Here is a 54,690-nt window from a genome sequence, read left to right as displayed (position 1 = left end):
CGGACCGGCTTGCCGTCCTGCAGAAGCTTCAGCGAGGCTTCCATGATCGGAAGCTGTGCCATCGAATCCTTGTCCTTGCCGCCGGCGCGCTTGCGGGTCTGCTCGGTGCGGCGCTCGAGGCTGTCGAGGTCGGCGAGCATCAGCTCGGTCTCGATCGTCTCGGCATCGGCGACCGGATTGATGCGGCCTTCGACGTGGGTGATGTCGTCATCCTCGAAGCAGCGCAGCACGTGAACCACGGCGTCCACTTCGCGGATGTTGGCGAGGAACTGGTTGCCGAGGCCTTCGCCCTTCGATGCGCCGCGCACCAGGCCGGCGATGTCGACGAAGGAGATGCGCGTCGGGATGATTTCCTTCGACTTCGCGATGTCGGCAAGCTTGCGCATGCGCGGATCCGGCACCGCCACTTCGCCGGTGTTCGGCTCGATGGTGCAGAAGGGATAGTTGGCCGCTTGCGCCGCTGCCGTCTTGGTGAGTGCGTTGAAGAGCGTGGACTTGCCGACGTTCGGCAGTCCGACAATACCGCATTTGAAGCCCATGGGGTCTCGTCCGTATCTTAAAATTCAGTTGGCGTGGCTATGCGGGAAGGGCGCTCCCCGGTCAAGGGCGCAGGCCCTGTTCACGGTAAATAAGGGGTCGAGGCCGTTGAACGCGTGCTCTTCGGGCCGCATATGCGCTCGGATTTTCGCCGGCCCTGTTCGGCGGCCAAGAAATTGAGGAGCCCCGCATTGATCGACCAGAAGTTCTTGTTTCCGCGCGTGCCGGTTGCCGTCGTCGATATTGGCGACACACTCGAGGCGCTGTTGATCCGCGCGACGCTCGAAAGCATGGGCGCCGTCGTCACGCTGCATCTGCCGGGGACACCAGGCGATTTCCTGACCTTGCTCGCTGGCGGCGAGCTCGTTCACCAGCACCTGATCATTTCCGGCCACGGCGACGAGAACGGCTTCGTCTTTGGCGAATACATCGAGGAAATCGACACCTCGATGCTCATCGAGGGCAGCCTGCCGCCCGCCGTTATCGCCGAACATGCCAGGCTTGACGGCAAGATCGTGCTCAGCACCTGCTGCGAGACCGGTGGCAAGCGCTACGGCGATGCCTTTGTCAAAAAGGGAGGGGCGGCCCTCTACGTTGCGCCTGACGGCTCGCCGGAAGGAGCGGACGCGCCGCTTTTCGTGCATTGCTTCTTCCATGCGCTGCTGGCGCGCAAGCAAGAGGCAAGGGCGGCGCTGGAAAAAGCCCGCTCCTATGACGAAGCAGCAGCGATGTTCGTCGGCCATTGGGGGAGGCGCTGATCTCCGCCTGCGTCCGTGCGCTTGCTTTTGCTTGATCGGCACCTGCGCCCGTAGGATAGTGCGCCTTCGGCGCCGGTGCGTCTGACGGTGCGCCGAGGCGGTTCTGCCCCGCGGTGGTGCCGGCCAATCTGTCATCAACGGGGTGGTTCCCATGAGTGACAACGAGGTTGCCAGAAAAGTCAAAGTGAGGGTGAAGCCGAAGCTCGATCGGCCGAAGCTTTACAGGGTCATGCTGCTCAATGACGATTACACGCCGCGCGAGTTCGTCGTCGGCGTGCTCAAGGCCGTGTTCCATATGAGCGAGGAGGCGGGCTACCGGGTGATGATGACGGCCCACAAGATGGGGAGCTGCGTGGTGGTCGTCTGCGCCCGCGACATCGCCGAAACCAAGGCCAAGGAAGCAACCGATCTCGCCAAGGAAGCGGGTTTCCCGCTGCTTTTCACCACCGAACCAGAGGACTAGCAGGCCTCATGAATAGTTGGCGGCGGCCGGGGAAATGCCCGGCGGCCATCGGCCTGCCTCATGGCTTCCTGTGCAGGCGAAGCGGCTTGCTCGCTTCGCGCTCGATCGTGCCCTTGGCTTCGAGATCGAGCTGTACAGCCTTTAGCCACCAGCCCGCCTTCGCTCCGCCGGGGAAAAGGTCCTGCGGCAGCAAGGGCAGGAGCTGCTCCTTCGCGTCCGCCACGGTCAGGCCCGGTGCTGAGGGCGGCAGCACCGCGAGCAGGGCTTCACGCATCGCCTCGTATTTCATCCGGTCGACGCGGTACTTGTGGCCGGGCGAGACGATGTTTTCGATCTCGATCTTCTCAGCCTGGGATGCCATTGGCCTCGCCTTTCACATAGTCGATCTTCGGCGCCTTGAATCCCATCGCCGCCCAGGCGGTCAAAAGCCGCCACATGAAGCGGCCCGAATGTGTCTTGTAGCTCGGCAGCGTGTCGGCAAACTCGACGCCGGCCTTGCGATCCTTCGTCATCGTGCGCATTTCGAGCGGCGGCTGTTCGTCCCGGGCAAAACGCTGATTGTAGACGCTCAGCCAGTGACCGCCCTTGAATTCCAGGAACATGGCCGAGTTGCAGCAGCTGGCGATGACCCGGCGCGTCGGCGCTTCCGGCGTCAGCCGGTGTTCGCGCAGAAGGTCGCTGCCCCTGACGCAGCGGATCCGGTCCTTGCGGTAGAGCGCAAACCGCGTCGAGCCGTCGGCTTCCATGACCGGCGACGCCTCCGGCAAGGCCTCGAAACGCTCGCCGGCGGTGCGGCAACTGGTGCAGTAGCAGGCGGCGCCGACGATCGGCTCGCCGGCGGCTTCAAAGGCAACTAACCCGCAGCGGCAGGTGGCAATGCGATGTCTTTCCTGTGGTTTGGCCATGGCCATCTCCTGATCCGACTTCGCGAACTAGACTGGACCGTCCAGTTTGATTTGTCAATCCGACTGGCCTATTCTGTAAGCCAAGTGATTTGGTGAGATACGGCAGGGGGGGGCAGGTTTGAGCAATGGCGCAAAGACGCGCATGGAGCGCACCCGCAAACTGATCGTGGCTGCAGCCAGTGATCTCTTTCTCAAGCACGGCTTTCTCGGCACCAACATGGACGAGATCGCCGCGACGGCGGAGGTCTCGAAGCAGACGGTTTATTCCCATTTCCAGAACAAGGAGGCGCTGTTTCTCGAAGTCGTGCGCAGCATGACGGGGGGAGCAGGCGACGAATTCCAGGAGCAGGTGGCCGATCCCGATGGCGACGAGCGGATCGAGGACTTCCTGCTCGACTATGCCACGCAGTTGCTGACGATCGTGATGACGCCGCGGCTGATGCAGGTTCGCCGTCTCGTCATCGCCGAGGTGGAGCGGTTTCCGCAGCTTGGCGAAGCGCTGCACGAGCGCGGGCCGATGCGCTCGATCCGGCGGCTGGCGGTCGCCTTCAGGCGCTATGGCGAGAAGGGCGACATTCGGGTGAAGGACGCCGAGGTCGCCGGCGGGTTCTTCAACTGGCTGGTCATGGGCGGGCCGGTAAATGACGCCATGCTGCTCGGAGATAGCGCCATTCCGACGCCGGAGGTTCTCCGAGCCCATGCGTCGGAGGCGGTGCGGATCTTTCTGGCGGCCCATAGGCCCGGGTGATGGATGGATACGGACTGTGCTCAGCCGCGCCGCCTTCACGGCAAGTGGGCGTCCCACCATTTGAGCACGCGCATCGCCTTGAGCGTCACCCATCGCGAAGGGGCGTCGACCCCGTCATCGACGTCGAACCACACGCGTCCGGCGGGGCGCCAGTCGAGCGGCCATGCGCCGTTTTCGAGCCGCCTCGAACGCAGATGGCCGATCGCTTCGCTGAGCCGTGGATCAGGTGCCGCACCGCAAAGGAGCGTCGCGGCGCGAAAGTAATCGAGCGCCCGCAGGATGTCGTATCGCCAGCGGCTCGGGTGGCAGAGGCACAGGAAGCGCTTGTCGGCGGCTTCGCCCGTGCTCAGGCGGCGGAAGAGATGGCGCTTGAGCAGATAGTCCTCGCCGGCCCGGCGCGCCACCTTGGACTGTGGCGTGCCACCGGTCGCCCTTTCGAACGCAAGCAAGCCTTCGAGCACGTTGATGGTGGTGGCAAAGGAGGACCGGAGCGAACCGTTTGCCCGTTCGCAGTTCCAGCCGCCATCGGCCTGGGCCTCGCCGACGAGCCTGTCGACGATCCGCGAAACGTCGACGCCGAAATAGGCGCCGTCGGCAACGGTGCGGCCGTTGATGCACTCCTCGACTTCGCCTTGCCAATAGGGCTGGCCGCCTTCGTCCCAGCGCGAATTGGCGCCGATCAGGTCGACGGTTCGTCGGGCCCGATCGGACGAAGGGTCGAGACCGAACTCCCGCAGCTGCGACAGCGAAAAGCACGTTGCCGTCCAGGGCTGGCCGTGCTCGGTCCACTCGTGCGCGTCGAAACCGGCGGGAATGAAGGCGCCTGCCGCCCATTGCCCATCGTCATCCTGATGCGAGAGAAGCCTGGCGCCCCAGCCTTCGGTCTCCACCTTGGCCCGTTCGGCTTTCCATAGAGACTCTGGGGCGTCCAGCAGGTCGCGCATCACCTGCCAGCGAATTGCGGGATCCGATGCGAGAAGCCAGTCAATCACCGGGTCGGTCACGGGCGTGCTCCAGGCTTGTGCCATCGGGTCGATCTGACCCGTTTCGATTGCACAAGCTAGGGCGCGTTCCGGATTGGGGAAGCTAGTCGTTCTTCGAGCCGAACATCTTCTTCAGCATGTCGGCCATTGGGCCGGTTGCCGGAAGCTTCTTCGGCTGGGCGGAATTGCGCGCCTGGCGGATATGTGATTGCGCGCCCTGCTTCTTCGGGCCTTCAGCCTTTTCCGCCTCCGGCTTGCCGCCGGTCGCGAGCGCGATCTTGTTCAGAAGCTGGGAATCCTCGCCGCGCACCAGCATGTCGGCATTGTCGGCGATGGCGTCGAGCAGGGGCACCAGCCAGGCCTGGTCGGCTTTGGCGAAATCGCCGAGCACATGGGCATGCACCAGATCCTTGACGCCGGGATGGCCGATGCCAAGCCGCATGCGGCGATAGTCCTTGCCGCAATGGGCGTCGATCGACTTGATGCCGTTATGCCCACCATGGCCGCCGCCGACCTTGATGCGCGCCTTGGCAGACGGCAGGTCGAGTTCATCATAGATGACGGTGATGTCCTTCGGCTGCAGCTTGTAGAAGCGCATGGCCTCGCCGACCGCTTCGCCGGACAGGTTCATGTAGGTCTGCGGTTTCATCAACAGAACGCGCTCGCCGCCGATGTCGCCCTCGGCGATCTCGGCCTTGAACTTCTTCGACCAGGAGGAAAAGCTGTGCCGGCGGTGAATGACATCAACCGCCATAAAGCCGATATTGTGCCGGTTGGCGGCGTATTTCGAACCTGGATTGCCAAGCCCTACGATGATCAACATGGTGCTGCGCATTCATGATTTCGGGGTGATGCCATCCAAAAACACCGCACCCCCCGGAAGTCAACGCCTATTTCTCCGCCTGCAGGCTGGCATTGGGCTTGAGCCCATATTGCTTGAAGATCACATCCTGGGTGCCGTTGCCGATCAGCCGGTCGAGTTCGTATTGCATGGCGGCGACGATATCGCGGGGAAAGTCGCGATGGCAGGCGATGCCGTAAAGCTTGCCTTCCAGCACCAGCGCGGCCTCCACCGGTTTGCCTTCGCTGCGCATGCTTTCGAAGGTCTTTTCGGACGTCATCAAAAGATCGACCCGGCCGGCGAGCAGCTTTTTCAGGCTGGAGTCGAGATTGGCCGCATAGTCGATCTTGGGGAAGCGGTGCTCCTTGAGATAGGACGCCGAAAAATCCTCGCGCTGCGTGCCCACGGTATATTGGTGCGCGTCCTCCAGCGATGCCGGCGCGATGGCGGATCCGGCCTGCCGGACCATGACCATGTGGTCGATCAGCAGCGGCTCGACCCACTGGAAGTTTCGGTCGCGCTCGGCGTCGTGGCCGGTGGTGAAAACACAATAGGCGGGATCGGTCTCGGCCAGCATGAAAGCCCGCGCCCAGGGTAGAACCTCGATCGTATAGGGCAGCTTCAGGCGCTCCATGATGAGCTTGACCTGGTCGACGGCCGCACCGCTCGGGCCGGCCCCGGTCGAAAAGTTGTAAGGCGGATACTCCTCGGTGACGAACTTGATCGTCTGAGCCTCGGCCGTCGTTGCAAGACCAAGGAATAATGCTGCGATCAGCGCCTTCACATCCTTTCCTCCTCTTCTGCGTCCGCCTTGCGACGGATCTTTTCTATCCCCGGCCTGTGCCCGACCTTAGGCCCTAAAGCTCTCCCGCGCCCCAGGGAACCAGGTGGGTGAACTCATGCCCGCATGCTGGGTGCGGAAGCCGCTTTTGCCTCGGAGTCGCTTTCGAGCATGGCCAGCATCCGGTCGACCGGCATCGGCCGGCTGAAGAGATAGCCCTGGCCGCAATCGACGCCGAGCTTGCGCAGCAGCTGCCACTGTTCCTTCGTCTCGATGCCCTCGGCAACGACGGTGCAGCCCATCTGGTGCGAGATCGTGCGGATGCCCTTGATCAGCATGCGGCTCTTGCGGCGGATATCGGCGGTGCCGGAGCTCAGCGACCGGGTGAAGGACTGGTCGACCTTGACGATATCGACCGGGAAACGGTTGAGATAGCTCAGCGACGAATAGCCGGTGCCGAAATCGTCGAGCGCGATGCGGCAGCCGAATTCGTTGAGCTGCTTCAGCACCGAGTGAACTTCCGGATTGTCGAGCATCAGCACCGCTTCGGTGATCTCGACGACGATCCGGCTCGGCGAGATATGATGCTTCAGAAGCAGGGCCGCGAGCTTGTGCGGCAGCGTCAGTTCGAACTGCAGCGGTGAGAAGTTGACAGCGAGATAGGTGTTCTGGGTGCCGTCGAGCTCGGAGATCGCTGCCAGATGGCGGATTGCCTTTTCAAGGATCTGGTCGCCGATGCGGGTGATCATGCCGGTTTCTTCGGCGATGCCGATGATCTTGCCGGGCGCCATCAGGCCCTTTTCCGGGTGGTTGAGGCGCATCAGCGCCTCGAAGCCGGCGATCTGCCCATCGGCGAGGCTGACGATCGGTTGCAGCCAGGCTTCGAAGTGATCGTCCTTCAGGCCGGCTTCGATGCACTGCTCGATCTCGTGGCGCTCGCGCGAGGCGTCGAGCATGCCGGCGTCGAACACCTGCAGGCCATTCTTGCCGTCGTGCTTGCGCGCATACATCGCCATGTCCGCCTTCAGCAGCAGGTCGGAGGCGTTTTCGGCATGAGTCGGGTAGACGGCGATGCCGACGCTGGCGCTGACGAAAAGCTCGTTGCCGGCGATCGCCATCGGTTCGTGCAGCGCCGTGACGATGCGCTCGCCGATCTCGGCCGCAAGGTTCCCGGCGTTCGGATCGGAAAGCAGGATGGCGAATTCGTCGCCACCGAGCCGGGCCATGATGTCGCCGGGCGGCAGGGCGGCCTGTATGAGCTCGACCGTCTGGCGCAGCACTTCGTCGCCGGCGGCATGGCCGAAATTGTCGTTGATCCACTTGAAGCGGTCGAGGTCGATGAACAGGCAGCCGAGCTGCATGCCGCATTGATCGGCCTCGGTGATCGCCTCGTCGAGCGCGGCCTCGAAACCCTGGCGGTTCAACAGGCCGGTCAGGTGATCGGTGATCGCCTGGGTGTGGTTGCGGCTTTCCGCCTGCTTCAGCGCGGTCACGTCGGTCATGACCGAGAGCGACAGGCTGCTCTCGCCGGTCGCCTTCGTCTCCTGGATCAGCACGGTCATCGCTTCGCCATCCGCCTTGCGGAAGGGAACGGTCACTTCGCGGATGGCGTGATCGGCAACGGCGATCGTCTTGGCGTGGCTGCGATAGGTTTCGTGCCAGTGCGGATCGACGAAATCGATGAAGTCGCGCCCGACGACGTCGTCGCGGCTGTAGCCGGTCGCCAGCAGCCAATAGTCGCTGACGGCGAGCAGGCGCCCGTCGACATCCAGCGAAAACAGCATCGCCGGCGTCAGGTTGTAGATGTCGGTGACGCGCTCATGGGCGTTCTTCAGCTCGGTCTCTTCGCGCTCGAGGCGGTCCTGCATCTCGTTGAAGTTGGCGGCGAGTGCGCCCATTTCATCGTCGGAGGTCCAGTCGACGCGGTGGCGAGACCCGAGCCGGCGCGTAGCCTCGATCGCGGCGGTCAGGCGCATCAGCGGGCGCATCACCGTAAAGCGATTGCCGACGAGCGCAGCGGCAAAGACGATCGCGACCGCAAAAAGCAGGATGGCGAGAATCGCCAGTTCGTCCTTGCTGAATTGCGACAGCAGACCCGGCGTCGGGACCCTGACTTCGATGCGTCCGACCTCTTTCATGCCATCGACCGACTGATAGGAAATGGGCAGGATGAGGACCCGGTCCTTGGTGCTCGGCAACACGCCGCCCAGCGGCATCTGCGCGAGGATCGATCCGGACTGGTCGCGGATGGTGACGGAGAGGATGTCGGTGCCGTTTATCAGCGAACGGGCGATGTGCTTGATGGCGTCACTGTCAAAGTCCCAGATGGGCTTGCCGAGCGCCTCGGCGCTCGCGGCCATCAACAGTTCGATGTTGTGCAGGCGCTCGCGTGCAATGCGATCGCTGGAGATGCTGAGAAAGAGTGCAAGCAGCGGGGCAATGAAGACGAGCATCGCGCCGCAGACAATCGCAATAAACCGGTTCTCCACGGAGTGCATCATCGCATGCACGCCTCAGAAGCAGCTGCCACCCATCTCATATCAGAATTCTCTTCAGACAAGCCCATTTTCCCCGTCAGAAGAACATCATCAAAATCTTAAATGTTGCTGAAATCGCTTCATGATAATTCGTGGGGCGCGGCATCGATGCGGCCGAGTGCCGGCGGGCAGCCGCCAATGCAAAAAGCCCGCCCCAAACGAATGGGACGGGCTTTCGATGAAGTGCGGCGGGACCGGCTTTCGCCGGTCGCCCAGAGGCCAATCAGGCTTCTGCTTCGCCTTCGGCTTCTTCCTTCACGCCACCGGCCGGTGCAACGATCGTTGCAATGGTGAAGTCGCGATCGGTGATAACCGGGGTCGCGCCCTTCGGCAGCTTGATGTTGGAGATGTGGATGGCGTCGCCGACCTTGAGACCGGAGAGGTCAACGGTCAGGAATTCCGGAATGTCGTTAGCCGAAACGTTGAGTTCGACGTCGTGACGAACGATGTTGAGAACGCCGCCAGCCTTGAGGCCCGGGGACTTCTCTTCGTTTTCGAAGTGAACCGGAACTGCAACGGTAACCTGGCTGTCCTTGGAGACGCGCAGGAAGTCGACATGCATCGTGAAGTCACGGACCGGATCCAGCTGGTAGTCCTTCGGCAGGACGCGGATCTTTTCGCCGTTGACGTCGATGGTTGCGACGGTGGTCATGAAACCGCCGGCGTGGATCTTCATCGTCACTTCCTTGGTGGAGAGCGCGATGGAAAGGGGGGCCTGCTTGTCACCGTAGATGACAGCCGGGATAAGACCGTTGCGACGAAGTTCACGGGAGGACCCCTTACCAACCCGTTCGCGCGTCTCGGCCTTGAGCTCGTAGGATGCGTGGCTCATGGATAGACCTTTCTGTGTCTAATGCTGGAGAGTTCGACCGCCATGCGGAAGAACTGAAGCCGCAAGGACTTCATCCGCGTTGCCTCCAAGGGTGTCTACGCGGACGGGCGCTCCATAGACGAGATCCCCCGCAAATGCAAGCTTTGCCGCGGTTTCAGCTCTTTTTACCGGTGAAACGTGCGAGCGCCAGCATGGCACCGCCTGCAATCAGCCCCCAGAAGGCGCCAGAAACACCGCCGAAGCTGACGCCGGACGCGGTCACCAGGAAGGTGATTGCGGCCGGCTCACGGGTCTTCGGGTCCGTAAAGGCGGCCATGGCGGAGCCGGCGAAGGCACCGACGAGGGCAAGGCCCGCCACAGCCTCGATCAGAATCGACGGCGCAAGGCTGACGAAGGTGGTGACGACGCCGGCAAGCAGGCCGAAGAGAATGTAGAAGGCGCCGGCATTGATCGCCGACCAGTAGCGCCGGTTGCGATCCGGATGGGAATCGCCGCCGGCGCACATGGCGGCCGTGATTGCAGCCAGATTGACCGCATGGCCGCCGAAGGGGGCGCTCAACATCGAAAAGACGCCGGTCGTCGCAAACAGCGGTCCCGGCTCCGGGTGATAGTCGTTGACCTTCAGCACGGCGATGCCGGGAATGTTCTGCGAGGCCATGGTGACGATGAAGAGCGGCAGGGCGATGCTGATCATGGCCGCGACGTTGAACTGCGGCATCACGAATTCCACGGTCGGTACCAGCGCCGAGGAGAGGGCGGAAAAGGCGCCGGCCGGGATTTCGACGCCGAAGGTGATGACCAGCACGAAGGCGATCAGCGCGGCGGGCACTGCATAGAGCTTGTTGATGCTGCCGACGAGTGCCCAGGCGATGAGAATCGGCAGGCCGAAAAGCGGATTGAAGGCGATCGCCTTGACAGGGGCAAAGCAGAGGCTGAGCAGCACGCCGGCCAGCATCGCATTGGCGAGCGGCGCCGGGATGGAGGAGACCAGGCGGCCGAGCGGTTTCCAGAGGCCGGCGACGACGACGAGCAGGCCGCAGACGAGAAAGGCGCCGACAGCGGCATTAAAGCCACCTTCGACGATGCCGGCGCTCGCAAGCAAGGCGGCGCCCGGCGTCGACCAAGCAATGCTGACCGGCAGCCGCGTCACGGCGCTGATGACGATGGCGCAAAGGCCCATGGAGATCGACAGCGCCATCAGCCCGGAGGCTGCCTGCGCTTCGCTGGCGCCGACGCCGATGAGCCCGTGCAGCACGACGGCAAAGGAACTGGCGAAGCCGACGAAGGCGATCAGCAGGCCCATGAACAGGCTCTGGAGCGAAAAGGCACGAAGCATGGCGGCAACCGGCTGTTGTGAGGTTGAGTCGCGGCAATTTGATCCTTTCGCGTAGCACATTCGGGCGCTCTGTCGATATCGGCGGCGTGATCCACCGATCAAACTCGTTGACGGACGCCGGCTCTCGAACCTTCGTCTGGCTGGACCTTCGCGGAAAACGACGGCTATAGTGGCGCCCGTGGATGCGGCTCGCTTGGGAGATCGGCCGTGTCGACATTTCGCCGGACGACGCTTTCAGGGAGGAAGCCGATGGCTGCCGTCAGGGAACATTCGGACTATGTCTACAAGGTTGCGCACCAGCCGTCGGCGGCTGCCAGTTCGCCGATCGCCGCTTCGTGGCGCCGGTGCATGACGCTGCATGGGCTGGCACCTGAGGAGGGGCGTCAGCCGCTCAGACTGTCCGGCATGGAGTTCGAGCTTGCCCGGCAGAGGTCGGCCGAGCTGATCCTGGAAGCGGGCGGTGAACTCGACCGGCTGTTCGCCACCGTCGGCCGGGCCGGCTGCTGCCTGCTTTTGACCGACGACAAGGGCGTGGCGCTGGAACGCCGCGGCGCCGTCGGCGACGATGCCGATTTTCGCGATGTCGGGCTCTGGTCGGGTACGGTCTGGAGCGAGGCAAGCGTCGGCACCAACGGCATCGGCACCGCGATCGCCGACGAGCGCGCCGTCGTCATCCAGCGCGACCAGCATTTCCTCAGCAGCAATATCGGCCTCAGTTGCACCACGGCGCCGATCCGCGACCATCTCGGCCGGTTGGCCGCGGCCATCGATATCTCCACCTGCCGCTCGGACGCCTCCGAAATGACCATGTCGCTCTTGTCGCAGGCGGTGCGCGACGCGGCTGCGCGCATCGAGGCAGGCCTTTTCCGTCGCGCCTTTGCCAGCGCGCGCATCGTGCTGGTCCCGGTCGATCGCGCCGGGCCGGCGCTTCTCGCCGTCGACCGCGACGACCTCGTGCTAGGCGCAACGCGTGCAGCCCGGCAATGGCTCGATCTCGACGACAAACGCATTGCCGCCGGAGTTCCGGCCTCTGACCTTCTGCGGGAAGATACGTCGGGTGATGCCGGCGAGCTTCCCGATGCGGAGCGTGCTGCGCTTCGACGGGTGCTCTCGCGCGCCAACGGCAATGTCTCCATGGCGGCCGATCTGCTCGGCATCAGCCGCGCCACGCTTTACCGCAAGATGAAGCGGCTTCAGGTCAACTGACCGCACAACATTCTCGATCTGCTCCTCACCATAGCCCTCTCCCCGCATACGGGGAGAGGGGACGTGCCTTACGGCGGTCTTCGTGCTTGGGTGACTACGTTGATTGGGACGTGGGGGCTGCCGCTTGCCCCTTCTCCCCGCTCGCGGGGAGAAGGTCCCGGCAGGGGGATGAGGTGCAGCTTCTGATCGTGTCCGTTCCCGTTTGCTGCGTTGCAGCACAGTAGCTGGCGCCTGGCTGTCTCAATTCTGAAACAGATCCCGTCGCGGGCGATCACGCCTCACTATCGAAGACAACCGAACCGCTCCACGCTCCTCCTCACAGCTCCATTGCTGGGTCTCAGGGAGGAATGACCATGTTGCATCAGAAGATCGTCGAAAGCCCGTTCAAACAGAAATACGGCAACTTCATCGGTGGCGAATGGCGCGAGCCGGTGGCCGGCCGCTACTTCGACAATACGACGCCGGTGACCGGCGGTGTGCTTTGCCAGGTGGCGCGCTCGGATGCCGCCGATATCGAGCTGGCGCTCGATGCTGCCCATGCCGTCCGCGAGAAATGGGGCCGCACCTCGGCCGCTGAGCGTTCCAACATCCTGATGAAGATCGCCGGCCGGATGGAGGACAATCTCGAACTGCTGGCGCGGGCCGAGACCTTCGACAACGGCAAACCGATCCGCGAGACCATGGCCGCCGACATTCCGCTTGCCATCGACCATTTCCGCTACTTCGCCGCCTGCATCCGCGCCCAGGAAGGTTCGATCGGCGAGATTGACCATGACACGGTCGCCTATCACTTCCACGAGCCGCTCGGCGTCGTCGGTCAGATCATCCCCTGGAACTTCCCGATCCTGATGGCCGCCTGGAAGCTGGCGCCGGCACTTGCGGCCGGCAACTGCGTCGTGCTGAAACCGGCCGAGCAGACACCGGCGTCGATCCTCGTCTGGGCGGAGCTGATCGGCGATCTCCTTCCGGCCGGCGTGCTCAACATCGTCAATGGTTTCGGTCTCGAAGCCGGCAAGCCGCTCGCCACCAGCCCACGCATCGCCAAGATCGCCTTTACCGGCGAGACGACGACCGGGCGGCTGATCATGCAATATGCCAGCCAGAACCTTATTCCGGTGACGCTGGAGCTCGGCGGCAAGTCGCCGAACATCTTCTTCGCCGATGTGCTCGCCGAAGACGACGACTACTTCGACAAGGCGCTCGAAGGCTTTGCCATGTTCGCGCTGAACCAGGGTGAGGTCTGCACCTGCCCGAGCCGCGCACTGGTGCAGGAGAGCATCTATGACCGCTTCATGGAACGGGCGGTAAAGCGCGTCGAGGCGATCCGCCAGGGCAATCCGCTCGACAGCGCCACGATGATCGGCGCGCAGGCGTCGAGCGAACAGCTCGAAAAGATCCTATCCTACATCGATATCGGCAAACAGGAAGGCGCCGAGGTGCTGACCGGCGGCGGCCGCAACGTGCTCGAAGGCGAGCTGTCGGAAGGTTTCTACGTCAAGCCGACCGTTTTCCGCGGGCACAACAAGATGCGCGTGTTCCAGGAGGAAATCTTCGGGCCTGTCGTTTCGGTCACCACCTTCAAGACCGAGGCCGAAGCGCTGGAGATCGCCAACGACACGCTCTATGGCCTCGGAGCCGGTGTGTGGAGCCGCGATGCCAACCGCTGCTACCGCTTCGGCCGCGAGATCCAGGCCGGGCGTGTGTGGACCAATTGCTATCACGCCTATCCGGCGCATGCGGCCTTCGGCGGCTACAAGCAGTCCGGCATCGGCCGCGAGACGCACAAGATGATGCTCGATCACTACCAGCAGACCAAGAACATGCTGGTGAGCTACAGCCCCAAGGCGCTCGGCTTCTTCTGATCGGATCTGCCTTCCCCGCCGCCTGGGGAAGGCGACAGGAGCGGGAGGGAGGGTGTTCTCCTCCTTTCCCTCTCGCTCGATCAACGGCTGAGGCGTGCTCTCCACCCGCGCCTCAGCCGGCTTTTTGCAGAATGCTCTCGAACAGTGAGGCTCGCGAATGTTCACTGAACTCATAGGATCCAGCGGAATCGGCGAACCCCGCGTGCTTGCAACCGATGCGGCGCTCGGCTTCATCGCCGAAATCCGGCGGGATCACCCCGATATCCTGTTTCACCAGTCCGGTGGCTGCTGCGACGGCTCGTCGCCCATGTGTTATCCGGCCGATGACTACATCGTCGGCGACAATGACGTGAAGCTCGGCGAGATCGGCGGCGTGCCTGTCTATATCAGCGCCAGCCAGTTCGAAGTGTGGAAACACACGCAACTGATCATCGACGTGGTGCCGGGCAGGGGCGGCATGTTTTCGCTCGACAACGGACGGGAGAGACGTTTCCTGACGCGCTCCCGGCTCTTTGGCGGCGGCGAGGCCTGTGCCGTGGTTTTCCGTGGACGGTGAGCTGCGGAACTATGTCCGCTCCCGCATGACTTTTGCCGCCAGGTCCAGAAAGGCCCGCAGTTTTGGCTGTGTCTGGGCCTTGGCGGGGAAATAGATGAAAAGACCTGGCGACGTCGGCAGATAGGCTTCGAGCACCCGTTCGAGGCGGCCGCTCGCAACGGCGTCGCGCACCGAAAGATCCGGCAGATAGGCAAGCCCGGTGCCGGCCTCCGCCATCTCCATGAGCATCTGAAAATCATTGACGGTGAGGGCGCCCGGAGCATCGACCGAGACGTCGCGCCCCTCGCGCTCGAACTCCCAGCGGTAGATCGTGCCGGATCCCGGATAACGATAGCGGACGGCTTCGTGGCGCGTCACGTCCTCGGGTGTCGACGGCCGCCCGTGCTTGACGAAATAGGAGGGCGAACCGACCACGGCCCACGTGATGTCAGGCGTCAGCCGCACGGCAATCATGTCGCGCTCGACCGCTTCGCCGATGCGCATACCGGCATCGAAGCCGTGTTCAGTGATGTCGACGGCCGCATCGTCGATGGAGACTTCGACGGAAACGTCCGGATAGGCCTGGCGAAACCGCGGCAGGAGCGGCGTCAGCACCAGCGGGATGGCCATGCGCGGCACGGTCAGCCGGAGATTGCCCATGGGCCGGTCGCGAAAATCGCCGAGCAACTCATAGGCGTCGGCGATCTCGGTGGCGGCGGGACGTACGCGCTTCAGGAAGGCGAGGCCCGCCTCGGTCAGAGCAACGCGCCGGGTGGTGCGCACGAAAAGCTGGAGGCCGAGACGGGCTTCGAGTGCCCTGATCGTCTGGCTGACGGCATTGGGCGTGACGCCGAGCGTCGCCGCTGCTGCGGTGAAGCTCTTTGCCTCTGCCACAGCCAGAAACTCTCTCAGTCCGTTGAAAGGGTCGTTCGCCATCCGTCGATTATGAAGCAATTCTTCCAAGCCTATCAAGAGAGCGGTGGTTTTTCATAGCAATCCACTCCGGCATGATCTGTCCAACGGCAACCTGACTTTCAGAGGATGGAGATCGACATGCAATATACGACGCTTGGAAATACCGGTCTGGTGGTTTCGCGCCTCGCCTTCGGGGCGATGACGTTTACTGCCGGCGACCGCAGCCTCGGCGCGGTCTACAAGACCGATGCCGAGGCTGCCGACGCCCTTGTCGGGCAGGCGCTCGATGCCGGCATCACTTTCTTCGACACGGCCGACGCCTATGCCTCCGGCCAATCGGAGCGGATCCTGGGTGCGGCGCTCAAGTCCCGTCGCGACGAGGTGGTGATCGCCACCAAGGTCGGTTTCCGCACCGGCACGTCGCTCAACCAGGCCGGTCTGTCGCGCCGTCACATTCTCCGGTCGGTCGACCAGAGCCTGAAGCGCCTCGGCACCGACTGGATCGACACCTATATCGTCCACAAGGAAGACCCGCATACGCCGCTTGAGGAAACGCTCGCAGCGCTCGACGCGGTCGTGCGCTCCGGCAAGGTACGCTATATCGGCTTTTCCAACTGGTCGGCCTGGAAGGTGGCAGCGGCCCTCGAAATCCAGAAGGCCAACGGGCTGGCGCCCTTCACCCACGGCCAGATGCACTATTCGCTGCTCGGCCGCGACGTCGAGCGTGACGTCATTCCGATGATGCAGCGCTATGGGCTGGGGCTGACGGTCTGGAGCCCGCTGGCTTCGGGCTTCCTTTCGGGCAAGTACACCCGCGACAATCTCGGCGATCCGGACAACCGCTATTCCGGCTTCGACATTTTGCCCTTCGACAAGGAGCAGGGCTTCAAGCTGGTGGAGCGCATGCGCGGCATCGCCGGCGAACATGGGGCGAGTGTCGCCCAGGTGGCGATCGCCTGGCTGCTTTCGAAGAGGGCGGTGACCAGTGTGCTGCTCGGCGCTTCCAAGCCCCACCAGTTGAAGGACAATCTTGGCGCCGCCGATCTCGCTCTGACGGCGGCGGAGATCTCGGCGCTCGATGCCGAGACCGTGCCGGCGCCTGTCTATCCCAACTGGTTCATCGACAATCTCGTCGACCAGCCGCTGGCCCAGGCGTTCGGGGAGTAACCGCGTCCCGCAACGAAAAACGCCGGCGCGTGTGGCGCCGGCGATTTGGAAATTCGGGCGTTCCGGACGACCTCAGTCGAAGAGGCTCGATACCGACTCTTCCTGGCTCGTGCGGCTGATGGCTTCGCCGAGCAGGCCCGCGGTCGAGATGACGCGGATGTTGTGGGCTGACTGGACGGCGGTCGTCGGCTGGATCGAGTCGGTGATGACCAGTTCCTTCAGCATCGACGAGGTAACGCGGGCAACCGCGCCGCCGGAGAGAACGCCGTGGGTGATGTAGGCGGTGACGCTGGTCGCGCCGTTCTTCAAAAGCGCCTCGGCCGCGTTGCAGAGCGTGCCGCCGGAATCGACGATGTCGTCGATCAGCAGGCAGTCCTTGCCCTTCACGTCGCCGATGACGTTCATGACTTCGGATTCACCCGGACGATCGCGGCGCTTGTCGACGATCGCCAGCAGACAGTCGAGACGCTTGGCAAGCGCACGGGCGCGTACCACGCCGCCGACGTCCGGCGAAACGACCATGACGTTCTTCAGGTCGTAGTTTTCCTTGACGTCGCGCGCCAGGATCGGGATCGCATAGAGGTTGTCGGTCGGGATGTCGAAGAAGCCCTGGATCTGGCCGGCATGAAGATCGAGGGTCAGCACGCGGTCGGCGCCGGCTTCGGTGATCAGGTTGGAGACCAGCTTGGCTGAGATCGGCGTGCGCGGACCGGGTTTGCGGTCCTGGCGGGCATAGCCGAAATAGGGAAGCACGGCAGTGATGCGGCGAGCGGAGGAGCGGCGCACCGCGTCGATCATGATGAGCAGTTCCATCAGGTGATCGTTGGTGGGAAACGAGGTCGACTGGATGATGAAGACATCCTCGCCGCGTACGTTTTCGCCGATCTCGACGAAGATTTCCTGATCGGCGAAACGGCGTACCGTCGCTTTGCCGAGAGGCAGGTTGAGATAGTTGCAGATCGCTTCGGCCAGGAGCCGGTTCGAATTACCTGCGAAAACCTTCATTGACGGACCGCCTTGAGCTGGCGCGGTCACCGTCCGGTACTTTTCCGGCAGCGGTGTTTTCCGCGCAGATTCCGAGAGCCATTCCAATCGCGGTCATTCTTTGCGGATGGCCGCCGTTCAGAGCTGATCGGCCGCTTTTTAGCGAGACTGAACTTGAATGCAAGGGGAATGCTGCGCCGCGAAGGCCAATATCCTAAAAACTTTGTGTCAACCGGCTTGAGATTGCCGCCATTCGAGATAGGCGTCGATGGTTTTCGTCGCAATTCCCTGCATGGTTGTGTCCGGAACGCCACTCCACAAATCCGTGCCGCCGCCGGGAACCTGATCCTGTCCTTGGATGCGGTGCAGGCGGTTGCCGCTGCCGTCGAGCACGTCCCAAACATAAACGACCGTCGTCTTGTCGCCGTCCTTCAGCGCCGAGAAATAGCCTTTGAGGATATGCTCGCTGCTGGCGTCCGCCGAGCCCTTGATCGTCAGGCCGCGGGCGCGAGCGTCGGCACCGAGCTGTTTGGAAAGCGGTGTCACCGCCTGGACCGGTGCGCCGATGATCGGCAGGAAGCGGATCGTGCCGCTCGCGGCAGCACTTGCCTTCGGCAGGGCGGCGACGGTCGGCTGGCTCTGGATTTCTTCGGCCGCGGCCGCCGCCTGCTGAACGGGCGTGTGCTGTATTGGCGCCTGTTCCACCGGTGCCTGGCGGCTCTCGATCGTGTTCTGGACGGGCTCGGAACCGGCGGCAAGCCGGCTTGCCTGTCCCTCGAAGGTGCCGGCCGGATCGGTATAGGTCGCGTCGCCGGTGGCATAGGCCGTCGGTGTGTTCGACGGAGCCGGCTGAGGCGAATAGGCGGTGGTCTGGCTGACGGGTTCGCGCTGTACCGGCGCCATCGCCGTCTGCGTCGACATGGCGTCGAGGTCGGATTGCGTCACTGGCGGCGAGCGGAAGGTTCCCCCGCCGACGTCAACCTGTGGCGTCAGCATCTCGGTGCTGTTGCAGGCGGCGAGCGCAATGGCGAGGCCAAGAGCTACGATGGGCGTGGTGAGCTTTCGCATGTTCAAACCGTCCGTCCGTTTCTTCGCGGCAGTTTCCTGAAACGTCTCCTGTCGTCTGCCATTACGAACGCAAGTCTAGGCGGATTTCCCTAAGCAGAAATGAAGTCCAGGCCGTAACGCGACAGCGCGCGCGGCGTGTCTGTCGTGGTGAGGTAGGTCTGGCCAAGCGTCATGGCGGTGCCGCTGTCGGAATCCATAATGATCATGTGCACGAACAGCGACATGTTCGGCTCGATCTCCTGGGGATTGCCGAGGTGGAACATCTGCTGCTCCATCCAGGAGGGGGAGAAGCGGGCGCCGAGCGAATAGCCGCAGGCGTTCAGCCGGTGGCGGGCAAGGCCGCGTTCGTCCATGATCCTGGCGTGCACGTCGAAGACGGTGCCGAAGGTGTTGCCGGGGCGAAGCACCATCTCGATCGCCTGGATGGTTTCGCGGCAGGCGCTGTAGAGTTCGCGATGGCGATTGGTCGGCTCGCCGATGACGACGGTGCGCATCATCGCCGCATGATAGTGAGCACTGACGCCGGCCCATTCCAGCGTAAGCTGGTCCTGGCTGTCCAGCAGGCGCCGTCCGGACTTGTAGCGGCAGAGCAGCGCATCGGCGCCGGAGCCGATGATGAACTCGTTGGCCGGATAGTCGCCGCCGCCGGCAAGGATCGTTCCCTGCATCGCGGCCAGAATGTCGGCCTCGTTGCCGCCAGGACGAATGAGGGGCAGGGCGGCATCGAGCGCGTCGTCGGCAAGGCTTGCGGCCTTTTCGACATGGGCGATTTCCGCCTCGCTCTTGATCAGGCGCAGGCGGCCGACCAGATGCGAGGCGTCGATCAGCTCGCCAAAGGTCTGTAGCTGCCGGTCGATCAGCCGCGCGGCGCGGCCGGTCATGCCGTGGGTGTCGTATTCGATGCCGATGCGGCAGCCGAGCAGGTCGAGTTCGCTCAAGAGGTTCTTGAGATCCATGGTCGGGTCGGCATTGGCCCGGTCGACCCAGATCTCGATACGCTCGATATTCGATGTATGACGGGCCTGGCGCAGGTCGGCCGAGCGCGTCAAAAGCACCATCGAGCCGTCCTTCTTGACGACCAGCGTCTGGAAGAAGCAGTAGCCGAAGGTGTCGTAGCCGGTCAGCCAGTACATGCTCTCCTGGGCGAAAAGCAGCACCGCGTCCAGCTTCTCCTCGCGCATCTTCTCCGTCAGCCGCTCGAGACGGCTTGCATATTCTTCCTGGGCAAAGTGAAGCGCCATGTCAGGTCCCTCGTATGCAAATGGCGGAAATCTGTCGGCCGTAGTCCGGTTCCTGCCTGTGGGTCGTGCGCCGATAGGAGAAGAAACGCTCCTCGTCGGCATAGGTGCAGATGTCGAGATTCTCGGCGGCAACGCCCGCTTCGACCAGCCGTTTGATCGTCAGCCCTGGCAGGTCGAACATGGCATGGCCGTCGCGCTCCGAAGGCCGGAAGAAAGTGGCGTAGCTTTCGTTCGCCGCGACGAAGCGTTCTACGAACTCGGAGCCGACCTCATAGTTCCGACGGCTGATCGACGGGCCGAGGCAGGCGACGATGCGCTCGCGCTGCGCGCCGAGCGAAACCATCGTGTCGATGGTGCTTTCGAGCACGCCACCGAGCGCGCCCTTCCAGCCGGCATGCGCGGCACCGATGACGTTGGCTTCGGCATCGGCAAAGAGGATGGGGCCGCAATCGGCCGAGAGCACGCCGAGCACGATGCCCGGCGTTGCCGTCACCAGCGCATCGGCCTCGGGGCGGGCGCCGTCGTAGCTTTCGTCGACCACCACGGCGTCTGGGGAATGGACCTGGTGCACGGTCGCCAGGCGCTCTGGCGAGGCGCCGAACCAGCGGGCGACGCGGGCGCGGTTCTCGTTGACATGGGTACGCTCGTCCTTGGAGCCAAGCCCGACATTGAGGCCGCGATAGATCCCTTCGGAAACGCCGCCTGTTCGGGTGAAATAGCCATGGGCGATTGCCGGTCCGGCCTTCTCGCTGAAAAGCGAGCTTTGCACAGGAGAGAGCGCGGCGTCATGCTGCATTGGTATATTCGCCTTTGCTTTATCAGGAAAATCAATGGGTTTGGGCGCGCGCTCCGGCCCGGCGACTGGCTCTTGATTTGCCGGCGCGATGTTGACCCGCGACGGCAGGGCTGTCAATTCCCGAACGGCAGGGGTGCCGTCGGGTGGAGGTTCAAGCCTTCGGTTTGCGGAACGGCGAGAGCGGCACCGGCGGGCTGCTGACGGCCAGGACCTTGAACAGTTCGCCCATCTTTCCGGCGCCTGCGCCGGCAAGCCTCTCGACGTCCTGGCGGATGGTTTCCTGCGTCAGCGCATCCTTGTCGCGGCCAAGGGCCGCGGCGCGTTCCAGAAGACCGAGGCCGACCAAAAAATCGCCCTGGTGGGCAAGACCGTTGATCTGCACATCGTCCGTCTTGGCGCGGCGGGCGAGTTGCTCGAAATCGACGTGGCTGGTGAGATCGGCGCGGCCGGGGCTGGCGAACGGCGGATCGTATTCGTGATCGCGCACGGCCTGCAGCGTATCGCCATAGCCGGTAGCCATATGGCCATAGTCGATGATCACGGCGGTGCCGCCGCTGATCTTCAACCGTTCGCAGAGGGCCGACATGACAGCGTCGCGGGCGGGAGCAATCTCGAAGATCGTGCCTTCGGCAACACCCTGCGCCGGCGTCGGAAGAAGCTCGGGATCGATGCCGGCAACGCCGGCGGCAAAGGTCAGTTCGTCCGTGGCATCAAGCCCGACCATGCGCTCGCGGAAGCCTTGCGCCGTGCGCACGAACTGCCGGATCGGAATGGCGTCGAAAAGCTCGTTGGCGGCAAGCAGCAGGAAGCCTTCCGGCAGGGTCTCGAAGCTCGTGTGCCATTCGACCTTGTGACCATGGGCGGCGAGCGTTTCCGACTGCACCTTACGCAGCCGTTCGCTGGTTTCGACGAGATGCACGCCGGCGGAAGCATAGAGATCAGGTGCCAGGCGGCGCACGACGCGCAGCATGTCGGCCATCATCGTGCCGCGGCCGGGGCCGATTTCAGCAATCACGGCGCCCTCAGGCTTGCCGTGCTGCTGCCAGGCATGGACGAGGAAGATGCCGATCATCTCGCCGAAGAGCTGGCTGATCTCCGGCGCCGTGGTGAAGTCGCCTTCCTTGCCGAAGGGCTCGTGCACACGGTAGTAGCCGTGCTCCGGATCCGCCAGGCAAAGCGAGAAATAATCGGTGACGCTGATCGGCCCGTGGGTCTTGATCAGCGCCTTGATCTTGTCCGCAAGTGGTGTCGTCATGCCTTCGTCCAATTCGCGGGGCGGCGGCCGGAATAGCCGCGCGCCCTTGCCCCATCCGCTCTCAGGTGGCTGCGCGCCGCGCCCGGGCAATGGCCCAGATGCCGGCGAGCGCCATTGGCAGCGACAAAAGCATGCCCATGGTCAGCCAGCCACCGACAAGATAGCCGATCTGCGCGTCCGGTTCGCGGAAGAATTCGACGAAAATGCGGCTCAGGGCATAGCCGAGCACGAAGATGCCGGTGACGAGCCCCGGGGATTTCAACGCGTGACGACGATAGATGAACCAGGCGAGGACGGAGAGCAGGACGATACCTTCAAGGGCGGCCTCGTAGAGCTGGCTCGGGTGGCGGGCGAACGGACCGCCGGTCGGGAATACGATCGCCCAGGGCATCGACGAGAGGCGGCCCCAGAGTTCGCCGTTGATGAAGTTGGCGATACGACCGAAGAACAGGCCGATCGGGACGACGGCGGCGACGATGTCGAACAGGCTCCAGATAGCGATCTTGTTCTTGCGCGCAAACAGGATCATGGCGAGGGTCGTGCCGAGGAAGCCGCCGTGGAACGACATGCCGCCGTTCCAGATTTCCAGCGCGCGGATCGGATTGGCGAGCACTGAGCCGAGATCGTAGAAGAGAATGTAGCCGATGCGGCCGCCGAGCACGATGCCGCCGGCGGCCCACAGCAGGAAGTCGTCGAGCTGCTGCAGCGTGATGGCCGGCTTGTCGTCCCGCCAGAGCGAGGCGTTCATCGCCAGGCGCCGGGCGTAGAACCAGCCGAGGAGAATGCCCGCCACATAGGCGAGCCCGTACCAGTGGATGGCCAGCGGGCCGATCTGGACGATAACGGGGTCGATTTCGGGGAAGGGGAGGATGGCGAGGCGGGTCGCTAATGTTTCCAATTTATTGTTCTCGTGCCGGGCCGGTTGTTTCGGCGGACCATGGCGAGCGATTTCACCTCGGTCAAGGGCGGCAATGCGCGCCCCGGACACAGGGTCGTGAAGGGAGCCGTGATGGCGCGCGTGATTTTTCTTGCATCGCGCGGCCGGTGACCCTACCTGAAACCCATGGACCGCATCGCGCCTTTAGAGGCGATGGCTGATATGGAGATCGCGACGATGAGCACAGGCACCAACCGCATCCTGGATGACTTTGCCAAGCTGATGACCGATGCTGCCGGCGCCGCTCAAGGCGTGCGCCGCGAGGTTGAAACGGCCTTCCGGGCGCAGGCGGAGCGGGCGCTGAATTCGCTCGACGTCGTCAAGCGCGAAGAGTTCGAAATGGTCAAGGAAATGGCCATCAAGGCGCGCGAGGAAAACGATGCGCTTCTGGCCCGTATTGAGGCTCTCGAAGCGCGTCTCGTCGATACGGGCAAGTAACGCGATTCCCTTGAAATAACGGCATTTCAGCGTTTTTACTTCGCCCGCGGACCTCATCTGCGGGCGTTTTGCTGTGGTTCAGCCGCATAGGTCTGAAACGGCATGATGGGTGGTTAATAAAACCTGAAAAGTTTTCCACCTGTGGACACTGCCAAAAAACCCTTATGGCAGAGTCAGTTAAGCTCAACCGCTTCATTCACATGACAACGTGGACGCGATTGTTCACGGCTATTTTTGGGCCGAGGGGCTGGCAGCCTGACTCCGCCATTATACACTGATTTTAAATGATGATTCGAAACGAACCACGTAAGCTCCGGGCAGGGTAAGTCAGCCAGGATGGATGTGAGTTCAGCAATCATACGTGTTTGTAATCGGTGTTGGGTTTGCGGCGTTGCGTCTTGTGAGCGTGATGACGCATGCCCGTGCCACACCTATGCAGGGTGATGCATGAGCCTTTTGGAAATGGAAGTCGAGCGCCAATCCAACCCGGTCGATATGATCGAGTTCGTGGCTGCCAATAACGACTGGTCGTTCGAACGATCCGGCGAAGACGAAATCGCCATGACGGTCGAAGGCAAGTGGGCGGACTACCACGTTTCCTTCTCCTGGATGGAGGAATTCGAGGCGCTGCACCTGGCCTGTGCCTTCGACATCAAGGTGTCGGAAAGCCGGGTCAACGAAGTCATCCGTCTGCTCTCCCATATCAATGGGCAGGTGCTGATGGGCCATTTCGATTTGTGGCGCCAGGAGGAAGTGGTGATCTTCCGCCAGTCGCTGCTGCTTGCCGGCGGCGCCGAGCCCACCAACCAGCAGGTCGAAGTTCTGCTTTCGAGCGCACTCGACGCTTGCGAATCCTATTATCAGGCGTTTCAATTCGTCGTCTGGTCCGGCATGGACGCGCAGCGCGCCGTCGATGCCGTCCTGTTCGAAACGGTTGGAGAAGCCTGATCATGACGAACGCCGCTTCCGGTCCCATCGTGCTCGTCGGCGCCGGCAATATGGGCGGCGCTATGCTTTCGGGCTGGCTGAAGAGCGGCGTTAAAGGCGCGAACGTTCTCGTCGTCGATCCCGGCCCGCCGCCGGCCATGGCGCAGCTGATCTCCGACAACGGCGTGACGCATGCGACCTCGGTACCGTTGGGTGTCCAGGCGGGTGTGATCTTCCTTGCGGTCAAGCCGCAGGTGATGGACGCCGTCTTGCCGCCGCTGAAATCTCTCGTCGGCCCGGATACCGTCATCGTTTCCGTTGCTGCCGGCAAGACGCTTTCCTTCATCGAAGCCCATCTCGGTGCCGCGGCGACCGTGCGCGCCATGCCGAATACCCCGGCCATGATCGGCCGCGGTGTCACCGGCGCCTTTGCCAATGCCCGCGTCAGCGATCAGCAGCGCGCTCAGGTTCATGATCTCCTGAAGGTCAGCGGTCCGGTCGAATGGGTCCGCACCGAAGCCGAGATCGATGCGGTCACCGCCGTTTCGGGCAGCGGTCCGGCCTATGTCTTCTACCTCGTCGAATGCATGGCGGAGGCGGGCCGCAAGGCCGGCCTTGAGGCGGACCTCGCCATGCGGCTCGCGCGGGAAACCGTCGCTGGGGCTGGCGAACTTTTGCACCAGTCGCCTGACGAAGCCGCGCGGCTGCGCCAGAAAGTGACCTCGCCCGGCGGCACGACGGCTGCGGCACTGTCCGTGCTGATGGCCGACGACGGCATGCAGCCGCTGTTTGACAAGGCGATCGCTGCGGCGCGCGAGCGCGCGGAAGAACTCGCAGGCTGAATATTGAATTCGGCTGGCCCCATGTTGGGCCGGCATGGCGCCTGGCCTAAGGGTTTCGCGCCGGGGAAGCGCCGGCGCAGGCCCCGTGATCGCGGCTTGGCTGGCGATTGACGAGACTTCTCCAGAATGCGCCGATCGCGCGGCGGCAGAGGTCGCCGATCGCGATGCTGCGTTGACTCCGAGCCCAGGAATGCAGCTCATAACTCATCGGTAGACTGCTGCTCGGCTGCTTGCCCATTTCCGTTACCCCTCAAGCTTCGCTGTCTGAGTTCCGGTCCAAGCTACAGCCTGTCGCTCGCGGCGATAATCCATGTTAAATTCCGTTTATCTGTGACGAAATGGAATAGATGGATGGATCGACAGGAAGCCATGGCGGTGTTTCTCGCTGTCGTCGAGGAGGGAGATTTCTCGGCGGCGGCGCGGCGGTTGCGCATGACGCCATCGGCGGTCAGCAAGATCGTCGGCCGGCTGGAGGCGCGCCTTGGCGTGCGCCTGCTGCAGCGATCGACGCGCAGCATCAGCCTGACGAGCGAAGGCAGTGCCTATGCGGAATCGAGCCGCCGCATCCTCGGCGACATGGAAGATGCGGAGGTTGCGATCCAACCGGGGGCGGTGCCGCGCGGGCGGTTGCGGGTGAGCCTGCCCAGCGCCTTCGGTCATCGCCTGATCGTGCCCATGCTGCCTGATTTCATCGAACGGTTTCCGGAGATCGACCTGGAACTCGATTTCAGCGACGCGGTCGTCGACCTCATGAACGGTGAGGCGGATGTTGCGCTGCGGGTCGCGGAGCAAAGCGACAGCACGCTTGTGACGCGGCGGCTCGCACCAAACCGTCGCGTCATCTGCGCTGCACCCGCCTATCTCGAGCGGCACGGCGCGCCGCAAACGCCTGACGACCTGCAGCGGCATGTCTGCCTTGCCATCACCGCCCGCGGCCGTCTCAACGTTTGGGAATTTCAGGATGGCAACGGCCGGCGTGCGATCCGTGTTCGTGGCTCAGTCGAAGCCAACAGCACCGAAGCGCTCCGACGGCTTGCGCTCGCAGGCATCGGCATCGTGCGCCTTTCCGAACTGCTCGTGGGCGGGGATATCAAGGCGGGATTGCTGGTGCCGCTTCTGACCGGCAGCAACTATGCCGAGGCAGAGCCGATCACGGTCGTCTATCCGCACCGGCGATTCTTGCCGCCACGCGTGCGTGTTTTCATCGATTTCCTTGCCGAGCAGTTCGCGCGTCGCCCATGGGAGGAGGCCAGATTTCGCGGGGAGCCCGCCGAGGCCGCCGTGCTTCCGAAATCTCGCCCGATGCTTTAATCCACCTCCTCGGATAAGATTTCACATAGGGAATGACGATGGCTGAAACTATTGAATTTGCTGATTTCGAGCGCGTGGACATTCGCGTGGGCACCATCGTCGAGGCCGAACCGTTTCCGGAAGCGCGCAAGCCGGCCATCAAGCTGAAAATCGATTTCGGCCCGGAAATCGGCATAAAAAAGTCATCAGCGCAAATCACGGTGCATTATCGTCCGGAGGATCTCGTCGGGCGGCAGGTGCTGGGCGTTGTCAATTTTCCGCCGCGCCAGATCGGACCTGTGCGCTCTGAAGTGCTGACGCTGGGCTTTGCAGACGAGGCCGGTGCGATCGTGCTGGCTGCCACCGAACGGCCGGTCCCCAACGGCAAGAAATTGATGTGATCCCCATGAACATTGCTTTCGAAGTGATCCCCGAGCGCGTCAAGGTGTCCTGCCTTTGGCGCGCCGCCGATGCCGCGCGCGACTGGCGCGCAAGTCATGTGCTGTCGCTGCTCGATCCCGAATTGCCGGATGCCAACGTGCCCGTGATTGCGGACGCCAGCCACCGGGTCGTGCGCATGCGCGACCAGGAAAACCCGACCGCCACCCAGCATTTCCCGGATCTGGTGCTCGAAGTTTTCGAGGCGATGCGCCCGGCGGCCGAGCATGCTGAGAGCCGCATTCTCGTGCATTGCCATGCCGGCGTCAGCCGCTCGACGGCCTTTGCCTATGGTCTGATTGCGCATCAGCTTGGCGCGGGACGAGAGGACGAAGCCTTCCGGGCGCTCTTGGCGATCACCCGCAAGCCCTGGCCGAACCGTCGCATCATCGAAATCCTCGATGCCGCCCTTGGCCGCGGCGGCCGGCTGCTCGCGCCGCTCGATGTCATGCGCGCCCGTCATCCGCGCCGTATCGACGCCTGGCACCGTTTCAACGAACGACGCGGCCTGACCTCGATCTACCAGCGCTGACGGGCTCAACTCTCCGGCAACAGCATCTCGGCGTAGCGCTTGAGTGAGCGGTTGTAGCGGGGGAGGTGCCGTGACAGGCTGCCGAGCGCGAGTGCGGCCGCCTGTTGCGCCTGGCCGGTATCGACGAGGCAGAGCGCCAGGAAGGCGACGACCGCATCGTCGAGTTCGTCCGATGGCTTGTCCCGCTCGGCGGTAAGCAGGGCGACACCTTCTTTGGCGCGGCCGAGATTGCGCAGGGTGCTGGCGAGCTGGATGGTGGCCCGTCGGCGGCGAATTCCCTGAAGACCGTTTTCCAGCGCCTGCCGGTAGAGCGGCTCCGCCTTCATCTCATGGCCGGTCGAATCCTGCGCCGAGGCTCTTTCGAACAATCCGATGGCATGTCCTGCCGGCAGTTCGGCGGCAAGGGCATCGATGCGGGCGATAAAGGCGTCGCTATCTGTCGGGTCGAAGGTTGCCCAGAGTTCGGCCAGCCGTCGCTCCCAGTCAGCCCAATCGATGGCGTCTACCATGGCCCGTTCCCCTTAGCCCATTCGTGGCCAGAAGTGGCCCGCCCGCGCGGGAACGTCAAGCCGGGACGCGCACCGTTGCCCTGAGGCCGCCGAGCGGGCTGTCGCCAAGCGTGACGTTGCCCCCGTGGCTGCGGGCGATATCGCGGGCGATCGCCAGCCCGAGGCCGGTGCCGGAACTGTCGAGATTGCGGGCTTCGTCGAGGCGGAAGAACGGCTTGAACACATCCTCGCGCGAACGTTCGGGAATACCTGGGCCGTCATCGTCGACGGTGATGGTGAGCCACTTGGCACTGTGGCGCGCATCGATCTTGACAGTGTTGGCGTAGCGGTAGGCGTTCGAGGCGATGTTGGCGACGAGACGGGTGAAGGCGTTTGGCCGCACGCGGATATCGTCTTCCCCCTCGATGGATGTGGTCAGGGTCTTGCCGAGCAGTTCGGCTTCAGCGGCGAGCCGGGTCATCAGGTCGCTGAGTTTCAGCTGGCCGACGTCCTCCTCCGCTTCGCTGCGGGCGAAGGCCAGATAGCCTTCCAGCATGTTCTGCATGTCATCGACGTCCTGGTTCAGGCCTTCGAGATCGGGGTTGTTGCCGGCAAGCGCCAGCTGCAGCTTGAAGCGGGTGAGGATGGTTCGAAGATCGTGGCTGACGCCAGTCAGCATCGCGGTGCGCTGCTCGATCTGGCGTTCGATGCGCTCGCGCATCTGGATGAAGGCGAGGCCGGCGCGGCGGATTTCATCGGCGCCGCGCGGCGCGAAGTCGTCGATCTTCTGGCCCTTGCCGAAGCTTTCGGCCGCCTTGGTCAAGGCCAGGATCGGGCGGATCTGGCCGCGCAGGAAGAGCACCGCGATCGTCAGCAGCACCAGCGAGGCCGCCACCATCCAGACGAGGAAGATGTGGGTGTTGGAAGCGTAGGCCTGGTTGCGCCGGGCATAGACGCGCAGGATGCGGCCGTCATCGAGCTTGATGCGGATCTCGACGAGCTTGGAGTTGCCGACCGTATCGATCCAGAAGGGGCGGCGGACCTGGTTGGAAATCTCTTCGCCGAGGATCTGGTCGAGGATTTCGAAGAAGGGGCTGGGGCGCGGCGGCGGCAGTTCGCCGGGCGGGTCCACGGAGATACTGAGATCGAGCTGATCGCGCGCGATGCGGATGATCTCGGAGATGTCGCGGTCGGCAGGGAACGTGTCGATAAGATCGACGATCGCGGCAATGTCCCCGGTGACGGCGGCCGACAGGCGCTGCGTCACCAGCTGCCAGTGGCGCTCCATGAAGATGAAGGCGACCACCGACTGCAGAAGCACCATGGGAATGATGACGATCAGCAGCGAGCGGGCGTAAAGCCCCATGGGCAGGCGACGGCGCAGCCAGCGGGTGAACCGCCTCCAGGCATTGTCGTTCGCCCCGGATGCGCCGTGCTCTATGCCGTCAAAGCTTGCCATGGTTTGCCGCGCTCATGGGAAGGGCTGCCATTTCAGTCCACGCTCAGCCGGTAGCCGATGCCGCGCACCGTCTGCAGCCAGACGGGGTTGGATGGGTCGTCCTCGATCTTGCGGCGCAGGCGGTTGATCTGCACGTCGATCGTGCGCTCGCCGACCTCGGCATCGTCGCCGATCAACTCGTGGCGTGGGATCGTTTCGCCGGCACGTTGCGAAAAGAGTGTCATGATCTCCTGCTCGCGGTCCGTCAGGCGGATGTGATCGGCGCCACGACGCAGCTCCTTGCGCACCACCGAGAAGGTGTAGGGACCGAAGATCACCTGGTCGACCTTGGGGGCCTGGGCCGGCTGGTTGCGGCGCAGGATGTTGTTGATGCGCAGCACCAGTTCGCGCGGGTCGAAGGGCTTCGACAGATAATCGTCGGCGCCGGCCTCGAGACCCTCGATGCGGGAGTTGGATTCCGCCAGGGCCGTCAACATCAGAATCGGCACGGTCTTGATTTGCCTGAGGCTCTGGGTGAGCGAAATGCCGCTTTCGCCGGGCATCATCACGTCGACGATCAGAAGGTCGAAGTCGAGGCCGACGAGCTTGCGGCGGGCTTCGTCCGCATCGGACGCGGTCGTCACGCGAAAACCCTGTTCGACCAGGTAGCGGTTGAGCAGATCGCGGATGCGCCGGTCGTCGTCAACGACCAGAAGGTGAGCCGCATCGTCCGAGACAGTCGCTTTTGTCGTCATTCCACGCTTCCCAAGTTGCAGGCCAGACCCGCGCTACGGCGGGCGTCAGTCTGCGGCGTTGTTCTTCATCCCGGCGAGAAAGCGCTTGACCGTTTCGCGCGCGCCCGGACCGGTTCTTGCCAATGCATCGGCTATGCGGCGGGACTGTGGCTCGGCAAGCGCACGCGCCAGTGCCTGGCCTTCTTCCGTCGTGTAGAGCATACGCTGGCGCCGGTCTTCAGGGCCGGTTTCCTGGCGAATATACCCGGAGTCGATCAGTTGCTTCAGCACCCGGGCAAGGCTCTGCTTGGTAATCTTCAGCGTGTCCAGGAGGTCGGCGACCGTCATGCCCGGCTCGCGGTCGACAAAGTGCACGACGCGGTGGTGCGCCCGTCCGAAGCCGCTCTTTTCCAGGATCGCATCCGGGTCGGAGGTGAAGTCGCGATAGGCGAAGAAGAGCAGCTCGATGATCTCGAAATCGATCGTATCGTCATCGGCGGCGGCATCGTTCAGATACCGGGTGTTCTCTTTGGATTGGCCGGCCACGCGGTCATTTCCTTTCAGCCTGATTGCAACTTGCGAAACATTCGAAAAAATATGTCAGCTTTGTTGACATATTTTTACCATAGCATTAGCGTCCATGCTCGGTAAGCGAGACATTTGGCGTTGGCAACATCTGAAAGGATATGCCGTGCCGTTCCGATCGCAAATCCAAAATCACGAAATTGAATTTTCCCTCAATCAGTTTGCCGATAGACTGAAAGCAGGGCGATAATCAACTAAGAATGGCGCGCATGCGCCGGAGGATGACACCATGGCAGCGGTTCCTTTTGATCAGTTGGACGGACAGATCTGGTTCAACGGCGAGTTCGTCGCGTGGAAGGATGCCAAGATTCACGTGCTGACCCACGGCCTGCACTATGCCAGCGCGGTCTTTGAGGGCGAGCGCGCCTATGGCGGGCGCATCTTCAAGCTGACCGAGCACAACCAGCGCCTGCATCAGTCCGCCGAAATCCTCGGCTTCAAGATCCCTTATTCGGTGGAGGAACTGGACGCAGCCAGCGTCGAGCTTCTGAAGCGTCAGGGCTTCTCCGAGGCCTATGTGCGGCCGATCGCCTGGCGCGGCAGCGAGAGCATGGGCGTTTCGGCGCAGAACAACCGCATCAACGTCGCCATCGCCATCTGGCAGTGGGGCAGCTATTTCAACCCGGCCGAAAAGCTCAAGGGCATCCGGCTCGATATCGCAGAATATCGCCGCCCGGATCCGCAGACGGCACCTTCGAAGTCGAAGGCCGCCGGCCTCTACATGATCTGCACCATCTCCAAGCATGCGGCCGAGGCCAAGGGCTATGCGGACGCGATGATGCTGGATTACCGCGGCCGCGTGGCCGAAGCGACCGGTGCCAACATCTTCTTCGTCAAGGACGGCGTCATCCACACGCCGGTGCCGGATTGCTTCCTCGACGGCATCACCCGTCGCACGGTGATCGAGCTTGCCAAGCGCCGCGGCTATGAAGTGGTCGAGCGGGCGATCATGCCGGAGGAACTGTCCGGTTTCAGCGAATGCTTCCTCACCGGCTCGGCCGCCGAAGTGACGCCGGTTTCCGAAATCGGTCCTTTCCGCTTCACGCCGGCGACGATCTGCGAAACGCTGATGAACGACTACATGAAGGAAGTCTATCCGGTTGCCGCGGCAGCCGAATAACGGCATCCGGAATGCTCTCGAAAGCAGAAAAGGCGGCCCCCGGGCCGCCTTTTGTCTTGCTACGGATATGATCGCAGAGTTAGGCGGTCTTCCCCAAGAATTGCCCGACGATTCCGCTCAGTACGCCGCCGCCGACAAGGCCACCGATGGCTTGCATGGCGAGACCGGTCGCGGCTGCTTCTCCGCCGAGCATCTGAATGAGGAACCCACCGCCAAGGCCTCCGATGGCGCCGACGATGGTCCGTGCGACGACACCGAATGCCTGCTGCTTCAACACTGCGCTGGCCGCGTTCCCGCCGGCGGCCCCCGCGATCAATTGGGTAATGATAGGCATTAATGCTTCCATTGATCCCTCCGTGTCGTGGCTCGTCGTGGACGCGCCACTAAAAGCCGATGAGCCGGCATCAATAGGTTGAAGCCTATTCCGGATTATTGTCAATTTGAGTGAAATGACGTTGCGGCGCCCGCTTCGTAGCCAATTGAAATGGCTTGATTTTAGGCAGAGGCAAGCTCTTACAGGCAAAGCGGGAAAACGAAGCCGGCGGCGGGGGCGGCTGGAGGGGATGGCCTTGCCGCGCATGATTCGTGCTGTCGGGAGAGCGAGGGAGGGTAATGCAGGCACGGCGGGAACCCCCGGCAACCGAACGATTGCCGGGGGGCTCGATTGTTAGCGATAGACGTAGACGATGCGTCGCGTTGCCGGCTCGACCAGAACGGGCTGGCCGTTGATGCTGACATAGTCGTAGCTGTAGTCGGGAACGCGTTGAACGGCCACGGTCTGCGGCAGTTCGGCACCGACAACGACTTCACCATCGAGATAGACGGTCTCGCCGGGGTTGGACGTGACGTAGGTCCGCACATTCTCCGGCGGCACGATCGGGTCGATCTGTTCGACCGGGCCGATCAATTCGTCGCCGCTGCTGACGATCACGGGGTCATTGGGCTGCACTTGGTAGGTGACGGCCGGAATGGCCAGGTCGGCCCGACGCTCCTGGACCACGACGGCAGAACCGCCAAAATCCGTCGTCAGATACTGGGAATAGACCCAGCCGCGCACGCCGCCGATGTCAATGCGGCACCACTTGCTGCCTTCGATGCAGCCGTCGATAACCGCGGTGCTACCGCGGGTCGCAAGGCCGACTGTCGGATATTGAGGGCCCGGACCTGTGCGGATGTTAAGGTCCGTCACCGTGGTCGCGGTCATGGCTGCAAAGGCGGACGGCGTACCGATCGCCAACACCAAACCCGCGGCCGCAGCGGCTCGCAACAGGGGGCGGGTAAGCTTCACCATCGTGTTTCTCCTTATATTGACGAGGGCCAAACGCCAGCAAGCGCGCGGATGTTCCCCCGGGAACGTCACGAAATGTGACGCTGTGACATTCTCCAGCCGTTGCCGAGGGCAGGACACGCCAGGAGAACAGGCAACGGGAGAGGGACAAAATGCAGAATGCTCAGCCGGATCAGAACAACGTCGCCGCGCGCAGCCTCAAGCCGGTCGTTCGGATCGTCGTCGCCGCGGAGATCGCGATTTCGGCGCTGCTGATGACTACCGTGCAGTGGCCGGCACCCCAGCAGCTGTCTGCACCGCAAATAGCCTCGCTTCGCTGATTGGCGCTGTCACCGCCGCCAATTGCCGCTATAGGAAGATGACGAGATCCTAGAGCGCGTTGCGATCTTCCAGATTCGCTTCCTGCGCTTTAGGTTCTGGATTTGTCGCATGTCGTTATCGCAATACCGCTCCCAAACTTTTGCGCGACATGCTCTAGAGAGGCAGACGCGCATGTTACAGGCGGGCATCATCCCGGTTACCCATTTCGAGCAGAACTGCACCGTGCTGTTCGACAGCGAGACCAAGGAAGGCGTGATCGTCGATCCCGGCGGCGACGTCGATCTCATCCTGCAGACCATCCGCGAAAACGGCATCACGCTGAAGGCGATCTGGATCACCCACGGCCATATCGACCATGCCGGCGGCGCCAAGGAACTGAAGGACGCCCTCGGGCTCGAAATCATCGGTCCGCACAAGGACGACCTGCCGCTGCTCGAAAGGCTCGAAAGCCAGGCGGAGCGCTTCGGTCTGGCGATGAAGGTTCAGAACGTCATTCCCGATCGCTGGCTCGAAGAAGGCGACACGGTCTCCTTCGGCGCCCATATCTTCGAAGTCCTGCATTGCCCGGGCCATGCGCCGGGACACGTCGTCTATTTCAACCGGGCGCAGAACTTCGCCCATGTCGGCGACGTGCTCTTCCACGGCTCGATCGGCCGCACCGACCTGCCCGGCGGCAATCACCAGCAATTGCTCGATTCGATCCGCGACAAGATCCTGCCGCTCGGCGATCGCGTCGGCTTCATCTGCGGACATGGCCCGGGCGGCCAGATCGGCGAGGAGCGCCGCACCAATCCTTATCTGCGCGGGCTCTGAGCCCCAGCACACGCTCACGAAAAAAGCCCATGTCTCTATCAAGACATGGGCTTTTCGATTCTTACGCCGAACCTGATTAGCCGGCGGTGCAGAAGTAGCTGCGACCGTCGTAGCCGCGGAAGGTGCCGCTATCCGGGTTGAACGAGCGGTAACGCTGCGCGCAGTAGCGGTACCAGGACGGGGTCCAGGGCTCGAGCGAGCGGTAACCGCCACCATAGCTGTCGACGACGACAGGGCGTGCCTGGTAGACCGGGCGAGGGCGGTAGGCCGGACGCGGCTCGTAATAGTCGTATTCCGGTTCCGGATCGATGTAGACGCGCTCGTTGTAGCCGCCGTTGTAACGCGGCTGCGAAGCGATCGCGCCGCCGATCAGAGCGCCGGCAACGAGACCTGCTGCACCAGCTGCCCATGCATCGTCATTGTTGTGGTGATGCCTGCCGCCTGCCTCGGCGGCGCCAAAGGTCGGGATGACCATAGCGGCTGCGGCGATCGAGAGAACGGCGGCTTTGATGAACTTGTTCATTTGGCTTCAATCCTTCGCATGGACCGGATCAACCCGGCCTTCATGATGGAGGAAGGTTAACGCGGCCAAACTGAACCGAGCCTGAACAAAAAAACCCGGCAAGAATGCCGGGCTTCAACTGGAATCTGTCAGCAGATAACGGCGTTAGCCGGCGATCTGCAGGTTGACCGCCTTCGGGCCTTTGCCGCGGCGATCCGGTTCGGTGTCGAAGCTTACCTTCTGGTTTTCCGTCAGACCGGTCAGGCCGGAAGCCTGGACCGCGGAAATGTGTACGAAGATATCTGCACCACCGTTGTCAGGCTTGATGAAACCAAAGCCCTTGTCGGTGTTGAAGAATTTTACAGTGCCAGTTTCGGCCATGCGTCAGGTCCTTTTCTCTCCACCCGTTTGACGGACGGGTAGCATTGCAATGTGCCCGGATGGGCGTTGGCAGGCAGTTCTCGACGTTTGAGGAAAGGGTCCTGGTTACCGCAGCCAGCCATTGGAAGGGCCGCATCTCTGCTTCCCATCGGTCTGGCCGCCCGGAGTTTTTGCGTCTCCGGCCCGCTTTTATTTCAAGATCTTCCCATGTTCGCAGATTGCCCGAACGAAAGTAAGATTGATGGGTTTATTTTGAATTGGCAAGCAAAACTTTTCGGGATTGGTATTGCGTCTTGTCATTGCTCAAAAATCGGTCATTTGCGGCTTTGTGGGGCGTTGCGCAAAATATATCGCAAGCTGTTGAAATCACAGCTTTTTGAAAACAATTGCTGCAAAATTGAGTGGTTTTCGCCGATTTCTCGTGCGCGGCGCGTAAAGCAGGCCAATCGCTTAGGATGCGTGCCGTCGGCAACTCCCTGATATGTTTGAGGCTTCTCACGTCGGCGGTTTCTTACGTAGATTTCTTGCAGAAAATCTAGAGCTATCGGGCCGGGTCGAAAACGCAGGGCAAAGCTACGCCTTCGTTGCGAAGCAACGGGCCTATTGCCTGAACAACAGCAAGTAAAGCCTCAGTCCAGCGTCTTGGCGGTGGGGTGCCTATAGTTTCTTGAGGAGCCCTCAGGCAGGTGCTGCGGCGCGGCGGCCCTTCGTCAGTTCCGGCACGATCTCTACCGTCAGCATGGCGGCAAAGATGATGGCGCAGCCGGCATAACCGATCGGGGTGATGACTTCGCCAAGCAGGAGAACGCCGAAGAGGGCGGCAAAGAGTGCTTCGCTCGACAGGAAGATGGCAGCCTGCGGCGCCGTGGTGTAGCGCTGCCCGACGACCTGAAGAATGAAGGCAAGGCCGCTCGAAAAGATGCCGGCATAGAGGATCTCGAAGAGCGCGCCCTCTATGGCAGCGAAGCTCAGCGGCTCGGTCGTGACGGCGAGGGCGAAGCCGAGCACGGCGCAGACGGCGAATTGCGTCATCGACAGCAGCATCGGCCGGCCGCTGCTTGGGGCAAACAGGCCGATGAGCAGCAGTTGCACCGCCCAGAACAGAGCGCAGACCACGGTCAGGTAGTCGCCACCCGTCAGCGTCGACAGCGTGCCGCCGCTCAAGAGGAAAATGCCGAACAGCGCCATCGACGCCCCCGGCCAGATCACCCAATGCGGCTTGCGGCGCAAGAAGATCACCGTCAAGACCGGGACGAAGACGACGTAGAGACCGGTGAGGAAGCCGGAATTGGTGACGCTGGTGTCGAGCAGGCCGAATTGCTGCGTCACGGCGCCGGCAAAGAGCGCCAGGCCGATGAAGATGAAATTGCGCACGGTCGTCAGCTTGATCGGTTCGGCCGCGCGTTTCGTTTCGATGATGGCCAAGGGCACGGCGACCAGTGTCGCGATCGCAAAACGAAGCGCGATGAACCACAGCGGGCTGATCGCATCCATCGCCGTCGACTGTGCAACGAAGCCGGCGCCCCAGATGGCGCCTGAAATCAAAAGCAGCAGATTGGCCTGAATGCGCGGCATGTCGTTCTCTCCTCGGACAGGCGCGTCTAGCAGTTGCGTTTTCGCCGGGCAAGGCTCATCGTCGCCACGGTTGGGCGGAGTTGTTGTCGATGGAAACGGCCGGAGACACGGTGCCGGGAGAGGGCGCCGAGGAGGGGGCTCAGCTCCTATCACCCATCGGAGATCGGCGACCATGAGCGATGCCGGCTATTCCGGCACGCCGCTCGGGCCCAAGCTGGGGCTGAAAGACGGGCAGCGGGCCCTGCTTCTTCGGGTTCCAGCCGGGCTCGATGCGATCAGCGGTTTTTCCGGCTTTCGGGCCAGCGAGACCGAGATCGGCACCGTGGCCGCGCGCGACATTGACTATGCGCATGTGTTCGAAACGGAGCGATCGGTTTTGGAAGAGCTCGCGCCGAAGCTGGCTGCGAGATTGAAGCCGGACGGCATGCTGTGGGTCTCCTGGCCAAAGAAGGCGTCGAAGCGGCCGACGACACTGACCGAGGACGTTTTGCGTGAAATCTTCCTGCCGCTCGGCCTTGTCGACGTGAAGGTTTGCGCGGTCGATGCCGTCTGGTCCGGGCTGAAATTCATGTTCCGGCGCGAGGTTCGCGATCGGCTATCGTGAACATGCGGCGCGCGCCGGCTATTGCGTCGCCGCCTTGGAGACCCTGAGCACGGCGCCGTCTTCCTCGTCCGTCACCATCAGCAAGGCGCCGTCGGGTGCCACGACGACGTCACGGATGCGGCCGAATTCGCCGTCGAACAGCCGCTCCTCGGAGCCGATCGCGCCGCTGTCGTCGCGTTCGAGCCGGGCGAGCAACTGGTACTTCAGCGCCGCCACCAGAAGATCGCCATCCCATTCGGGAAACATCTCGCCGCGATAGACGGCAAGCGCGCCAGGCGCGATCGAGGGATCCCAATAGAAGAGCGGCTGATCGAGGCCTTCTTTCGCCGTGCCTTCGCCGATCTCAGCGCCGGAATAGTCCTTGCCGTAGGTAATGACGGGCCAGCCGTAATTGTGGCCGGGCTTCGGATTGTTGATCTCGTCGCCGCCGCGCGCGCCGTGCTCGACCGTCAGAAGCGTGCCGTCCTTCGGATCGAAGGCGATCCCTTGAGGATTGCGGTGGCCCTTCGACCAGATCTCCGGCAGGCCGCCGGTGCCGCCGCCATAAGGGTTCGATCCGGGAACGCTGCCGTCGGCATTGATATGCAGGATGGCGCCGGCATGATCGCGCGGGTCCTGCGCCCGGTCGCCTTCGCCGCGATCGCCGATGCCGAAGAAAAGGCTGCCATCGGGAGCGATTGCGATGCGCGAGCCGAAATGCTGGCCCTTGCCGGTAAACTTGCTCATCCGGAAGAGCTCCTTGACGTCGATAAGCCCGGTTCCGTCGGCGGCGAGTTTTGCCCGTACGACGACGGTGCCGTAGCCGCCTTTGCCGTTGGCAGCCATCGTCAAGTAGAGCGTCCGGGTTTCTGCAAAACGGGGATCGAGCGCGATGTCGAGCAGGCCGCCCTGGCCACGCTCGGCGACCTCGGGCACGCCCGTCAGCGGTTTCGAGAGCTTGCCGTCGCGCAGGATCCGCAGCCGTCCCGGCCGCTCGCTGACGATCAGGCCGCCATCGGGGAGTGCCTCGACGGACCAGGGGTGTTCAAGCCCGGTCGCGAGCGTCTCGACACGCACGGTACCGTGCTCGCTCGGAAACTCGCGGGCATCCTGTGCCCCGGCGCTCGGAGGAGCAAACGTTGCCAGCGCAACGGACACCGCCAGGATTCCGACCGCACGCGACCGTTTGCCCGCCCGTCCCGATGTTCCAGCGCCCGTATGCCGCATTCCGTTTCTCCCACACCGACTCGTTCAGCAGGCAAGCTGGGGCGATCGACGGAGCGGTTCAAGTCACATCCGATCAAAAGCGGTTTATTTCGAGATCGAGCCCGTCGTCAGCGGTACCGGACGCTGTTCGCCGATGAGTTCTGCGTCGACGATGTAGCGCATCGGTCCCTGCTCGATCGCGTCGAAGGGCCAGCAGGTGGCGAGCGCCAGATGGTGGCCGCTGGCGGACGCGTTGATGCCGCTTTCGTCCCAGCGGGCAACCCGGCTTTCGCCGGCCCTAAACAGGAAGCGGCGGCCGTCCTTGCGGGTCAGCACCAGAAGGTCGCCGGGGTTGACCTCCTTCAGCCAGCGAAAATGCGTGTCGCGATGGGCGGCGATGACCGAGGTACCTTCGTCGCCGGGGAGCGGCGTCGTCGTCAGCCAGGCGGGCCCGAAGGCCAGCGCTTCGCCGCTTGCGCCTTGGAGCACGATCGCCGAGCGGTTGATCCGTGGCGCCGAGATTTCCGCGGCTGTCTGAAAATCGGCCCAGGGCCAGGGCTTGCCATCCGGGTTGCCGTGCAGCTGCGCCTCGAAGGTACGCTTCAGAAGCACCTGCGAGACCTCGGCCTTGGCCTTCATGTAGAAGCCCTTGCCGATCAGAAGCAGACCGGCAAGGGCGATGAGCGAGATGATCGCGAGCACGATCGTTTCGACCGCCGAGAGGCGGGCGAGAAAGCCCGGCCGTGGCTCGGACTGATCCTTGTCAGCGGCCACGGCGGCGCACTCCGGCAAGCACGACGGCGGCGATCGGCGCCCGCCAGTAGACAAAGGTCGTGCCGGCAAGCAGAGCGAAGACGAGCAGCATCAGGCCGATCAGGATCTGCTTGTCGGCCTCCGTTGCCGTCTGCGGCAGGGCGACCTGGTTGTTGGCTTCCGCGAGCAGACCTGCCGCCCGCGCCGTCGGTGCGGCCAGCATGCGGTCGGCCGTGACCATCGCAAGCTTGGTTCGGCTTTCGAGCGCGGCGTCACGTTCGTCGACTTTGCCGGGGACAGTCTCGACAGGGGCTTCGCCGAAGACCTTTCCGAAGTCCCAGCCGGCGGGGAGATTGAGCGGCAGCTTCGTTTCGCTCAGGTTCTCGCTGGCGGGCCGCGACGGCGTCGCGTCGACGGCAACGAGGCTGGTCACGCGGGAGACCAGATGGTGGGCAAGTGCCACCGTCTCGATCCGCTTGTCGAGGGTCGCCGGGTCGGCGATCGTCGACGCGCTCGCCTCGAGGTCGTCGATCTTGCGGCGCGCCCAGAGCTTGGCGATGCCTTCGCCGGTCGAGGCCTTGGCGATGTCCATCTCCACCCGCCAGGGCTGGTCGCCGGCCTTGCCGAGGATCTGCAGCTTGCCTTCGGGTGCGGTGCCGTCGAGTTCGGCCGTCAGCACCACGGGCTCGCCGCGATAAAGATCGGGCATCGGGTTGGGGGTGATGTCGCTCGCCGAGGCGCCCTCGAAGCTCGCGGCGATATCGGTCATTGCGGGGCTTTCGAGCTTGGTGAAAAGCTCGCCCATGCGCGCGGCGACCTCGCTCTCCGAGCCGATCAGCGTGAAGGTGCCGCGGCCATATTCGGCCGCCTTGGTCATGAAGTGGCTGTTCGGAGCAGAGCCGATGCCGACGGTGAAGACGCGAGCCTCGTCGCGGTTCTTCTGGATCTCCTCGAAAAGCTGCGTCTCGTTGCCGATCGCGCCGTCGGTCAGGAAGACCACCTGGCGAAGCGCGCCGGCCTGGACCGGTCCTTGGGTGCGAAGGGCCGCTTCCAGCGCTGGCAGCATCTCGGTGCCGCCATCGGCCGTCAGGCCGCGCACATAGGCGATTGCGTCCTCCCGCTTATCCGGTGTCGCTTCGACCAGCTCGGGGAAGTGCACCGACATGGTGTCGTCGAAGCGGATGACGTTGAAACGGTCCTCCGGCTTCAGCCTGGAGATCGCGAGCGCCAGGCTCTCCTTGGCTTGCTCCATCGACGGGCCGGCCATGGAGCCGGAATTGTCGATGACGAAGACGATCTCCCGCTTGACCGGCTTGGCGTCGGCCTCGTTTGCTGCTGCCGGCGGGGTGACGAAGGAAAGCAGATAGGTCTTGCCGCCGACCGTTTCGCGGAACAGGCCGGCATAGGGGCTCTTGCCCTCGATCGCCTTCCAGGTGAGCTCGAAGTCGCGATCGGCAGGCACGCTGTCGCCCTTCAGCGTCACGCGGCGGCTGAGATCGTCAAGATTGGCGATATCGACGTCGTGGTAGCCTGATTTCACTTCGCCGAGCGGGAAGCCGGCCTTGAGGTTCACCGTCAGTGTGACGGGGTTGATCCTGGCGTTCTCTTTGGGGTCGAGGACCGGCGCTTCGATCTTCTCGCGGTCGGGGACCGGGTCGCTGACGGCATAGCCGGTGCGGCTGTCGAGATCGACGGTCTGAACGATCGGCTGCGGGTTGTAGCGCGGCGCCACGACCATGGGGAAACGCAGCGAATAGAGGCCGTTCGATTGGCGGACCGCGCTCTGGTACTCGATCTGCACGACGACCGTTTCGCCGGGACCGATATTGGCGACCTGGTTGGTGAAGATGTTCGGGCGCTGCTGTTCGAGAAGCGCTGCCTTCTTGCCCTCGGCCTTTGCCTGCTCGTAAATCTCCCTGGCCGCCTCACGCGCCTTGATCTCACCCTCGATGAAGCGGTCGCCGATCTGCATCTTCAGCGTGTCGACGGCCGAATCCTCGGGCAGGGGAAAGACATAGGTGCCCTCAACCCAGCCCTTGCTCGGGTTCTCGAAGCGCTGGGTGACGCGGGTGCGCATGATCGGGCCGTTGACGTCGATCTGAACGTCGGTCGCAAGGCGCGGCGCCTCGACGAAATAGCCCGGCTCCTTCGACGGAAAGAGCAGGGCGCCGGTGCCGATGTCGTTGGGGCGAACGTAGCCCGCCAGCTGCCGCGGCTTGGCATCAGCAGTTTGCGCGGTCGCCTGGGTCATCAGGCCGATGAACATCAGGATGCAGGCGGCAAGGGCTGCGAGCGCCAGGTACATGCCCCAGCGCGCTTCGCTCTGCCGTGTCTTCATGGAAGCGATTTCGTCGTCGAGAAACATTGCATAACCCCCGTAATGCGAATGTGTTCGGATCATCGAAGGAAAAGCCCGGAAACCGGCTGTTGCTGGACGGAATTGCGGCGTTCCGCGACAGTTGTGGTGGCTAAATTATGGCATTTGAAAAATTGCGGGATTGCGCTGATTTTTTTGAATAAATCGCGATCACCAACCGTTTCTGGCCGTTACGTTTCGTGGCCGTTCGAACGGGTGCCACAATCCGTTTTGTCGGCGCTCGACGGACGGTGATGCATCGCTCGGTGTCGCGACCTCCGATCGACGATGCTGATCGCATTCATGAAACTTTGTCATGGTGACGCTTTTTGCCCGCGTTTCCGGCGTTTTTGCCTATCCGGCGCTTGCAAGACCGGGCGTCTTTCGACATAGACCTAACCGCTATGGAGCCTGCCTTTTCGTTCCGTAGCGATCACCTCGTCTCGAAACGATCAGGACCTTCACCCATGGCCTTCCTTGCCGATGCCCTTTCCCGTGTAAAGCCTTCCGCCACCATCGCCGTTTCGCAGAAAGCCCGTGAGCTGAAAGCGAAAGGCCGCGATGTCATCGGCCTTGGCGCCGGTGAGCCGGACTTCGACACGCCCGACAATATCAAGAAGGCCGCCATCGACGCGATCAATCGCGGCGAGACGAAGTACACGCCGGTCTCCGGCATCCCGGAACTGCGCGAAGCGATCGCCAAGAAGTTCAAGCGCGAGAACAACCTCGACTACACCGCCGCCCAGACGATCGTCGGCACCGGCGGAAAGCAGATTCTTTTCAACGCCTTCATGGCGACCCTGAACGCCGGCGATGAAGTCGTGATCCCGGCGCCCTACTGGGTTTCCTACCCGGAGATGGTGGCGCTGTGCGGCGGCACGCCGGTGACGGTTTCGACCAAGCAGGAGAACAACTTCAAGCTCAAGGCCGAAGATCTGGACAAGGCGATCACGCCGAAGACCAAGTGGTTCATCTTCAACTCGCCGTCCAACCCGTCGGGTGCCGCCTACAGCCATGCCGAGCTGAAGGCGCTGACCGATGTGCTGATGAAGCACCCGCATGTCTGGATCCTCACCGACGACATGTACGAGCACCTGACCTATGGCGACTTCAAGTTCGCGACCCCGGTCGAGGTCGAGCCCGGTCTCTATGACCGCACGCTGACGATGAACGGCGTCTCCAAGGCCTATGCCATGACCGGCTGGCGCATCGGCTACGCCGCCGGCCCTCTGCAGCTGATCAAGGCCATGGACATGATCCAGGGCCAGCAGACCTCGGGCGCCACCTCGATCGCCCAGTGGGCGGCCGTCGAGGCGCTGAACGGCACGCAGGACTTCATTCCCGAAAACAAGAAGATCTTCGAAGGCCGCCGCGATCTCGTCGTGTCGATGCTGAACCAGGCCAAGGGCATTTCGTGCCCGACGCCGGAAGGCGCCTTCTACGTCTATCCGTCCTGTGCCGGCCTGATCGGCAAGACCGCGCCGTCGGGCAAGGTCATCGAGACGGACGAAGACTTCGTGTCGGAACTGCTGGAATCCGAAGGCGTCGCCGTCGTCCACGGTTCGGCCTTCGGCCTCGGCCCGAACTTCCGCATCTCCTATGCGACCTCGGAAGCCCAGCTCGAGGAAGCCTGCCGCCGAATCCAGCGTTTCTGCGCCGCCTGCAAGTAAGCGGGGGCGACCGTCTTTCAAAAAAAGACCCCGCCGGCAACGGCGGGTTTTTTCGTTCGTAAACCGATTCAACCGTTGGCCATACTGATTCAAGTCAGCCGGCTAAAGCCTTGAAATCAGGTTTCATTCTCAGGCGCCGGGAACCTCGTCGTCGCCAACGATGCCACCTTCGCTTTCGAGGATCGAGAGGCGGCGGGCCTCGGAGCGGGTGAACTTCAGCCGTACGCCGATGCCGCGTTCGCCCTCGGGCAGAAACACCGCGCCGGCATTTTCGAGCGCATGCTTCAACGAGAGGATCACGGCGTCGCCGGGTTTCTCCAGCTTGCGCTCGAACTTGAGGATCGTCTCCTCGTCGACGCCGGAAAAGCTCGAAAGCATTTCGCGCGAAATTTCGATCAGCGCCCTGGCGGCGCGGCACTGTGGACCTGTAATCATCGTCACCTCCAGTTGCGGTGAGGATGCGCGAAGGGTGGCCGAGGGTCAACAACAAGCAGATGGCCCGCGGCGTTTCGACCGCGGGCCATCTGCTTGTTGTTTGCTTGCGGCGCGTTGGCGAGCATCATCGGCGTGCGCTTGCATCCGGACCGCTGGGGCCGCCCTCTATTTGCCCCGCATCGCCTCGATGAGGCCGGAGGCCTCGTCGCTGCCAAAGCCGGCGGCGAGGCGCCTTTTTGCCAGCCTTTCGATCGGCTCCATGAAGGCCGGATCGATGCCCAGGCTGCGGCTTGCGGCAACGATGTTGGTGATCGCCACCGACTGCATTGAGAGGTTCGACATCACGTCGCGGCCGTGGTCGCCGCTGTCGATCCGTTCGGCATAATCAGGCAGCGCCGTCATCATCGCGGCAAGCCAGGGCTCGACCAGCGGCAGGAACTGCTTCGCGGTGAAGCCGACGCTGCCGGCGAGCGCCGTTGCGTGCAGATAGCCGCCGAAGAGACCGTACATCGCCGACAGCAAGGCGAGGTCGCTGACCGCGGCGAGAACAGGATCCTCGCCGAGATAGTGGCTCTGGCCGAAGGCGGCCAATTGCTCCCTGGTTTTTTCGAAAGCATCGGCGCTGCCACTACAGAGAATGAAGGCATCCGGTGTGCCGATCATCGGCGGCGTCGCCATGATTCCTCCGTCGAGATAGCGTGCGCCGTACGCTTCAAGGCGGGCCGCGACCGCCCGGACTTCATCCGGGCGACCGTTGGTGAGGTTGATGACGGTCTTGCCTGCGAGCATGGGGCCGACATCTGCCAGCGTCGTTTCGACGGCGGCGTAGTCGGTGAGGCATAGGATGAGGACATCGCTGGCCGCAATGGCTTCGGCGACCGTTGCTGCCCGGCGAGCGCCGCGGGCAACCAGCGCGTTGGCCCGCGCGGACGTACGGTTCCAGACGGTGGCGGTGTTGCCCGCGTCGATGAGGGTTTTGGCAAGTGCCGTGCCCATGGCGCCGAGGCCGATGATGGAGATGGATTTGGATTTGGACATCGTGTTTCTCCGCTCCTGGTTCCCCGCTCTGGCCCGCTTCAGGCCGCCGGCGACAATTGCTGGCCGAGGCCACCGTCGACGGTGAGGCGGGCGCCGGTGGTGAAGGTGGCATCGAAGGCGAGGAACAGCACGGCGCGGGCGACTTCGTCCGCCGTGCCGTTGCGGCCCATCGGGGTGATCGCATCGCCGAGCGCCTTGAACTCGGCTCGTTCGGCGTCGGTGACGCCCGCCACGCCCTTGGTCGGCGTATCGATGAAGCCGGGGCTGACCGAGTTGACCCTTATGCCGCGCGGCAGAAGCTCGGCGGCAAAGACGGAGGCAAACGAGATCAGCGCCGCCTTGCTGCCGCTATAGACCGCCATTCCCGGATGGCCGCCGACATCAGCAACCGACGAGGTAAAGACGATCGAGCCGCCGTCGCGGATCAGAGGCGCCAGCCGCTGGACGGTGAAAAAGGCACCCTTGGTGTTGATGGTGAACTGGCGATCATAGGAGGCCTCCGTCACCTGGTCGAATGGCTCGAGCAGCGATGTGCCGGCGTTGACGTGCAGGAGATCGATCGAACCCAGCTTCTGCCCGACCGTCGCCCCGAGTACAGCGATCTCGCCGAGATCGGCGATATCTGACTTTACCGCATGAACGCGGTCGCCGAAGCGCTGCTGGATCCGGGCGAGGTTCTCTTCGTTGTTTCCGGTCAGAAGCACCTCGGCGCCGCCGTCGACGAGCCGCTCGACCGTCGCCAGACCCATTCCATGCGTGCCGCCGATGACGACGGCTTTCTTGTCTTGATAGATACCCATTGTCTTTTCCTTCGATATCAGGCTTCGATGAGGAAGAGATAATTTCGTGGACGATATTGCGTAAGACGCGCAAACGTGGATGTATCGTCCACGTTTGTAGACATTGGAGGCCCGCGATGCGCAATCTCAACGACTTCATCGTCTTTGCCCATGTGGTCGATCACAAGGGATTCGCGCCGGCGGCGCGGGCGCTGAACGTGCCGAAATCGACGCTGAGCAAGCGCGTGGCCGAGCTGGAAAAGACGCTTGGTGTCCGGCTGATCAACCGAACTTCGCGTCGCTTCACCGTGACGGAGATAGGCGAGGATTTCTACCGGCATGCCTCGGCGATGTTGATAGAGGCGGAGGCGGCCGAAGCCATCGTCAAGGGGCGCCTTGCCGAACCGAGCGGAACGGTGAGGATCACCGCCTCTGTGCCGACGGCTCAGATGATGCTGGCGGGGCTGCTGCCGCCGCTGGCGCGGGCCTATCCCAAGATGCGGGTGATGCTGCACGCGACAGACCGTTTCGTCGATGTGGTGCAGGAAGGCTTCGACATCGCGGTGCGCGATCACTTCGCACCGCTGCCCGATTCCGGCATGGTGCAGCGGCGGGTGGCAAACGATGCCATCCTGCTCGTGGCAGCGCCCGCCTACCTGGAAAATCGCGGGCACCCGCGCGAACCGAGCGACCTTTCGCGCCACGACGGGCTGCTGGCCTCCCTGGCCTCGGAGGGATGGACGATGCGCAACGACGCGGGCGTGGTCGTCAGGGTGCGCCCCATGCCGCGGTTCCTCGCTGACGAATCCAACGTGTTGCTCGAGGCCGCCGTCGCCGGTCTTGGCATCACCGCGCTACCGAGAAAGATCTGTCGGGCGGCAATCGAGGCTGGACGTCTTGTGCGTGTGCTTGCCGATTGGGAGGCAGGCAGCGTGACGACGACGCTGTTGATGCCGCATCGGCGCGGGCAACTGCCGTCGGTTCGCGCCGTCGTCGACTTCATCGTCACGCATCTGCCAGGAGAGTGAGGCTGGGCGGCAGCGAAGGCGCATGCTCGAAAAGAAAAGGCCCGCTAGGAGCGGGCCTTCGAAGCTTGTCTCGATCGGTCGCTTAGCGCTCTGCGAGCGCCGGTTCGCCCTTCTTCTCGCGCACGAGGTTCATGAAGCGGCGGAAGAGATAGTGGCTGTCCTGCGGGCCGGGGGAGGCTTCCGGGTGGTGCTGGACCGAGAACACCGGCTTGCCGGCGACGCGCAGGCCGCAATTGGTGCCGTCGAAGAGCGAGATGTGAGTCTCATCAACACCCTGCGGCAGCGACTTCGAATCCACTGCGAAGCCGTGGTTCATCGAGACGATCTCGACCTTGCCGGTGGTGTGGTCCTTGACCGGATGGTTGGCGCCGTGGTGGCCCTGGTGCATCTTTTCGGTCTTGCCGCCGAGTGCCAGCGCCAGCATCTGGTGGCCGAGGCAGATGCCGAAGACCGGGATGTCGGTCTTGAGCAGGTCCTGGATGACCGGCACGGCGTATTTTCCGGTTGCTGCCGGGTCGCCGGGGCCGTTCGACAGGAAGATGCCATCCGGCTTCTGCGCCAGCACTTCGTCGGCGCTGGTCGTGGCCGGCATGACCGTGACGCGGGCGTTGAGGCCGGCAAAGAGGCGCAGGATGTTGCGCTTCACGCCGTAGTCGAGCGCGACGATATGGTAGGCGGCATCGGTTTCGCCGAGCGTCGAATAACCTTCGTTCCAGACCCAGGGCTGCTCGTCCCAGCGCGACGACTGGCCGGAGGTCGCGACCTTGGCAAGGTCGAGGCCTTCGAGGCCGCTCCAGGCCTTGGCTTCCTTCTTCAGCGTCTCGATATCGAAGACGCCCGAGGGGTCGTGGGCGATGACGGCGTTCGGCATGCCGTTTTCTCGGATCCAGGCAGTAAGCGCGCGGGTGTCGATGCCGCAAAGGCCGATGATGCCGCGGGCCTTCAGCCAGGCGTCGAGGTGCTTGGCGGCGCGGTAGTTGGACGGCTCGGTGATGTCGGCCTTGAAGATGACGCCGACCGCGCCGTGGCGTGCTGCCGGCGTCAGGTCTTCGATGTCTTCGTCATTGGCGCCGATGTTGCCGATGTGCGGGAAGGTGAAGGTGACGATCTGGCCGAGATAGGAGGGGTCCGTCAGAATTTCCTGGTAGCCCGTCAGCGCCGTGTTGAAGCAGACCTCCGCCTGCACTTTGCCGGTCGCGCCGATGCCCTTGCCCTCGATCACGGTGCCGTCGGCCAGAACGAGCAGTGCGGTTGGTTTTTCAGTGGTCCATGCGGGTGTCGCGGTCATCGTTCCTATCCCGTTGCGGCGCGAAGCGGGGGCTTGAAAGCCCGGCAGTCGATCGCCATTTCTTTGCTCAGGCATGGACGCGCGGAAACCCCGCGGAAAAGTGCTCTCATGCCGATGTTGTGCAGGTGCGGGAAAATACCCAAAGCGCTTAGCCGGGTCAACCGGCCGCTGTGAATTGTCGGGAAATAAAATTCCTTATAATTCAAGCGGTTGCGTATTCCGTTTGATTGCGCCTGTCACACTGGTTTAAGACGACGACAACAATGATGGTTTCGAACCGGTTCCGGGCAGAGCACCGCGGGCCGGTTTTGACATGGAGTATGGACATGCGCGACCTGTTCGCTAACGCACTGAAGGAAGCCCTCAAAGCCAAGGACGCACGGCGTACCTCGACCGTGCGGCTGATCCAGGCGGCGATCAAGGATCGGGACATTGCCAATCGGGGCCTCGGCAAGGACCCGGTTAGCGATGACGACATCCTGCAGATCCTCGCCAAGATGATCAAGCAGCGCGAAGAATCGGCTCGTATCTACGACGACGCCGGCCGGCCGGAGCTTGCCGCGCAGGAGCGTGAGGAAATCGTCATCATCAACCAGTTCCTGCCGGCCCAGCTTCCGGAGGCAAAGGTGAAGGAACTCTGCGCCTCGGTCATCGCCGAAACCGGCGCACATGGCCTGCGTGATATGGGCAAGTGCATGAACGTGCTCAAGGAGCGCTATCCCGGCCAGATGGACTTCGCCAAGGCCTCCGGCCTGGTGAAGGAACTGCTCAAGTAGCTCCGCTCAAGTCAGTGCCGCCGCCCGTTGCGATAAGACGGGCGTCGCCACCTCGGCTTTCGCCGGAAACGTCGCTTCGAATGCGCGATCGATGAGCGCGAACTTCTCCGCCTGGTAATCCCAGTATTCACGGATGAAGGCTTTGGACAGCCAGACCGCGCCGCGTCCGGGCGACCGCTCCCACCCCATATTGCCCAAAAGGGCTGCCTTGTCGAAGATCCGCTTGAGGTGGGTCTTGGAGATGATGAAGCGTTCGCTGAGATCGCTCGGCGAAACCGGCCCTATGGCGAGGCGCTCCGCCTCGGGGTCGAAGGCGCCGATGCGGGAAAAGAGATCGTCCATCACCACGCCCCCGGAATTGACCCAGGTAAAGAGATCGAAGGTCGGGCCTGGACGACGGACCGTGTCGTTGCCGACAAGCGCGTGGGCGACGGCGGCCTGCAGCCGGCCGAACTGGTCCTGCTCTTCGCCTAGGCGTGCCAGCCGCGACTGGCCATCGAAGGCGTCGAGGATGGCCAGATGGGACTGCATCCATTTCCAGACATAGTCGAGTGCTGCCTCGGTAGGCTCCAGCGGCCGGCTGCGCTTGTCGGGCTGCACCGTGATGTAGCGGGCGAAGCGGTAGGTAACCATTTCCTGCACGAAGGATGCCGCGGTGTTGCGGCTGGCGATCCCGTGCATGACGGCATAGTTGATGAAACGGCCGCTGTAGAGACCGCTCGAGGGATCATCCGGATCGCGGTCGTGATAAAGTGCAAGCCCGGATTGGGCCATCAGCCAGCGCTGCTGCGAGGCAAAGATAGAGGCGAGCCGCGGGTTTGCCGCATACATCTCCACCATGCCGCGCGCATAGCTCAGCACCGCGCCGAAGAAAGCCGGACTGGAGGCGAGCACTTTGACGGAAATGGCCATGGCAAGTGATCCAATTCGAGACGGCGAATTGATCCTTTTCGTCAAAGGGGTGTCAAGTGCTACTTTTGGTCTTCAGAAAATATTCATATACAACTTTTGATTGGGCATCCGGCGTGCGATTCCCGTTTCGCTCCTGTGAATAGCGTGCAAGCAGGATCACTGTTGTAGCGCCCGCCGGCCATGCCGCCTATATGGAGGATCGACCAGAGGTATCCATGCGCTTTTCACAGTCCTTTCTTGACGAGATACGCGATCGCGTTCCGATTTCGGACGTGATTGCCAAGCGCGTTAGCTGGGACCGGCGCAAGACCAACGTCTCGCGCGGCGACTATTGGGCCTGCTGCCCCTTTCACGGCGAGAAGTCGCCGAGCTTTCACTGCGAGGACCGCAAGGGCCGCTACCATTGCTTCGGCTGCGGTGTCTCGGGTGACCACTTCCGCTTTCTCACCGATCTCGAAGGCCTGAGCTTTCCCGAAGCCGTGCAGCAGATCGCCGACATGGCGGGCGTTGCCATGCCGCAACCGGATCCGCAGGCAGAGCGCCGGGAGAAGGAACGTACAAGCCTGCTCGACGTGATGGAGCTGGCGACCGCGTACTTCGAGGACCAACTCCAGACGGCCAACGGCGCCAAGGCGCGCGCCTATCTGCGCGAGCGCGGGCTGACGGGGCGCACGATCGAGACCTTTCGTTTGGGCTACGCGCCCGACAGCCGCAATGCGCTCAAGGAACATCTCGCCGGCAAGGGTGTCGGCAAGGAACAGATCGAGGCCTGCGGCCTCGTGGTGCACGGGCCGGACGTGCCGGTTTCCTACGACCGGTTCCGCGACCGCATCATGTTCCCGATCCTGTCGTCGCGCGAGAAGGTCATCGCATTTGGCGGCCGCGCCATGTCACCGGACGCACCGGCCAAGTATCTGAACTCGAACGAGACCGAGCTCTTCCACAAGGGCAACGTGCTCTACAATTTCGCCCGCGCGCGCCGTGCTTCGCAAGGAGCCGCACGTGACGTCGGGCAGGACGATGCGGCCGGAACGATCATCGCCGTCGAAGGCTACATGGACGTGATCGCGCTGCATCAGGCGGGCGTCGAAAACGCCGTTGCGCCGCTCGGCACGGCGCTCACCGAAAACCAGCTCGATCTCTTGTGGAAGATGACGTCGCAGCCGGTGCTCTGCTTCGACGGCGATGGGGCAGGCATTCGTGCCGCAAACCGCGGCGTCGACCTGGCGCTGCCGCATCTGAAGCCCGGTCGTTCGGTCCGCTTCGCCATGCTTCCGGACGGCAAGGATCCCGACGACCTCGTGCGTCAGGAGGGCCGTGGGCCCTTCGACAAGGTGCTCGCCAACGCCCGTTCGCTCGCCGAGATGGTCTGGCAGCGCGAGGTCCAGGGCGGCGCTTTCGACACGCCGGAAAAGCGCGCCGAGCTCGAAGCGCGACTGAAGCAGGTGACATCCGTGATCGCCGACGAAAGCGTGCGCCGGCACTATGGCCAGGACATGCGCGACCGGCTTCACGCTTTCCTGCAATCCTCAGGGGCAGGGCGGGGCGAGCGGCGCCCGTTTGAACGCGGCGGCCGGCAGGGCGGTGGCGGCGGAGCACGCGGTGCCGGTCAGCCACGGGGGCCGAATGCGAGCGGGCCGACGGCAATCTCCGACCGGCTGGCGCGCTCGACACTGGTCAGCGGACAGCAGGTGGCGCCGCTTCTGAGAGAGAGCGTTCTGGCACTCACCATCGTCAACCACCCGCAATTGCTGTTCGACGAATATGACGAGATCTCGACGATCGAGTTCGACCACCGCGAGCTGCAGCGCTGCTGGGCGGCGGTGCTGAACGCTGCGGCTGCGCAGGGGCCGCGGTTGAACCGCGAGGATCTGCTCGAACAATTGCAGGCGGAGGGTTTTGGTGCGCTGATTACCGCGATCGACCAGCAGATCCGCTATGCGCGGCTCTGGACCGCGACGACAGCGGCCGCGCCCGAGGACGCCCGCGAAGGATATCTGCAGGCGCTGGCACTGCACCAGCGCTCGAAGGCATTGCACTGGCAGGTGCGCGAGCTCGAACGCGAACTGGCCCATGCGACCGAGGAGGGCGACCTCGAAGCCGTGCCACAGCTTTTGCGCACGCTTCAGGAAGTGCAGCACGAAGTGACGCGGCTTGAAAACCAGGAAGCGATCATCGAGGGCTTCGGCGTGCTTTCAGGCCGCGTGAAGGGGCCGGCGGCGCGCTAGCTGCTGGGTTTTCGCCGCAGCGAAAGCAGGCCTGTTCTCGGCGAAGTCTCGACTATTCGCGCCAATGATCGGCCACCCATGGCGATGGGCGAAGGTAGTGCCGGAGATAGCGAAACGCATTCTTCTCGTAACGGTCGGATGCAAACAGCCCGAGGATATGGCCAAGCGGGGTGGAGACCTTGTCCTTCTTGCCGAAGCGGCCTTCGATCGCATGCTGCGGCAGGAGGTTGCGCGGGAACAGCACGACGCGCGCGTCCTTGGGCAGTCGGGGTGCCAGGAAAAAGTTGAGCGGGAACGGCCGGCGGCAGTCCTGCCGGAAATGCAGGACCCAGCGGCGGGGGAAAAGTTTGGTCCCGCCCGGCGCATTGCGCGTGACGAAGCGCTGCTCGAAACGGTATTCGTCGGCAATGCCTTGCGGGTCGGCGCGGAACTTCTCCTGCAACGGCACCAGCTTGCCGACTGGATAGCGAAACAGCGAGGTCTGGCCGAGGCGCTCGAACGGCGTCGTCTGGTTGCGGGCGAGGATGACGTCGTCCGGTTCTCCCTCCTCGAAGAAACCATCGAGCGATCCGACGATAACCAGGTCGAGGTCCAGGAACAGGACGGGGCCTTTGAGATTGCCGAGCTTCGGCCCCCACAGCCGCGATTTCTGCCAGATGCCGGGCGTGTTCTTGGGCATTTCGCCGATGTCCAGCGGCGGCAAATCCTCGCACAGGATTTCCGGACGCAGGCCGTCGCGATTGTCGGTAAAGCAGGTGAAGGTGAAGGGCGGGGTGATGTTGCGCGCCACCATGGCGTAGAGCCGGTTGATGAACGGTGCGCCGTACTTCGTACCCCAGTTGATGCAGATGATCTGCTTGACGCCGCCGCTCGCCGCTAGAATATTTGCCATAATCACGTCCCGATTTCTGCGCGCCACTAAAGTACCGATGCGTTATCAAGGTCAAGCTGTCGGGGCAATCCCCGGTGAAGCGCAGCAGGGCCTGCCGGGAAAAACAGCCCTTGTCTCTTCAGTTGCGGCAAGGGCTATGGCATTGCCTGCGCATCTGGCCATGATGGCCTAAGCTGATTCCCGAAGGAGATGTGATGGAGTTCGTCGAAAGGGCGACGCCCTCAAGAAGCGCTGCCAGCAAGCTCTTCGACGAAGCCGGCCAGGCACCGCTCGACGTGCTGAAACGCGTATATGGCTATTCTGCCTTTCGCGGCAAGCAGCAGGCAGTGGTCGAGCATGTGACCGCTGGCGGCGATGCCGTCGTTCTCTTTCCGACCGGCGCCGGCAAGTCGCTCTGCTTCCAGATCCCGGCGCTCTGCCGGCCCGGATTGGGTGTCGTCGTCTCGCCGCTGATCGCGCTGATGCGCGATCAGGTGGAGGCGCTGAAACAGCTTGGCGTCAATGCGGCTGCGCTGAATTCGTCGCTGACGCGCGAAGAGGCGATTGCGGTCAGGCGCCAGATCCACGACGGCACGCTCGACCTTCTCTATGTGACGCCGGAGCGGACCGTCACCGACGGCTTCGCCGATCTCATAGGCAATGCCCGAATCGCGCTTTTTGCCATCGACGAGGCGCACTGCGTTTCGCAATGGGGCCATGATTTCCGCCCCGAGTACCGCGCGCTCGGATTGCTAGCCGAGCGCTATCCCGGCGTGCCGCGCATCGCGCTCACTGCCACCGCCGATCCGCACACCCGCGACGACATCGTCGAGCGGCTGGCGCTCAGCAATGCCGAGGTGTTTACCACCAGCTTCGACCGGCCGAACATCGCCTATGAAATCGTCGAGCGCGACCAGCCGCGCCAGCAATTGCTGCGCTTTCTCTCCCGCTTCAAAGGGGCGTCCGGCATCGTCTATTGCCTGTCGCGCGCCAAGGTCGAGGACACGGCCGAATGGCTGAACGCGCAAGGCATCCGGGCGCTGCCCTATCATGCCGGCATGGACCGCGCGCTCCGCGACAGGCATCAGGACGCCTTCCTGAAAGAAGAGAGCCTCTGCCTCGTTGCGACCGTCGCCTTCGGCATGGGCATCGACAAGCCCGACGTGCGTTATGTCGCCCATCTCGACCTGCCGGGATCGGTGGAGGCCTATTACCAGGAGACCGGCCGCGCCGGTCGTGACGGGCAGCCCTCTGAGGTCTGGATGGCCTATGGCATGGCCGATGTGTTGCAGCGCCGCCGGATGATCGACGAGGGTGGGGCCGCGGATGACATCAAGCGCATCGAGCGCGGCAAGCTCAACGCGCTCTTGGCGATCTGCGAGACGGCGGGCTGCCGCCGCCAGGCGATCCTTGCGCATTTCGGCGAGGCCCATCCCGGCCGTTGCGGCCATTGCGACACCTGCCTGAAGCCGGTCGAGACCTGGGACGGGACGGAAGCGGCGATCAAGGCGCTGGCCGCGGTCTATCGCACCGGCGAGCGCTTCGGCACCGGCCATGTGGTCGATGTGCTCATGGGCACGGTCAACGAGAAGACCGAGCGCTTCGGCCACGTCGACATGCCCGTCTTCGGCGCCGGCAAGGACCTGCCGGCTCGCACCTGGCAATCGGTCTTCCGGCAATTGCTGGCGGCGGGCCTGATCAGCGTCGACCACGCGGCCTTCGGGGCGATGAAGCTCGAACCGGAGGCCCGCGCCGTCTTCAAGCGTGAGCGCCAGGTGTTTTTCCGCAAGGACCGCCCGACCTCGGGCAAGGCGGCGCGCGGCGCCAAGTCGGGATCGCAGCGCGAACGGGCCGATCTGGCCGGGTCCGATCTCGAACTTTTCGAACTGCTGCGCGCCGAGCGCTTCTCGATCGCCAAGGATCTGAACGTCCCGCCCTATGTCGTCTTCCCCGATGCGACCTTGATTGCGCTTGCCAAGGAACGCCCGCGCGACCTCGACGAACTGCTCGACATTCCCGGTATCGGCGAAAGCAAACGCGAACGCTACGGCGAGGCATTTCTGGCGGTCATTGACGGGTATCTCGACGGGTGATGGCGGTAGGCCCCGCGTCTCCGTCGTCGGAAAATGTCTGTGGCGAAGCGCTTCGCGACACAATATTTCCGGCCCGCCATCTCGCCTTGAAATGGCCTGTCGTTTTTACGCTGGATGCGGCCGAGCGCCGGATTTTGCTGCAAGTCAAAAGCCGTCATGATACTCGTCAGGCACGCGATGTTTTCTTGAAGCGAGAGCGCCATGACTTCAGCCTTCCTCACCCATCTCCGTTCAGAACTCGAGGGCCTGAAGACGGCCGGGTTGTACAAGTCGGA

At 63.2% G+C, this 54,690-nt stretch carries 57 protein-coding genes (1 of these 57 only partly in view); 23 read left to right on the top strand and 34 right to left on the bottom strand.

Annotation, left to right across the window (positions count from 1 at the left end; translation table 11 throughout):
- On the bottom strand, positions 1–539 hold the 5' end (the start) of the coding sequence (gene ychF / locus ASE71_RS18160; protein ID WP_034788804.1) for a redox-regulated ATPase YchF. The gene continues 565 nt to the left of window position 1, outside the view; only the first 539 of its 1,104 coding nucleotides appear in the window; its start codon is at positions 537–539; its stop codon lies off the left edge, out of view.
- 189 nt (positions 540–728) lie between these two features.
- Between ychF and ASE71_RS18155 the strand changes: the two genes are divergently transcribed.
- Together ASE71_RS18155 and clpS are read left to right on the top strand one after the other, a co-directional pair.
- Complete coding sequence (locus ASE71_RS18155) at positions 729–1,295, top strand: hypothetical protein (RefSeq protein WP_034788801.1); 567 nt, start codon at positions 729–731, stop codon at positions 1,293–1,295.
- Between the two features lie 151 nt (positions 1,296–1,446).
- Positions 1,447–1,758, top strand: coding sequence for an ATP-dependent Clp protease adapter ClpS (gene clpS, locus ASE71_RS18150; protein ID WP_034788786.1), 312 nt, complete (start codon positions 1,447–1,449; stop codon positions 1,756–1,758).
- Between the two features lie 58 nt (positions 1,759–1,816).
- Here clpS and ASE71_RS18145 read toward each other — a convergent pair whose 3' ends face one another.
- Both ASE71_RS18145 and ASE71_RS18140 read right to left on the bottom strand, forming a co-directional pair.
- Positions 1,817–2,119 carry a DUF6958 family protein gene (locus ASE71_RS18145; protein ID WP_034788781.1) on the bottom strand — a complete coding sequence of 101 codons (303 nt, stop codon included), beginning with the start codon at positions 2,117–2,119 and terminating at the stop codon, positions 1,817–1,819.
- Positions 2,103–2,663: a GFA family protein gene (locus ASE71_RS18140; protein WP_034788778.1), complete on the bottom strand. Its 561-nt coding sequence runs from the start codon at positions 2,661–2,663 to the stop codon at positions 2,103–2,105. Before ASE71_RS18140 ends, ASE71_RS18145 begins: the two co-directional genes overlap by 17 nt.
- A 118-nt stretch (positions 2,664–2,781) precedes the next feature.
- Here ASE71_RS18140 and ASE71_RS18135 point away from each other — a divergent pair, with 118 nt between their 5' ends.
- Positions 2,782–3,411, top strand: coding sequence for a TetR/AcrR family transcriptional regulator (locus ASE71_RS18135; RefSeq protein WP_034788776.1), 630 nt, complete (start codon positions 2,782–2,784; stop codon positions 3,409–3,411).
- A 35-nt stretch (positions 3,412–3,446) separates the two neighbouring features.
- On the opposite strand, the gene ASE71_RS18130 is transcribed toward ASE71_RS18135, so the two are convergent.
- The 6 genes from ASE71_RS18130 to ASE71_RS18105 form a co-directional block, all read right to left on the bottom strand.
- Complete coding sequence (locus ASE71_RS18130; RefSeq protein WP_060518718.1) at positions 3,447–4,439, bottom strand: hypothetical protein; 993 nt, start codon at positions 4,437–4,439, stop codon at positions 3,447–3,449.
- A gap of 58 nt (positions 4,440–4,497) precedes the next feature.
- Positions 4,498–5,217: an aminoacyl-tRNA hydrolase gene (pth, locus tag ASE71_RS18125; protein ID WP_034789041.1), complete on the bottom strand. Its 720-nt coding sequence runs from the start codon at positions 5,215–5,217 to the stop codon at positions 4,498–4,500.
- 67 nt (positions 5,218–5,284) lie between these two features.
- Positions 5,285–6,019 carry a substrate-binding periplasmic protein gene (locus ASE71_RS18120; protein WP_034788770.1) on the bottom strand — a complete coding sequence of 245 codons (735 nt, stop codon included), beginning with the start codon at positions 6,017–6,019 and terminating at the stop codon, positions 5,285–5,287.
- A 113-nt stretch (positions 6,020–6,132) separates the two neighbouring features.
- A complete protein-coding gene (locus ASE71_RS18115) occupies positions 6,133–8,517 on the bottom strand; it encodes a putative bifunctional diguanylate cyclase/phosphodiesterase (RefSeq protein ID WP_060518717.1) in 2,385 nt (794 codons plus the stop codon).
- Between the two features lie 259 nt (positions 8,518–8,776).
- Positions 8,777–9,385, bottom strand: a complete 609-nt coding sequence (locus ASE71_RS18110; RefSeq protein WP_034788765.1) for a 50S ribosomal protein L25/general stress protein Ctc — start codon at positions 9,383–9,385, stop codon at positions 8,777–8,779.
- 154 nt (positions 9,386–9,539) lie between these two features.
- Positions 9,540–10,721, bottom strand: coding sequence for a benzoate/H(+) symporter BenE family transporter (locus tag ASE71_RS18105; protein ID WP_060518716.1), 1,182 nt, complete (start codon positions 10,719–10,721; stop codon positions 9,540–9,542).
- Between the two features lie 249 nt (positions 10,722–10,970).
- Between ASE71_RS18105 and ASE71_RS18100 the strand changes: the two genes are divergently transcribed.
- The 3 genes from ASE71_RS18100 to ASE71_RS18090 all read left to right on the top strand — a co-directional run bounded on the left by ASE71_RS18100 (position 10,971) and on the right by ASE71_RS18090 (position 14,345).
- Positions 10,971–11,927 (top strand): helix-turn-helix domain-containing protein, encoded by a 957-nt coding sequence (locus ASE71_RS18100; RefSeq protein ID WP_034788760.1) that lies wholly within the window; start codon positions 10,971–10,973, stop codon positions 11,925–11,927.
- A gap of 353 nt (positions 11,928–12,280) precedes the next feature.
- Positions 12,281–13,789, top strand: a complete 1,509-nt coding sequence (gene adh, locus ASE71_RS18095) for an aldehyde dehydrogenase (RefSeq protein WP_034788758.1) — start codon at positions 12,281–12,283, stop codon at positions 13,787–13,789.
- 157 nt (positions 13,790–13,946) lie between these two features.
- Positions 13,947–14,345: a DUF779 domain-containing protein gene (locus ASE71_RS18090; protein WP_060518715.1), complete on the top strand. Its 399-nt coding sequence runs from the start codon at positions 13,947–13,949 to the stop codon at positions 14,343–14,345.
- 9 nt (positions 14,346–14,354) lie between these two features.
- Here the strand turns inward: ASE71_RS18090 and ASE71_RS18085 are convergent, their stop codons facing one another.
- Positions 14,355–15,260 (bottom strand): LysR family transcriptional regulator, encoded by a 906-nt coding sequence (locus tag ASE71_RS18085; RefSeq protein WP_060518714.1) that lies wholly within the window; start codon positions 15,258–15,260, stop codon positions 14,355–14,357.
- Between the two features lie 117 nt (positions 15,261–15,377).
- Between ASE71_RS18085 and ASE71_RS18080 the strand changes: the two genes are divergently transcribed.
- On the top strand, positions 15,378–16,406 hold the full coding sequence (locus ASE71_RS18080; protein WP_060518940.1) for an aldo/keto reductase: 1,029 nt from the start codon (positions 15,378–15,380) through the stop codon (positions 16,404–16,406).
- Between the two features lie 72 nt (positions 16,407–16,478).
- Here the strand turns inward: ASE71_RS18080 and ASE71_RS18075 are convergent, their stop codons facing one another.
- The 6 genes from ASE71_RS18075 to lgt form a co-directional block, all read right to left on the bottom strand.
- Positions 16,479–17,411 carry a ribose-phosphate pyrophosphokinase gene (locus tag ASE71_RS18075; RefSeq protein WP_034788749.1) on the bottom strand — a complete coding sequence of 311 codons (933 nt, stop codon included), beginning with the start codon at positions 17,409–17,411 and terminating at the stop codon, positions 16,479–16,481.
- A gap of 207 nt (positions 17,412–17,618) precedes the next feature.
- Positions 17,619–18,458, bottom strand: coding sequence for a hypothetical protein (locus ASE71_RS18070; RefSeq protein ID WP_060518713.1), 840 nt, complete (start codon positions 18,456–18,458; stop codon positions 17,619–17,621).
- A gap of 89 nt (positions 18,459–18,547) precedes the next feature.
- Positions 18,548–19,699, bottom strand: a complete 1,152-nt coding sequence (locus ASE71_RS18065; protein ID WP_034788744.1) for a M24 family metallopeptidase — start codon at positions 19,697–19,699, stop codon at positions 18,548–18,550.
- A 1-nt stretch (position 19,700) separates the two neighbouring features.
- Positions 19,701–20,495, bottom strand: a complete 795-nt coding sequence (gene pgeF, locus ASE71_RS18060) for a peptidoglycan editing factor PgeF (RefSeq protein ID WP_034788741.1) — start codon at positions 20,493–20,495, stop codon at positions 19,701–19,703.
- A gap of 151 nt (positions 20,496–20,646) precedes the next feature.
- Positions 20,647–21,750: a class I SAM-dependent methyltransferase gene (locus ASE71_RS18055; RefSeq protein ID WP_060518711.1), complete on the bottom strand. Its 1,104-nt coding sequence runs from the start codon at positions 21,748–21,750 to the stop codon at positions 20,647–20,649.
- Positions 21,751–21,811: 61 nt separating this feature from the next.
- Positions 21,812–22,648, bottom strand: a complete 837-nt coding sequence (lgt, locus tag ASE71_RS18050; RefSeq protein ID WP_034788738.1) for a prolipoprotein diacylglyceryl transferase — start codon at positions 22,646–22,648, stop codon at positions 21,812–21,814.
- Positions 22,649–22,864: 216 nt separating this feature from the next.
- Between lgt and ASE71_RS18045 the strand changes: the two genes are divergently transcribed.
- The 6 genes from ASE71_RS18045 to ASE71_RS18020 all read left to right on the top strand — a co-directional run bounded on the left by ASE71_RS18045 (position 22,865) and on the right by ASE71_RS18020 (position 27,154).
- A complete protein-coding gene (locus ASE71_RS18045; RefSeq protein ID WP_034789034.1) occupies positions 22,865–23,125 on the top strand; it encodes an accessory factor UbiK family protein in 261 nt (86 codons plus the stop codon).
- 447 nt (positions 23,126–23,572) lie between these two features.
- Complete coding sequence (locus tag ASE71_RS18040) at positions 23,573–24,073, top strand: YbjN domain-containing protein (protein WP_034788736.1); 501 nt, start codon at positions 23,573–23,575, stop codon at positions 24,071–24,073.
- 2 nt (positions 24,074–24,075) lie between these two features.
- Positions 24,076–24,894, top strand: coding sequence for a pyrroline-5-carboxylate reductase (gene proC / locus ASE71_RS18035; RefSeq protein ID WP_060518709.1), 819 nt, complete (start codon positions 24,076–24,078; stop codon positions 24,892–24,894).
- A gap of 351 nt (positions 24,895–25,245) precedes the next feature.
- The gene (locus ASE71_RS18030) at positions 25,246–26,205 is read left to right on the top strand and encodes a LysR family transcriptional regulator (protein ID WP_060518707.1); all 960 of its coding nucleotides are present in this window, start codon (positions 25,246–25,248) and stop codon (positions 26,203–26,205) included.
- Positions 26,206–26,243: 38 nt separating this feature from the next.
- Entirely contained in the window at positions 26,244–26,585 is a 342-nt protein-coding gene (locus ASE71_RS18025) for a tRNA-binding protein (protein ID WP_034789031.1), read from the top strand.
- 5 nt (positions 26,586–26,590) lie between these two features.
- On the top strand, positions 26,591–27,154 hold the full coding sequence (locus ASE71_RS18020) for a protein-tyrosine phosphatase family protein (protein WP_034788722.1): 564 nt from the start codon (positions 26,591–26,593) through the stop codon (positions 27,152–27,154).
- A gap of 5 nt (positions 27,155–27,159) precedes the next feature.
- Here the strand turns inward: ASE71_RS18020 and ASE71_RS18015 are convergent, their stop codons facing one another.
- From ASE71_RS18015 to ASE71_RS18000, 4 genes are read right to left on the bottom strand one after another with little or no spacing between them, the layout of a single operon-like run.
- On the bottom strand, positions 27,160–27,663 hold the full coding sequence (locus ASE71_RS18015; protein WP_060518705.1) for a tetratricopeptide repeat protein: 504 nt from the start codon (positions 27,661–27,663) through the stop codon (positions 27,160–27,162).
- Between the two features lie 55 nt (positions 27,664–27,718).
- Positions 27,719–29,101, bottom strand: a complete 1,383-nt coding sequence (locus ASE71_RS18010) for an ATP-binding protein (protein ID WP_034788716.1) — start codon at positions 29,099–29,101, stop codon at positions 27,719–27,721.
- A gap of 32 nt (positions 29,102–29,133) precedes the next feature.
- Positions 29,134–29,835 carry a response regulator gene (locus ASE71_RS18005; protein ID WP_043618070.1) on the bottom strand — a complete coding sequence of 234 codons (702 nt, stop codon included), beginning with the start codon at positions 29,833–29,835 and terminating at the stop codon, positions 29,134–29,136.
- 45 nt (positions 29,836–29,880) lie between these two features.
- Complete coding sequence (locus ASE71_RS18000; RefSeq protein WP_034788710.1) at positions 29,881–30,360, bottom strand: MarR family winged helix-turn-helix transcriptional regulator; 480 nt, start codon at positions 30,358–30,360, stop codon at positions 29,881–29,883.
- Between the two features lie 268 nt (positions 30,361–30,628).
- Here ASE71_RS18000 and ASE71_RS17995 point away from each other — a divergent pair, with 268 nt between their 5' ends.
- A complete protein-coding gene (locus ASE71_RS17995) occupies positions 30,629–31,519 on the top strand; it encodes a branched-chain amino acid aminotransferase (RefSeq protein WP_060518703.1) in 891 nt (296 codons plus the stop codon).
- A 79-nt stretch (positions 31,520–31,598) separates the two neighbouring features.
- Here ASE71_RS17995 and ASE71_RS17990 read toward each other — a convergent pair whose 3' ends face one another.
- Both ASE71_RS17990 and ASE71_RS17985 read right to left on the bottom strand, forming a co-directional pair.
- On the bottom strand, positions 31,599–31,865 hold the full coding sequence (locus ASE71_RS17990) for a hypothetical protein (RefSeq protein WP_034788698.1): 267 nt from the start codon (positions 31,863–31,865) through the stop codon (positions 31,599–31,601).
- Between the two features lie 321 nt (positions 31,866–32,186).
- Complete coding sequence (locus tag ASE71_RS17985; RefSeq protein ID WP_060518701.1) at positions 32,187–32,810, bottom strand: DUF1236 domain-containing protein; 624 nt, start codon at positions 32,808–32,810, stop codon at positions 32,187–32,189.
- Between the two features lie 149 nt (positions 32,811–32,959).
- Here ASE71_RS17985 and ASE71_RS36485 point away from each other — a divergent pair, with 149 nt between their 5' ends.
- Both ASE71_RS36485 and ASE71_RS17980 read left to right on the top strand, forming a co-directional pair.
- On the top strand, positions 32,960–33,127 hold the full coding sequence (locus ASE71_RS36485) for a hypothetical protein (RefSeq protein ID WP_089044992.1): 168 nt from the start codon (positions 32,960–32,962) through the stop codon (positions 33,125–33,127).
- 172 nt (positions 33,128–33,299) lie between these two features.
- Positions 33,300–33,941, top strand: coding sequence for an MBL fold metallo-hydrolase (locus tag ASE71_RS17980; protein ID WP_060518699.1), 642 nt, complete (start codon positions 33,300–33,302; stop codon positions 33,939–33,941).
- A gap of 76 nt (positions 33,942–34,017) precedes the next feature.
- Here ASE71_RS17980 and ASE71_RS17975 read toward each other — a convergent pair whose 3' ends face one another.
- Both ASE71_RS17975 and ASE71_RS17970 read right to left on the bottom strand, forming a co-directional pair.
- Complete coding sequence (locus ASE71_RS17975) at positions 34,018–34,464, bottom strand: BA14K family protein (RefSeq protein ID WP_034788692.1); 447 nt, start codon at positions 34,462–34,464, stop codon at positions 34,018–34,020.
- A gap of 144 nt (positions 34,465–34,608) precedes the next feature.
- A complete protein-coding gene (locus ASE71_RS17970; RefSeq protein ID WP_034788690.1) occupies positions 34,609–34,824 on the bottom strand; it encodes a cold-shock protein in 216 nt (71 codons plus the stop codon).
- A gap of 207 nt (positions 34,825–35,031) precedes the next feature.
- Here ASE71_RS17970 and ASE71_RS35805 point away from each other — a divergent pair, with 207 nt between their 5' ends.
- Entirely contained in the window at positions 35,032–35,304 is a 273-nt protein-coding gene (locus ASE71_RS35805) for a hypothetical protein (protein ID WP_127889314.1), read from the top strand.
- 198 nt (positions 35,305–35,502) lie between these two features.
- On the opposite strand, the gene ASE71_RS17965 is transcribed toward ASE71_RS35805, so the two are convergent.
- Positions 35,503–36,399 (bottom strand): DMT family transporter, encoded by an 897-nt coding sequence (locus ASE71_RS17965; protein ID WP_060518697.1) that lies wholly within the window; start codon positions 36,397–36,399, stop codon positions 35,503–35,505.
- 172 nt (positions 36,400–36,571) lie between these two features.
- Between ASE71_RS17965 and ASE71_RS17960 the strand changes: the two genes are divergently transcribed.
- Positions 36,572–37,003 (top strand): hypothetical protein, encoded by a 432-nt coding sequence (locus ASE71_RS17960; RefSeq protein WP_060518695.1) that lies wholly within the window; start codon positions 36,572–36,574, stop codon positions 37,001–37,003.
- 18 nt (positions 37,004–37,021) lie between these two features.
- Here ASE71_RS17960 and ASE71_RS17955 read toward each other — a convergent pair whose 3' ends face one another.
- The 3 genes from ASE71_RS17955 to ASE71_RS17945 all read right to left on the bottom strand — a co-directional run bounded on the left by ASE71_RS17955 (position 37,022) and on the right by ASE71_RS17945 (position 41,306).
- On the bottom strand, positions 37,022–38,209 hold the full coding sequence (locus ASE71_RS17955; protein WP_060518693.1) for a PQQ-dependent sugar dehydrogenase: 1,188 nt from the start codon (positions 38,207–38,209) through the stop codon (positions 37,022–37,024).
- An 84-nt stretch (positions 38,210–38,293) separates the two neighbouring features.
- Positions 38,294–38,962, bottom strand: coding sequence for a class GN sortase (locus ASE71_RS17950; RefSeq protein WP_060539226.1), 669 nt, complete (start codon positions 38,960–38,962; stop codon positions 38,294–38,296).
- Entirely contained in the window at positions 38,952–41,306 is a 2,355-nt protein-coding gene (locus ASE71_RS17945) for a marine proteobacterial sortase target protein (protein ID WP_060518689.1), read from the bottom strand. The genes ASE71_RS17950 and ASE71_RS17945 overlap by 11 nt, the downstream gene beginning before the upstream one ends.
- 458 nt (positions 41,307–41,764) lie before the next feature.
- Here ASE71_RS17945 and ASE71_RS17940 point away from each other — a divergent pair, with 458 nt between their 5' ends.
- On the top strand, positions 41,765–42,967 hold the full coding sequence (locus ASE71_RS17940) for a pyridoxal phosphate-dependent aminotransferase (protein WP_034788681.1): 1,203 nt from the start codon (positions 41,765–41,767) through the stop codon (positions 42,965–42,967).
- A 129-nt stretch (positions 42,968–43,096) separates the two neighbouring features.
- On the opposite strand, the gene ASE71_RS17935 is transcribed toward ASE71_RS17940, so the two are convergent.
- The 3 genes from ASE71_RS17935 to ASE71_RS17925 form a co-directional block, all read right to left on the bottom strand.
- Positions 43,097–43,402, bottom strand: coding sequence for a hypothetical protein (locus tag ASE71_RS17935; protein WP_060518687.1), 306 nt, complete (start codon positions 43,400–43,402; stop codon positions 43,097–43,099).
- 165 nt (positions 43,403–43,567) lie between these two features.
- Entirely contained in the window at positions 43,568–44,482 is a 915-nt protein-coding gene (locus tag ASE71_RS17930; RefSeq protein ID WP_274533437.1) for an NAD(P)-dependent oxidoreductase, read from the bottom strand.
- The gene (locus ASE71_RS17925; protein ID WP_060518683.1) at positions 44,479–45,240 is read right to left on the bottom strand and encodes an SDR family oxidoreductase; all 762 of its coding nucleotides are present in this window, start codon (positions 45,238–45,240) and stop codon (positions 44,479–44,481) included. The genes ASE71_RS17930 and ASE71_RS17925 overlap by 4 nt, the downstream gene beginning before the upstream one ends.
- Positions 45,241–45,356: 116 nt before the next feature.
- On the opposite strand from ASE71_RS17925, the gene ASE71_RS17920 reads away from it, so the two are divergent.
- Positions 45,357–46,247, top strand: coding sequence for a LysR substrate-binding domain-containing protein (locus ASE71_RS17920; RefSeq protein WP_060518681.1), 891 nt, complete (start codon positions 45,357–45,359; stop codon positions 46,245–46,247).
- 82 nt (positions 46,248–46,329) lie between these two features.
- On the opposite strand, the gene carA is transcribed toward ASE71_RS17920, so the two are convergent.
- Entirely contained in the window at positions 46,330–47,535 is a 1,206-nt protein-coding gene (carA, locus tag ASE71_RS17915; RefSeq protein WP_034788670.1) for a glutamine-hydrolyzing carbamoyl-phosphate synthase small subunit, read from the bottom strand.
- Between the two features lie 326 nt (positions 47,536–47,861).
- Between carA and ASE71_RS17910 the strand changes: the two genes are divergently transcribed.
- Positions 47,862–48,311 (top strand): GatB/YqeY domain-containing protein, encoded by a 450-nt coding sequence (locus ASE71_RS17910; RefSeq protein WP_034789028.1) that lies wholly within the window; start codon positions 47,862–47,864, stop codon positions 48,309–48,311.
- A gap of 6 nt (positions 48,312–48,317) precedes the next feature.
- On the opposite strand, the gene ASE71_RS17905 is transcribed toward ASE71_RS17910, so the two are convergent.
- Positions 48,318–49,223: a hypothetical protein gene (locus tag ASE71_RS17905; protein WP_060518679.1), complete on the bottom strand. Its 906-nt coding sequence runs from the start codon at positions 49,221–49,223 to the stop codon at positions 48,318–48,320.
- Between the two features lie 215 nt (positions 49,224–49,438).
- Here ASE71_RS17905 and dnaG point away from each other — a divergent pair, with 215 nt between their 5' ends.
- A complete protein-coding gene (dnaG, locus tag ASE71_RS17900) occupies positions 49,439–51,451 on the top strand; it encodes a DNA primase (RefSeq protein WP_060518677.1) in 2,013 nt (670 codons plus the stop codon).
- Positions 51,452–51,503: 52 nt separating this feature from the next.
- On the opposite strand, the gene ASE71_RS17895 is transcribed toward dnaG, so the two are convergent.
- Entirely contained in the window at positions 51,504–52,343 is an 840-nt protein-coding gene (locus tag ASE71_RS17895) for a glycosyl transferase (RefSeq protein WP_210338234.1), read from the bottom strand.
- Positions 52,344–52,537: 194 nt separating this feature from the next.
- Here ASE71_RS17895 and recQ point away from each other — a divergent pair, with 194 nt between their 5' ends.
- Positions 52,538–54,415, top strand: a complete 1,878-nt coding sequence (recQ, locus tag ASE71_RS17890) for a DNA helicase RecQ (protein WP_060518675.1) — start codon at positions 52,538–52,540, stop codon at positions 54,413–54,415.
- The last annotated feature ends 275 nt before the right edge of the window (positions 54,416–54,690 follow it).

Source organism: Ensifer sp. Root954, from assembly GCF_001429005.1.
In the GTDB taxonomy this organism is placed as follows: domain Bacteria; phylum Pseudomonadota; class Alphaproteobacteria; order Rhizobiales; family Rhizobiaceae; genus Ensifer; species Ensifer adhaerens.
The sequence above is the reverse complement of the archived record's forward strand: the minus strand, read 5'-3'. Positions and strand labels throughout refer to the sequence as shown.

Bases quoted from the DNA above. Each gene is read 5' to 3' on its own strand.
- ASE71_RS18110 (WP_034788765.1), bottom strand. From the start codon at position 9,385: ATGAGCCACGCATCCTACGAGCTCAAGGCCGAGACGCGCGAACGGGTT.
- ASE71_RS18145 (WP_034788781.1), bottom strand. From the start codon at position 2,119: ATGGCATCCCAGGCTGAGAAGATCGAGATCGAAAACATCGTCTCGCCC.
- ASE71_RS17935 (WP_060518687.1), bottom strand. From the start codon at position 43,402: ATGATTACAGGTCCACAGTGCCGCGCCGCCAGGGCGCTGATCGAAATT.
- ASE71_RS17990 (WP_034788698.1), bottom strand. From the start codon at position 31,865: ATGGAAGCATTAATGCCTATCATTACCCAATTGATCGCGGGGGCCGCC.
- ASE71_RS18140 (WP_034788778.1), bottom strand. From the start codon at position 2,663: ATGGCCAAACCACAGGAAAGACATCGCATTGCCACCTGCCGCTGCGGG.
- pth (WP_034789041.1), bottom strand. From the start codon at position 5,217: ATGTTGATCATCGTAGGGCTTGGCAATCCAGGTTCGAAATACGCCGCC.
- pgeF (WP_034788741.1), bottom strand. From the start codon at position 20,495: ATGCAGCATGACGCCGCGCTCTCTCCTGTGCAAAGCTCGCTTTTCAGC.
- ASE71_RS18045 (WP_034789034.1), top strand. From the start codon at position 22,865: ATGAGCACAGGCACCAACCGCATCCTGGATGACTTTGCCAAGCTGATG.
- ASE71_RS17920 (WP_060518681.1), top strand. From the start codon at position 45,357: ATGCGCAATCTCAACGACTTCATCGTCTTTGCCCATGTGGTCGATCAC.
- ASE71_RS17910 (WP_034789028.1), top strand. From the start codon at position 47,862: ATGCGCGACCTGTTCGCTAACGCACTGAAGGAAGCCCTCAAAGCCAAG.
- ASE71_RS18080 (WP_060518940.1), top strand. From the start codon at position 15,378: ATGCAATATACGACGCTTGGAAATACCGGTCTGGTGGTTTCGCGCCTC.
- recQ (WP_060518675.1), top strand. From the start codon at position 52,538: ATGGAGTTCGTCGAAAGGGCGACGCCCTCAAGAAGCGCTGCCAGCAAG.
- ASE71_RS17940 (WP_034788681.1), top strand. From the start codon at position 41,765: ATGGCCTTCCTTGCCGATGCCCTTTCCCGTGTAAAGCCTTCCGCCACC.
- ASE71_RS36485 (WP_089044992.1), top strand. From the start codon at position 32,960: ATGCAGAATGCTCAGCCGGATCAGAACAACGTCGCCGCGCGCAGCCTC.
- ASE71_RS35805 (WP_127889314.1), top strand. From the start codon at position 35,032: ATGTTCGCAGATTGCCCGAACGAAAGTAAGATTGATGGGTTTATTTTG.
- ASE71_RS18100 (WP_034788760.1), top strand. From the start codon at position 10,971: ATGGCTGCCGTCAGGGAACATTCGGACTATGTCTACAAGGTTGCGCAC.
- ASE71_RS18005 (WP_043618070.1), bottom strand. From the start codon at position 29,835: ATGACGACAAAAGCGACTGTCTCGGACGATGCGGCTCACCTTCTGGTC.
- adh (WP_034788758.1), top strand. From the start codon at position 12,281: ATGTTGCATCAGAAGATCGTCGAAAGCCCGTTCAAACAGAAATACGGC.
- ASE71_RS17970 (WP_034788690.1), bottom strand. From the start codon at position 34,824: ATGGCCGAAACTGGCACTGTAAAATTCTTCAACACCGACAAGGGCTTT.
- ASE71_RS17960 (WP_060518695.1), top strand. From the start codon at position 36,572: ATGAGCGATGCCGGCTATTCCGGCACGCCGCTCGGGCCCAAGCTGGGG.
- ASE71_RS18115 (WP_060518717.1), bottom strand. From the start codon at position 8,517: ATGATGCACTCCGTGGAGAACCGGTTTATTGCGATTGTCTGCGGCGCG.
- ASE71_RS18015 (WP_060518705.1), bottom strand. From the start codon at position 27,663: ATGGTAGACGCCATCGATTGGGCTGACTGGGAGCGACGGCTGGCCGAA.
- ASE71_RS17975 (WP_034788692.1), bottom strand. From the start codon at position 34,464: ATGAACAAGTTCATCAAAGCCGCCGTTCTCTCGATCGCCGCAGCCGCT.
- ASE71_RS18070 (WP_060518713.1), bottom strand. From the start codon at position 18,458: ATGCGAAAGCTCACCACGCCCATCGTAGCTCTTGGCCTCGCCATTGCG.
- ASE71_RS17925 (WP_060518683.1), bottom strand. From the start codon at position 45,240: ATGGGTATCTATCAAGACAAGAAAGCCGTCGTCATCGGCGGCACGCAT.
- ASE71_RS18010 (WP_034788716.1), bottom strand. From the start codon at position 29,101: ATGGCAAGCTTTGACGGCATAGAGCACGGCGCATCCGGGGCGAACGAC.
- ASE71_RS17965 (WP_060518697.1), bottom strand. From the start codon at position 36,399: ATGCCGCGCATTCAGGCCAATCTGCTGCTTTTGATTTCAGGCGCCATC.
- dnaG (WP_060518677.1), top strand. From the start codon at position 49,439: ATGCGCTTTTCACAGTCCTTTCTTGACGAGATACGCGATCGCGTTCCG.
- ASE71_RS17985 (WP_060518701.1), bottom strand. From the start codon at position 32,810: ATGGTGAAGCTTACCCGCCCCCTGTTGCGAGCCGCTGCGGCCGCGGGT.
- proC (WP_060518709.1), top strand. From the start codon at position 24,076: ATGACGAACGCCGCTTCCGGTCCCATCGTGCTCGTCGGCGCCGGCAAT.
- ASE71_RS17895 (WP_210338234.1), bottom strand. From the start codon at position 52,343: ATGGCAAATATTCTAGCGGCGAGCGGCGGCGTCAAGCAGATCATCTGC.
- ASE71_RS17905 (WP_060518679.1), bottom strand. From the start codon at position 49,223: ATGGCCATTTCCGTCAAAGTGCTCGCCTCCAGTCCGGCTTTCTTCGGC.
- ASE71_RS17945 (WP_060518689.1), bottom strand. From the start codon at position 41,306: ATGTTTCTCGACGACGAAATCGCTTCCATGAAGACACGGCAGAGCGAA.
- ASE71_RS18055 (WP_060518711.1), bottom strand. From the start codon at position 21,750: ATGACGACACCACTTGCGGACAAGATCAAGGCGCTGATCAAGACCCAC.
- ASE71_RS18040 (WP_034788736.1), top strand. From the start codon at position 23,573: ATGAGCCTTTTGGAAATGGAAGTCGAGCGCCAATCCAACCCGGTCGAT.
- ASE71_RS18020 (WP_034788722.1), top strand. From the start codon at position 26,591: ATGAACATTGCTTTCGAAGTGATCCCCGAGCGCGTCAAGGTGTCCTGC.
- ASE71_RS18090 (WP_060518715.1), top strand. From the start codon at position 13,947: ATGTTCACTGAACTCATAGGATCCAGCGGAATCGGCGAACCCCGCGTG.
- ASE71_RS18105 (WP_060518716.1), bottom strand. From the start codon at position 10,721: ATGCTTCGTGCCTTTTCGCTCCAGAGCCTGTTCATGGGCCTGCTGATC.
- ASE71_RS18075 (WP_034788749.1), bottom strand. From the start codon at position 17,411: ATGAAGGTTTTCGCAGGTAATTCGAACCGGCTCCTGGCCGAAGCGATC.
- clpS (WP_034788786.1), top strand. From the start codon at position 1,447: ATGAGTGACAACGAGGTTGCCAGAAAAGTCAAAGTGAGGGTGAAGCCG.
- ASE71_RS17955 (WP_060518693.1), bottom strand. From the start codon at position 38,209: ATGCGGCATACGGGCGCTGGAACATCGGGACGGGCGGGCAAACGGTCG.
- ASE71_RS18085 (WP_060518714.1), bottom strand. From the start codon at position 15,260: ATGGCGAACGACCCTTTCAACGGACTGAGAGAGTTTCTGGCTGTGGCA.
- ASE71_RS18065 (WP_034788744.1), bottom strand. From the start codon at position 19,699: ATGGCGCTTCACTTTGCCCAGGAAGAATATGCAAGCCGTCTCGAGCGG.
- ASE71_RS17995 (WP_060518703.1), top strand. From the start codon at position 30,629: ATGGCAGCGGTTCCTTTTGATCAGTTGGACGGACAGATCTGGTTCAAC.
- ASE71_RS17980 (WP_060518699.1), top strand. From the start codon at position 33,300: ATGTTACAGGCGGGCATCATCCCGGTTACCCATTTCGAGCAGAACTGC.
- ASE71_RS18130 (WP_060518718.1), bottom strand. From the start codon at position 4,439: ATGGCACAAGCCTGGAGCACGCCCGTGACCGACCCGGTGATTGACTGG.
- ASE71_RS18030 (WP_060518707.1), top strand. From the start codon at position 25,246: ATGGATCGACAGGAAGCCATGGCGGTGTTTCTCGCTGTCGTCGAGGAG.
- carA (WP_034788670.1), bottom strand. From the start codon at position 47,535: ATGACCGCGACACCCGCATGGACCACTGAAAAACCAACCGCACTGCTC.
- ASE71_RS18025 (WP_034789031.1), top strand. From the start codon at position 26,244: ATGGCTGAAACTATTGAATTTGCTGATTTCGAGCGCGTGGACATTCGC.